Source organism: Rhodovulum visakhapatnamense (genome assembly GCF_004365965.1).
GTDB classification, from domain to species: Bacteria; Pseudomonadota; Alphaproteobacteria; order Rhodobacterales; family Rhodobacteraceae; genus Rhodovulum; species Rhodovulum visakhapatnamense.
Genome location: NZ_SOEB01000012.1, coordinates 1 through 56,324, shown reverse-complemented (window position 1 = coordinate 56,324; position 56,324 = coordinate 1). Strand labels below are relative to the sequence as shown.

Annotated in this window: 54 protein-coding genes and 1 tRNA gene (1 of these 55 running past the window's edge); 23 read left to right on the top strand and 32 right to left on the bottom strand. The window is 68.8% G+C overall.

Annotated features, from left to right (window positions below):
* The 9 genes from EV657_RS12065 to EV657_RS12025 form a co-directional block, all read left to right on the top strand.
* Positions 1–77, top strand: partial view of a toxic anion resistance protein gene (locus EV657_RS12065; protein ID WP_113669292.1) — the 3' end only. It extends 1,105 nt beyond the left edge of the window; the window shows 77 of its 1,182 coding nt (coding positions 1,106–1,182); its start codon lies off the left edge, out of view; the stop codon is at positions 75–77.
* A 97-nt stretch (positions 78–174) separates the two neighbouring features.
* Complete coding sequence (locus EV657_RS12060) at positions 175–1,050, top strand: DUF2927 domain-containing protein (protein WP_134078080.1); 876 nt, start codon at positions 175–177, stop codon at positions 1,048–1,050.
* Positions 1,051–1,131: 81 nt separating this feature from the next.
* Positions 1,132–2,262 (top strand): SPFH domain-containing protein, encoded by a 1,131-nt coding sequence (locus tag EV657_RS12055; RefSeq protein WP_113669294.1) that lies wholly within the window; start codon positions 1,132–1,134, stop codon positions 2,260–2,262.
* Between the two features lie 7 nt (positions 2,263–2,269).
* Positions 2,270–3,358 carry a TFIIB-type zinc finger domain-containing protein gene (locus EV657_RS12050; RefSeq protein WP_134078015.1) on the top strand — a complete coding sequence of 363 codons (1,089 nt, stop codon included), beginning with the start codon at positions 2,270–2,272 and terminating at the stop codon, positions 3,356–3,358.
* Positions 3,359–3,426: 68 nt separating this feature from the next.
* The gene (locus EV657_RS12045; RefSeq protein WP_134078013.1) at positions 3,427–4,353 is read left to right on the top strand and encodes a carbohydrate kinase family protein; all 927 of its coding nucleotides are present in this window, start codon (positions 3,427–3,429) and stop codon (positions 4,351–4,353) included.
* Positions 4,350–4,787: a D-aminoacyl-tRNA deacylase gene (gene dtd, locus EV657_RS12040; protein ID WP_113669297.1), complete on the top strand. Its 438-nt coding sequence runs from the start codon at positions 4,350–4,352 to the stop codon at positions 4,785–4,787. The genes EV657_RS12045 and dtd overlap by 4 nt, the downstream gene beginning before the upstream one ends.
* Positions 4,788–4,830: 43 nt before the next feature.
* Positions 4,831–7,233, top strand: coding sequence for a ligase-associated DNA damage response DEXH box helicase (locus tag EV657_RS12035; protein WP_134078012.1), 2,403 nt, complete (start codon positions 4,831–4,833; stop codon positions 7,231–7,233).
* A 51-nt stretch (positions 7,234–7,284) separates the two neighbouring features.
* A complete protein-coding gene (gene pdeM, locus EV657_RS12030; RefSeq protein ID WP_134078011.1) occupies positions 7,285–7,947 on the top strand; it encodes a ligase-associated DNA damage response endonuclease PdeM in 663 nt (220 codons plus the stop codon).
* 53 nt (positions 7,948–8,000) lie between these two features.
* Positions 8,001–8,447, top strand: coding sequence for a PaaI family thioesterase (locus EV657_RS12025; RefSeq protein ID WP_113669299.1), 447 nt, complete (start codon positions 8,001–8,003; stop codon positions 8,445–8,447).
* On the opposite strand, the gene folD is transcribed toward EV657_RS12025, so the two are convergent.
* The 17 genes from folD to ruvC form a co-directional block, all read right to left on the bottom strand.
* Positions 8,444–9,346: a bifunctional methylenetetrahydrofolate dehydrogenase/methenyltetrahydrofolate cyclohydrolase FolD gene (gene folD, locus EV657_RS12020; RefSeq protein ID WP_113669300.1), complete on the bottom strand. Its 903-nt coding sequence runs from the start codon at positions 9,344–9,346 to the stop codon at positions 8,444–8,446. The two genes, EV657_RS12025 and folD, sit on opposite strands and share 4 nt — an antisense overlap.
* Positions 9,343–9,651, bottom strand: a complete 309-nt coding sequence (locus EV657_RS12015; protein ID WP_075785438.1) for a chorismate mutase — start codon at positions 9,649–9,651, stop codon at positions 9,343–9,345. Before EV657_RS12015 ends, folD begins: the two co-directional genes overlap by 4 nt.
* A gap of 74 nt (positions 9,652–9,725) precedes the next feature.
* Positions 9,726–11,402: a formate--tetrahydrofolate ligase gene (locus EV657_RS12010; RefSeq protein ID WP_113669301.1), complete on the bottom strand. Its 1,677-nt coding sequence runs from the start codon at positions 11,400–11,402 to the stop codon at positions 9,726–9,728.
* A gap of 74 nt (positions 11,403–11,476) precedes the next feature.
* Positions 11,477–12,205: a methyltransferase domain-containing protein gene (locus EV657_RS12005; protein WP_425057255.1), complete on the bottom strand. Its 729-nt coding sequence runs from the start codon at positions 12,203–12,205 to the stop codon at positions 11,477–11,479.
* 53 nt (positions 12,206–12,258) lie between these two features.
* A complete protein-coding gene (gene ftsH / locus EV657_RS12000; protein ID WP_134078009.1) occupies positions 12,259–14,169 on the bottom strand; it encodes an ATP-dependent zinc metalloprotease FtsH in 1,911 nt (636 codons plus the stop codon).
* 78 nt (positions 14,170–14,247) lie between these two features.
* Positions 14,248–15,486 carry a tRNA lysidine(34) synthetase TilS gene (tilS, locus tag EV657_RS11995; protein WP_243837570.1) on the bottom strand — a complete coding sequence of 413 codons (1,239 nt, stop codon included), beginning with the start codon at positions 15,484–15,486 and terminating at the stop codon, positions 14,248–14,250.
* Positions 15,477–16,310, bottom strand: a complete 834-nt coding sequence (ybgF, locus tag EV657_RS11990; protein WP_134078078.1) for a tol-pal system protein YbgF — start codon at positions 16,308–16,310, stop codon at positions 15,477–15,479. The genes tilS and ybgF overlap by 10 nt, the downstream gene beginning before the upstream one ends.
* Positions 16,311–16,323: 13 nt before the next feature.
* Positions 16,324–16,833 (bottom strand): peptidoglycan-associated lipoprotein Pal, encoded by a 510-nt coding sequence (gene pal, locus EV657_RS11985; protein WP_075785434.1) that lies wholly within the window; start codon positions 16,831–16,833, stop codon positions 16,324–16,326.
* A 100-nt stretch (positions 16,834–16,933) separates the two neighbouring features.
* Positions 16,934–18,259, bottom strand: a complete 1,326-nt coding sequence (tolB, locus tag EV657_RS11980) for a Tol-Pal system beta propeller repeat protein TolB (protein ID WP_165828091.1) — start codon at positions 18,257–18,259, stop codon at positions 16,934–16,936.
* Positions 18,259–19,440 (bottom strand): energy transducer TonB, encoded by a 1,182-nt coding sequence (locus EV657_RS11975; protein ID WP_134078008.1) that lies wholly within the window; start codon positions 19,438–19,440, stop codon positions 18,259–18,261. The genes tolB and EV657_RS11975 overlap by 1 nt, the downstream gene beginning before the upstream one ends.
* Before the next feature lie 9 nt (positions 19,441–19,449).
* Positions 19,450–19,926 carry a protein TolR gene (gene tolR / locus EV657_RS11970; RefSeq protein WP_075785432.1) on the bottom strand — a complete coding sequence of 159 codons (477 nt, stop codon included), beginning with the start codon at positions 19,924–19,926 and terminating at the stop codon, positions 19,450–19,452.
* A 3-nt stretch (positions 19,927–19,929) separates the two neighbouring features.
* Complete coding sequence (gene tolQ / locus EV657_RS11965) at positions 19,930–20,625, bottom strand: protein TolQ (protein WP_075785431.1); 696 nt, start codon at positions 20,623–20,625, stop codon at positions 19,930–19,932.
* 107 nt (positions 20,626–20,732) lie between these two features.
* A complete protein-coding gene (gene ybgC / locus EV657_RS11960) occupies positions 20,733–21,128 on the bottom strand; it encodes a tol-pal system-associated acyl-CoA thioesterase (protein ID WP_113669305.1) in 396 nt (131 codons plus the stop codon).
* On the bottom strand, positions 21,125–21,787 hold the full coding sequence (locus EV657_RS11955) for a hypothetical protein (RefSeq protein ID WP_075785429.1): 663 nt from the start codon (positions 21,785–21,787) through the stop codon (positions 21,125–21,127). The genes ybgC and EV657_RS11955 overlap by 4 nt, the downstream gene beginning before the upstream one ends.
* Positions 21,788–21,859: 72 nt before the next feature.
* Entirely contained in the window at positions 21,860–22,903 is a 1,044-nt protein-coding gene (gene ruvB / locus EV657_RS11950) for a Holliday junction branch migration DNA helicase RuvB (protein WP_075785428.1), read from the bottom strand.
* Between the two features lie 11 nt (positions 22,904–22,914).
* Positions 22,915–23,592 carry a Holliday junction branch migration protein RuvA gene (gene ruvA / locus EV657_RS11945; RefSeq protein WP_134078007.1) on the bottom strand — a complete coding sequence of 226 codons (678 nt, stop codon included), beginning with the start codon at positions 23,590–23,592 and terminating at the stop codon, positions 22,915–22,917.
* On the bottom strand, positions 23,589–24,095 hold the full coding sequence (gene ruvC, locus EV657_RS11940) for a crossover junction endodeoxyribonuclease RuvC (RefSeq protein ID WP_075785426.1): 507 nt from the start codon (positions 24,093–24,095) through the stop codon (positions 23,589–23,591). Before ruvC ends, ruvA begins: the two co-directional genes overlap by 4 nt.
* Positions 24,096–24,417: 322 nt before the next feature.
* Here ruvC and EV657_RS11935 point away from each other — a divergent pair, with 322 nt between their 5' ends.
* Entirely contained in the window at positions 24,418–24,621 is a 204-nt protein-coding gene (locus tag EV657_RS11935) for a DUF1127 domain-containing protein (RefSeq protein WP_113669307.1), read from the top strand.
* Positions 24,622–24,666: 45 nt separating this feature from the next.
* Here the strand turns inward: EV657_RS11935 and EV657_RS11930 are convergent, their stop codons facing one another.
* The 5 genes from EV657_RS11930 to EV657_RS11910 all read right to left on the bottom strand — a co-directional run bounded on the left by EV657_RS11930 (position 24,667) and on the right by EV657_RS11910 (position 28,384).
* The gene (locus EV657_RS11930; RefSeq protein ID WP_134078006.1) at positions 24,667–25,020 is read right to left on the bottom strand and encodes a hypothetical protein; all 354 of its coding nucleotides are present in this window, start codon (positions 25,018–25,020) and stop codon (positions 24,667–24,669) included.
* Positions 25,021–25,082: 62 nt separating this feature from the next.
* On the bottom strand, positions 25,083–25,961 hold the full coding sequence (locus tag EV657_RS11925) for a 50S ribosomal protein L11 methyltransferase (RefSeq protein ID WP_075785423.1): 879 nt from the start codon (positions 25,959–25,961) through the stop codon (positions 25,083–25,085).
* Between the two features lie 56 nt (positions 25,962–26,017).
* Entirely contained in the window at positions 26,018–26,575 is a 558-nt protein-coding gene (locus EV657_RS11920) for a P-loop NTPase family protein (protein ID WP_134078005.1), read from the bottom strand.
* A 26-nt stretch (positions 26,576–26,601) separates the two neighbouring features.
* A complete protein-coding gene (gene msrA / locus EV657_RS11915; RefSeq protein ID WP_113669310.1) occupies positions 26,602–27,252 on the bottom strand; it encodes a peptide-methionine (S)-S-oxide reductase MsrA in 651 nt (216 codons plus the stop codon).
* 109 nt (positions 27,253–27,361) lie between these two features.
* On the bottom strand, positions 27,362–28,384 hold the full coding sequence (locus EV657_RS11910) for a YeiH family protein (protein ID WP_134078004.1): 1,023 nt from the start codon (positions 28,382–28,384) through the stop codon (positions 27,362–27,364).
* A gap of 123 nt (positions 28,385–28,507) precedes the next feature.
* On the opposite strand from EV657_RS11910, the gene EV657_RS11905 reads away from it, so the two are divergent.
* Entirely contained in the window at positions 28,508–29,398 is an 891-nt protein-coding gene (locus tag EV657_RS11905) for a LysR substrate-binding domain-containing protein (RefSeq protein ID WP_113669312.1), read from the top strand.
* Between the two features lie 2 nt (positions 29,399–29,400).
* On the opposite strand, the gene EV657_RS11900 is transcribed toward EV657_RS11905, so the two are convergent.
* Complete coding sequence (locus EV657_RS11900) at positions 29,401–30,558, bottom strand: MFS transporter (protein WP_243837581.1); 1,158 nt, start codon at positions 30,556–30,558, stop codon at positions 29,401–29,403.
* Between the two features lie 223 nt (positions 30,559–30,781).
* Here EV657_RS11900 and EV657_RS11895 point away from each other — a divergent pair, with 223 nt between their 5' ends.
* A complete protein-coding gene (locus EV657_RS11895) occupies positions 30,782–31,846 on the top strand; it encodes a YeeE/YedE family protein (protein ID WP_113669314.1) in 1,065 nt (354 codons plus the stop codon).
* A gap of 3 nt (positions 31,847–31,849) precedes the next feature.
* Here EV657_RS11895 and EV657_RS11890 read toward each other — a convergent pair whose 3' ends face one another.
* A complete protein-coding gene (locus EV657_RS11890) occupies positions 31,850–34,039 on the bottom strand; it encodes a primosomal protein N' (protein WP_134078002.1) in 2,190 nt (729 codons plus the stop codon).
* A 90-nt stretch (positions 34,040–34,129) separates the two neighbouring features.
* Between EV657_RS11890 and fsa the strand changes: the two genes are divergently transcribed.
* From fsa to EV657_RS11870, 5 genes are all read left to right on the top strand, one after another.
* On the top strand, positions 34,130–34,783 hold the full coding sequence (gene fsa, locus EV657_RS11885; protein WP_113669316.1) for a fructose-6-phosphate aldolase: 654 nt from the start codon (positions 34,130–34,132) through the stop codon (positions 34,781–34,783).
* A gap of 47 nt (positions 34,784–34,830) precedes the next feature.
* Positions 34,831–35,538 (top strand): DUF484 family protein, encoded by a 708-nt coding sequence (locus EV657_RS11880; protein WP_134078001.1) that lies wholly within the window; start codon positions 34,831–34,833, stop codon positions 35,536–35,538.
* The gene (locus EV657_RS11875) at positions 35,535–36,458 is read left to right on the top strand and encodes a tyrosine recombinase XerC (RefSeq protein ID WP_134078000.1); all 924 of its coding nucleotides are present in this window, start codon (positions 35,535–35,537) and stop codon (positions 36,456–36,458) included. The genes EV657_RS11880 and EV657_RS11875 overlap by 4 nt, the downstream gene beginning before the upstream one ends.
* Before the next feature lie 161 nt (positions 36,459–36,619).
* Positions 36,620–37,045 carry a hypothetical protein gene (locus EV657_RS21585; protein WP_166673699.1) on the top strand — a complete coding sequence of 142 codons (426 nt, stop codon included), beginning with the start codon at positions 36,620–36,622 and terminating at the stop codon, positions 37,043–37,045.
* Positions 37,046–37,316: 271 nt separating this feature from the next.
* Entirely contained in the window at positions 37,317–37,997 is a 681-nt protein-coding gene (locus EV657_RS11870) for a hypothetical protein (RefSeq protein WP_134077999.1), read from the top strand.
* A gap of 47 nt (positions 37,998–38,044) precedes the next feature.
* On the opposite strand, the gene ileS is transcribed toward EV657_RS11870, so the two are convergent.
* From ileS to EV657_RS11850, 4 genes are all read right to left on the bottom strand, one after another.
* Positions 38,045–41,050 carry an isoleucine--tRNA ligase gene (gene ileS / locus EV657_RS11865; RefSeq protein ID WP_134077998.1) on the bottom strand — a complete coding sequence of 1,002 codons (3,006 nt, stop codon included), beginning with the start codon at positions 41,048–41,050 and terminating at the stop codon, positions 38,045–38,047.
* 188 nt (positions 41,051–41,238) lie between these two features.
* Positions 41,239–41,991: a VPLPA-CTERM sorting domain-containing protein gene (locus tag EV657_RS11860; protein WP_134077997.1), complete on the bottom strand. Its 753-nt coding sequence runs from the start codon at positions 41,989–41,991 to the stop codon at positions 41,239–41,241.
* Positions 41,992–42,131: 140 nt separating this feature from the next.
* The gene (locus EV657_RS11855; RefSeq protein WP_113669321.1) at positions 42,132–43,208 is read right to left on the bottom strand and encodes a YcjF family protein; all 1,077 of its coding nucleotides are present in this window, start codon (positions 43,206–43,208) and stop codon (positions 42,132–42,134) included.
* A complete protein-coding gene (locus EV657_RS11850; RefSeq protein WP_113669322.1) occupies positions 43,205–44,635 on the bottom strand; it encodes a YcjX family GTP-binding protein in 1,431 nt (476 codons plus the stop codon). The genes EV657_RS11855 and EV657_RS11850 overlap by 4 nt, the downstream gene beginning before the upstream one ends.
* Positions 44,636–44,763: 128 nt before the next feature.
* Here EV657_RS11850 and truA point away from each other — a divergent pair, with 128 nt between their 5' ends.
* Positions 44,764–45,537, top strand: a complete 774-nt coding sequence (truA, locus tag EV657_RS11845) for a tRNA pseudouridine(38-40) synthase TruA (protein ID WP_113669323.1) — start codon at positions 44,764–44,766, stop codon at positions 45,535–45,537.
* A 169-nt stretch (positions 45,538–45,706) separates the two neighbouring features.
* On the opposite strand, the gene EV657_RS11840 is transcribed toward truA, so the two are convergent.
* Complete coding sequence (locus EV657_RS11840) at positions 45,707–47,338, bottom strand: alpha-D-glucose phosphate-specific phosphoglucomutase (RefSeq protein ID WP_134077996.1); 1,632 nt, start codon at positions 47,336–47,338, stop codon at positions 45,707–45,709.
* Between the two features lie 212 nt (positions 47,339–47,550).
* On the opposite strand from EV657_RS11840, the gene EV657_RS11835 reads away from it, so the two are divergent.
* Positions 47,551–49,191 (top strand): acyl-CoA dehydrogenase family protein, encoded by a 1,641-nt coding sequence (locus EV657_RS11835; RefSeq protein WP_134077995.1) that lies wholly within the window; start codon positions 47,551–47,553, stop codon positions 49,189–49,191.
* Positions 49,192–49,304: 113 nt separating this feature from the next.
* Here EV657_RS11835 and EV657_RS11830 read toward each other — a convergent pair whose 3' ends face one another.
* A complete protein-coding gene (locus tag EV657_RS11830; RefSeq protein ID WP_425057254.1) occupies positions 49,305–50,624 on the bottom strand; it encodes an ATP-binding protein in 1,320 nt (439 codons plus the stop codon).
* A gap of 43 nt (positions 50,625–50,667) precedes the next feature.
* Between EV657_RS11830 and EV657_RS11825 the strand changes: the two genes are divergently transcribed.
* The 3 genes from EV657_RS11825 (at position 50,668) to EV657_RS11815 (ending at position 53,268) form a co-directional block, all read left to right on the top strand.
* Positions 50,668–51,612: an MBL fold metallo-hydrolase gene (locus tag EV657_RS11825; RefSeq protein ID WP_134077994.1), complete on the top strand. Its 945-nt coding sequence runs from the start codon at positions 50,668–50,670 to the stop codon at positions 51,610–51,612.
* Positions 51,613–51,691: 79 nt separating this feature from the next.
* A tRNA-Asn gene (locus EV657_RS11820) sits at positions 51,692–51,766 on the top strand.
* 86 nt (positions 51,767–51,852) lie between these two features.
* Entirely contained in the window at positions 51,853–53,268 is a 1,416-nt protein-coding gene (locus tag EV657_RS11815) for a tyrosine-type recombinase/integrase (RefSeq protein WP_134077993.1), read from the top strand.
* Between the two features lie 21 nt (positions 53,269–53,289).
* Here the strand turns inward: EV657_RS11815 and EV657_RS11810 are convergent, their stop codons facing one another.
* Positions 53,290–53,853: a hypothetical protein gene (locus EV657_RS11810; RefSeq protein WP_134077992.1), complete on the bottom strand. Its 564-nt coding sequence runs from the start codon at positions 53,851–53,853 to the stop codon at positions 53,290–53,292.
* 203 nt (positions 53,854–54,056) lie between these two features.
* On the bottom strand, positions 54,057–54,650 hold the full coding sequence (locus tag EV657_RS11805) for a hypothetical protein (protein WP_134077991.1): 594 nt from the start codon (positions 54,648–54,650) through the stop codon (positions 54,057–54,059).
* Positions 54,651–55,081: 431 nt separating this feature from the next.
* On the opposite strand from EV657_RS11805, the gene EV657_RS11800 reads away from it, so the two are divergent.
* Complete coding sequence (locus EV657_RS11800; protein ID WP_208323259.1) at positions 55,082–56,248, top strand: DNA methyltransferase; 1,167 nt, start codon at positions 55,082–55,084, stop codon at positions 56,246–56,248.
* The last annotated feature ends 76 nt before the right edge of the window (positions 56,249–56,324 follow it).

Below are 56,324 nucleotides of genomic sequence, written 5' to 3'. Positions count from 1 at the left end.
TGGAGGCAGAGCTGCGCGACACCCTCGCCTCCGCCAAGTCGCGGGCGCAGGGCGCCGGCGCCCTGCCGGAGGCCTGACCGCATCGTGACGCCGAAATCGCGCCCTTCCTTTCGGCCGGGGCTCGGGCCGGGGGCGCTGGCCAGCGCCCTTGCCGTGGCGTTGGCCGGCTGTCAGATGGCGCCCGCGCCGCCTGAGACACGGCCCGCCGCCCGCCCCGCCGAAGCGGTGCAGCCGGAGCTTTCGCCCGACAGCCAGGCTTTGGCCCGGCATTACGCCCGGGTGCAGGCCGATCTTCTGTCGCGCGGCCTGCTGCGGACCGATGGCGGCGAGACCGATGTGCCTTTCACCCGCCGCGCGCTGGTCGAGAATTTCGTGCGGATCGCGCTGTTCGACGAATATGTCAGCCGCGGCGGGCATCTGGTGGCGCGCGAGACCGAAAGCCGGCTCCGGCGCTGGGAACAACCCGTCCGCTTTGGCATCACCTTCGGCGCAACGATCCCGGCCGCCCAGCGCACCCGGGACCGGGCCGAGATCGCGGCCTATGTCCGGCGGCTGGCGCGGGTGACCGGGATGCCGATGTGGGTGACCAGCCCCGAACAGGCCAATTTTCAGGTCTTCATCGTCAATGAGGACGAGCGCCGCCGCCTGGGTGGCGACCTCGAACGTCTGATCCCGGGCATCGACGTCGCCGCCCAAAGCACGATCGCCGTGATGCCGCGATCGACTTTCTGCCTGGTGCTGGCCTTCTCGAAGGGCGAGTCCAGCACCTACTCCAGCGCCGTCGCCGTGATCCGCGGCGAACATCCCGACCGCCTGCGCCAATCCTGCGTGCATGAGGAACTGTCCCAGGGGCTGGGGCTGGCCAATGACAACCCCTCGGTACGCCCGTCGATCTTCAACGACGACGAGGAATTCGCGCTGCTGACGCCCCATGACGAATTGCTGCTGAAGATGCTTTACGACCGGCGCCTGCGCCCGGGCATGACCCCGGCCGAGGCCCGCCCCATCGTCGAGCAGATGGCGGCCGAGCTGATGGGGGGCGACGCCTGAGGCATGCGCTCTGGCGCCCGGCATGGCCGCGTCCGGCACCGGCCCTATAGTTTGACCCGGACACCACGGAGGACCTGACCCATGGGCATTTTCGACTTTCTCTCCGGCGAGTTCATCGACGTCATCCACTGGGTCGACGACACCCGCGACACCATGGTCTGGCGGTTCGAACGCGAGGGCCATGCCATCAAGTACGGCGCCAAACTGACAGTGCGCGAGGGTCAGGCGGCGGTCTTCGTTCATGAGGGCCAGCTGGCCGACGTGTTCACGCCCGGCCTCTACATGCTGGAAACCAACAACATGCCGGTGCTGACCACGCTGCAGCACTGGGATCACGGCTTCCGGTCTCCCTTCAAGTCGGAAGTCTACTTCGTCAACACCACCCGCTTCACCGACCTCAAATGGGGCACCAAGAACCCGGTGATGCTGCGCGACCCCGAATTCGGCCCGACCCGGATCCGCGCCTTCGGCAGCTATACGGTCCGCGTCACCGACCCGGCCCGCTTCATGGTCGAGATCGTCGGCACCGATGGCGAATTCACCATGGACGAGATCGGCTTTCAGATCCGCAACATCATCGTGCAGGAGTTTTCCCGCGTGATCGCGGCCTCCGGTATCCCGGTGCTGGACATGGCCGCCAACACCGCCGATCTGGGCAAGCTGATTTCGGGCGAGGTGTCGAAAACGCTCGAGGCCTACGGCCTGACCATGCCCGAATTCTACATCGAGAATATCAGCCTGCCGCCCGAGGTCGAAAAGGCGCTGGACAAGCGCACCTCGATGGGGATCGCGGGCGATCTGGGCCGCTACACCCAGTATTCCGCGGCCGAAGCCATGACCGAGGCCGCCCAAAGCCCCGCGGGCGGCGGCATGGCGGCGGGGATCGGCGCGGGCCTGGGCATGGCGATGGCCCAGAGCGTCGCCCAGACCGGCCCCTGGGGCGCGGTGCCGCGCAGCCCGGCGGCCGAGGCCGCGATGCCGGTCCCCCCGCCCCCGCCGCCGGTCGAACATGTCTGGCACATCGCCGAGAACGGCCAGACCTCGGGGCCGTTCTCGATGGCCCGGCTGGGACGGATGGCGGGCGAGGGCAGCTTCCGCCGCGACAGCTTTGTCTGGACCCAGGGCCAGGACGGCTGGAAGCGCGCCGAAGAGGTGCCCGAGCTTGCCCGGCTTTTCACCGTCGCCCCGCCACCGCCCCCGCCCGGGGTCTGAGCCCGGGATGACCGCCCCCGACCACCGCTTTCCCTGCGACCAGTGCGGGGCAGACCTGCGATTCTCTCCCGAGGACGGTCGGCTGATCTGCGACCATTGCGGCCATGAGGAGCCCGTCGAGGGCACCGGCCCCTGGGACGCGCCGCTGGCCGAGCTGGACTACCGCGCGGCGCTCGACGCGGCGCTGCCGGGGGCCGAGATGCAGGACGTCCGGCAGATCAAATGCCCCAATTGCGGCGCCGAGTTCGAGATGGACGAGGCCACCCATGCCGCCGAATGCCCGTTCTGCGCGACCCCCGTCGTCACCGGAACCGGGGTTCAGCGGCGGATCAAGCCCAAGGGCGTGCTGCCCTTCGCGCTGTCCGAGGCCGAGGCGCACAAGGCAATGACCGACTGGCTGGGGCGGCTCTGGTTCGCGCCGAACGGGTTGCAGGCCTATGCCCGCAAGGGCCGCCGGATGGAGGGCATCTACGTCCCGTACTGGACCTTCGATGCCGACACGAGATCTCAGTACAGCGGCGCGCGGGGCACGATCTATCACGAAACCCGCCGGGTGATGCGCGAGGGCCGGTCGGAGACGGTGCAGGTGCAGAAGATCCGCTGGACCCCGGTTTCGGGCCGGGTCGCGCGGTTCTTCGACGACGTGCTGGTTCTGGCCTCGGCCAGCCTTCCGAAACGCTATACCGACGCGCTCGAACCCTGGGACCTGTCGCTGATGCTGCCCTACCGGCCGCAGTATCTGGCGGGCTTCCGGGCCGAAGGCTACACGGTCGATCTGGAAACCGGCTTTGCCGAGGCGCGCCGGACCATGGACCGGGTGATCCGCCGCGACGTGATGTTCGACATCGGCGGCGACAGCCAGCGGATCGACCGGCTCGAGACCCAGGTTTCGGCGGTCACCTTCAAGCATGTTCTGCTGCCGGTCTGGCTGGCCGCCTACCGCTATCGCGGCAAGACCTACCGCTTCGTCGTCAACGGACGCAGCGGCCGGGTTCGGGGCGAACGGCCCTGGTCGGCCTGGAAGATCGCCATTGCCGTGGTGCTGGGTCTCGCGCTGGCGGCCGGGATCGGCTATCTGGCCGCGCTGCAGCAGTAGGCGATGCCCGTTTGCACCCACCGGGTCCGCGCGCTAGCCTGACCCCGACAGAGCGAGGCGAGCCGACCATGATCCTTTGCGCGGGCGAGGCCCTGATCGACATGCTGCCCCGGACCAGCACCGAGGGCGAGCCCGCTTTCGCCCCGCATGCGGGCGGCGCGGTCTTCAACACCGCGATCGCGCTTGGCCGGCTGGGGGCGCCGACCGGCTTTCTCGCAGGCCTCTCGACCGATCTTTTCGGCACCCAGCTTGCCGAGGCTCTGGCCGCCTCGGGGGTCGAGACCGGGCTTTGCCTGCGCTCGGACCGGCCGACCACCCTGGCCTTCGTGACGCTGGTCGACGGTCACGCGCGCTATGCCTTCTATGACGAGGCGACGGCCGGGCGGATGCTGACACCCGCCGACCTGCCCGCCCTGCCCGCGTCGGTGCGCGCGCTGTTCTGCGGCGGCATCTCGCTGATGGCCGAGCCCTGCGGCAGCGCCTATGAGGCGCTGTTCCTGCGCGAGGCCGGGGCGCGGGTGACCATGCTGGACCCCAATATCCGGCCCGGCTTCATCGCCGACGTGCCCGCCTATCGCGCCCGGATCGCGCGGATGATCGCCGCGGCCGACATTCTCAAGATCTCGGACGAGGATCTGCACTGGCTCGAGGGTCCGGGGGACGCGCGCGATCTGGCGCGGGGGCTTCTGACCCGGGGACCGCGGCTGGTGCTGCTGACCCGGGGCGCCGGGGGCGCCGATGCGCTGAGCGCCGGGGCCGAATGCCACGTGCCGGCGCCGCCCGTGCAGGTCGTCGATACCGTGGGCGCGGGCGACACCTTCAATGCCGGGCTGCTGGCCGGGCTGGCCCGGGCGGGCAGGCTCGACCGCGACGCGCTTGCTGACGGGGTGCCGGGGGCGGAGCTGAAGGCCGCGCTGGATCTGGCGATCCGCGCCGCCGCCGTCACCGTCGCGCGCGCGGGCGCCAACCCGCCCTGGGCGGCGGACCTGGCATGAGGGCGCTGGTCCAGCGAGTCAGCGAGGCCGCGGTCCGGGTCGATTGCGCCTGTCTCGGCGAGATCGGGCCGGGGCTGATGATCCTCGTTTGCGCCATGGCGGGCGACACCGAAGCCGAGGCTGACAAGCTCGCCCGCCGCATCTCGCGGATGCGGATCTTTCGCGACGCGGCCGACAAGATGAACCTCTCGGTCCTCGATACCGGCGGCGCGGCGCTGGTCGTCAGCCAGTTCACCCTCGCCGCCGATACCTCCAGCGGCAACCGCCCGGGCTTTTCGCATGCGGCCCCTCCGGCCGAGGGCGAACGGCTGTATCTGCGTTTCGCCGAGGCCTTGGCCGCCGAAGGCGTGCCGGTCGCAACCGGGCGGTTCGGGGCCGACATGAAGGTCTCGCTGGTCAATGACGGTCCGGTGACGATCTGGATCGAGGCATGACCGCGCCCGACCCCGCCTGACCGGCCGCCCACCGGAGACGTCGATGGCCCTGCCCCCGCCCTTCGCCGACTGGTTCGCCGCCCGGGGCTGGACCGTGCATCCGCATCAGACCGCGATGCTGACCCGGGCCGACGCCCCGTCGCTGCTGCTGATCGCGCCCACGGGGGGCGGCAAGACGCTTGCAGGTTTTCTACCTTCTTTGGTCGAGATTTCAGAAAATTCCGCACATGGATTGCACACTCTCTACATTTCACCGCTGAAGGCGCTGACCGCCGACATCCGCCGCAACCTTGGCCGCCCGATCGAGGAGATGGGCCTGCCGATCCGCGTCGAGGATCGCACCGGCGACACCTCGCAGGCCCGTCGTCGCCGCCAGCGCGCCGACCCGCCGCATATCCTGCTGACCACGCCCGAAAGTCTGGCGCTGCTGCTCAGCTACGAGGACGCGCCGCGGATCTTCGCCGGGCTGCGCCGCGTCATCGTCGACGAACTCCATGCGCTGGCCGAGTCGAAGCGCGGCGATCTGCTGACGCTGGGCCTTGCGCGGCTGCAGAGCCTCTGCCCCGGGCTCCGCCGCGTCGGGCTGTCGGCCACGGTCGAGGACCCGCCCGCGCTGGCAAGCTTTCTGGCCCCGACGGGCGCGCCCTGCGAGATCCTGACCGCCGATCCGGGCCCGCCACCCGACATCGCCATGCTGGACACGAGCGCGCCGCCGCCCTGGGCCGGGGGTGGCGGGCGCCACGCCATCCCGGCGGTGCTGGATCAGATCGCACGCCACCGCACGACGCTGATCTTTCACAACACCCGCGCCCAGGCCGAACTGTTCTTCCGCGATCTGTGGCTGGCCAACGAGGATGCCCTGCCGATCGCGATCCACCATGGCAGCCTGTCGCGCGAGGCCCGCGAGAAGGTCGAGACGGCAATGACCGAGGGGCGGCTGCGGGCTGTCGTCTGCACCGGGTCGCTCGATCTCGGGATCGACTGGGGCGATGTCGATCTGGTGATCCAGGTCGGCGCGCCGAAGAACGTCAAGCGGCTGGTGCAGCGGATCGGCCGCGCCAATCACCGCTATAACGCCCCGTCGAAGGCCCTGCTTGTGCCCGCGAACCGCTTCGAGGTGGTCGAATGCATGGCGGCACTCGACGCTGTGCGCGCGGGCGATCTGGACGGCGAGCCGCGCGGCCCCGGCGCCCGCGACGTGCTGTGCCAGCACATTCTGGCCACCGCCGCCGCGGGTCCGTTCGACGCCGAGGCCCTGTTCGCCGAGGTGCGTTCGGCCGGGCCCTATGCCGACCTCACGCGGCCCCGATTCGACGCCTGCCTCGACTTCGCGGCCACCGGCGGCTACGCGCTGCGGGCCTATGACCGCTGGCAGCGGCTGAAACAGGCGCCCGATGGCCACTGGGGCTTGCGCGACCCGCGCGCAGCCCAACGCATCCGGATGAACCTTGGCACCATCGTCGAGGAAGAGACCCTGAAGGTGCGGCTGCGGCCCGCGCGCGGCGGCGCGCCGCTCGGCGAGGTCGAAGAGGCCTTCGCCGCGACTCTGACCCCGGGCGACACCTTCCTGATCGGCGGCCAGGTCGTGCGCTATGAAGCGCTCCGCGAGATGGTGGTCGAGGTCAGTCGCAGCCCCGGCCGCGACCCGAAGATCGCGGTTTTCGCCGGAACCAAGTTCGCCACCTCAACGCGTCTGGCCAAGCGCATCCTGGCGATGTTCCGGGCCGAAGACTGGCCCGGCCTGCCCGCCCATACCGCCGACTGGCTGGCGCTGCAGCGCAGGGTCTCGGCCCTGCCCGAGCGCGACCGCCTGCTGATCGAGACCTTCCCCTATGAGGGCCGCCAGCATCTATGCGTCTACGGCTTCGCGGGGCGGAACGCACAGCAGACCCTGGGCCTTTTGCTGACCCGGCGGATGGAAGCCGCCGGACTGGCGCCGATTAGCTTCGTCGCCTCGGACTATGCCACGCTGATCTGGGGGCTCGAGCCGGTTGACGCCCCCTCTGACTTGATGGATTCGAACGAGCTATATACAGCCTTTGCTGGCTGGCTCGCTGGAAATGCGGTCATGAAGCGCACATTTCGAACATCCGCCGTCATTGCCGGTCTGATCGAGCGAAACCTGCCCGGGCAGCGCAAGACAGGGCGGCAGGCCACCTTTTCGTCCGACATCCTGTACGACACGCTGATGCGCTACGACCCCGATCACGTTCTGCTCGAGATCACGCGCGAGGAGGCAATGAAGGGGCTCGTCGATTTCGGCCGGATCGAGGCGATGCTGGCCCGCGTGCGCGGCCGGATCGACCACCGGCGCCTTGACCGCGTCTCGCCGCTGGCCGCACCGCTGTTTCTGGAAGCCGGGCGGGTTCCGGTGAAGGGCGCGGCCGAACAGCGTCTGATCGACGAAGCCGCCGCCCGGCTGATGACGGCCGCCGGTCTGAGTTGAAGCGAGGACTTCGCCCTTGCCTCCAGGAGGCGGATGCGGTTGAAACAAAGCATGAACGAACATCCTTTCCCGCTGGCCGGAACCGTCCTGACCGCCCGCGCTTCCGGCGCGCTCTGGTGGGAGGCCGAACGGCTGCTGGCCGTGTCCGACCTGCATCTGGGCAAGGCCGACCGGCTGGCGCGGCGCGCGGGCGCCCTGTTGCCGCCCTATGACACCCACGAGACTTTGACCCGGCTGGCCGCCGAGATCGAGGCGCTGGCGCCCCGCACGGTCATCTGCCTCGGCGACAGCTTCGACGATGACGACGCGGCCCGCGATCTGCCCGAGCCCGCAACCGACCGGCTGACGGCGCTGATGGCCGGACGTCGCTGGATCTGGATCTCGGGCAATCACGACCCGGCCCCGCCCGATCTGGGCGGCACTGCCCTGGCAGAGCTGGCGCTGGGGCCGCTCAGGTTTCGCCATATCGCCGAGCGAGAGGCCGAGGGCGAGGTCTCGGGGCATTATCACCCGAAGATGCGGCGGCGGCTGGGCGGGCAGAGCGTGGCACGGCCTTGTTTCCTGGTCGACTGCAGGCGCGCGATCCTGCCCGCCTTCGGCGCCTATACGGGCGGGCTTGCGACGCACGCCCCGGTGCTGGACGCGCTGATGGGCGCCGATGCGCTGGCGATCCTGACCGGGCCGAAGGCGCTGGCCCTGCCCATGCGGGCGTGACAGCGAAGATCGCCCAAGCTAGCGTCGATCCCGTACCGGTGCAGGGAGAGTCCATGCAGCACGCGCCCAGAAATCCAGACTTCGAGGCCATCGTCCGCGAGAGTTTCGCCCGGCAGGCGATGATGTCGACCCTTGGGGCCGGGCTGGTATCGGTCGCACCGGGAACCGTGGCGATCTCGGCGCCGATCAGGCCCCAGTTCGGCCAGCAGATCGGGGCGGCCCATGCCGCCTTCACCTTCGCGCTGGCCGACAGCGCCGCGGGTTACACGGCGCTGAGCCTGATGCCGCCCGACCATGACGTGCTGACCAGCGAGGCCGGCATCCACCTGCTGGCCCCGGCGCTTGGCGACCGGCTGATCGCGACCGGATCGGTGGTCAAGACCGGCAGGCGGCTGTTCGTCGTCCGCTCCGAGGTCTTTGCCGAAACCGGCGACCGTCCCGGCCAGGGTCGGACCCATGTGGCCAGTTTCACCGGAACGATGGTGCCAATCCCGCTTTAGGCGGTCAGGCCCTCGGGTTCGGGCAGGCCGTTGGCGCGGCAGCAGGCGGTCACGGTATTGGCCAGCAGGCAGGCAATGGTCATCGGTCCGACCCCGCCCGGCACCGGCGTGATGGCGCCCGCCACCTCGGCCGCGCTGGCGAAATCGACATCGCCGACCAGCCGGGTCTTGCCCTCGCCCTTTTCAGGCGCGGGAACCCGGTTGATGCCGACATCGATCACCGTCGCGCCGGGCTTGACCCAGTCGCCCGGGATCATCTGCGGGCGCCCCACGGCGGCCACCAGGATATCGGCGCCACGGCAGACCTCGGGCAGGTCGCGGGTGCGCGAATGGGCGACGGTCACCGTGCAGCTGTCAGCCAGCAGCAGCTGGGCCATCGGCTTGCCGACAATGTTCGAGCGCCCGACGACGACGGCGTTCAGCCCCGAGAGCGAACCCAGAGTATCGCGCAGCATCAGAAGACAGCCCAGAGGGGTGCAGGGCACCATCGACTTCTGCCCCGTCGCCAGCAGCCCGACATTCGAAATGTGAAAGCCGTCCACATCCTTGGCCGGGTCGATCGCATTGATGACCTTGGCCTCACCGATATGCGCCGGCAACGGTAGTTGCACCAGAATCCCGTGCACGGAGGGGTCCGCGTTCAGCCGGTCGATCAGCGCCAGCAGGTCCGGCTCGGAGGTGTCGACCGACAGGCGATGTTCGAAAGAGGCCATTCCGGCCTCGCGGGTCTGTTCGCCCTTGTTGCGGACGTAGACCTGGCTGGCCGGGTCTTCGCCCACCAGAACCACGGCAAGGCCGGGGGTCAGCCCGTGATCGGCCTTCAGCCGGGCCACATGGGCCGCGACCTTCTCGCGGATCCCGGCGGCAAAGGCCTTGCCGTCAATGCGTGTCGCAGTCATCCCCGTACCTCCTTGGCCCCCAGGGCCCGCTCTTCGCGCCCGATCGACCATTCGATCAGCGTCCGCCACAGCGTCTCGACAAGATCGGGGTCGAGCCCTTCTGCCCCGGCCCGCGCCCGAACATTGGCCACCACCTCCTCGACCCGGTCGTCGATCCGCGCAGGCAGACCCGCGGCGGCCTTCAACTCGGCGGCGCGGTCGATATAGCGGGCGCGCTCGGCCAGAAGCCCGACCAGACGCGCGTCGAGCGCGTCGATCTGTGGGCGAAGCTCGTCCATGCTGCGGCAGGTCTGGGGGGGAATCATGGGGCCTCTCGACTTCCGGTACGTCTGGTTCGCGTGTTACCCCGCCTGCCCGCGCGCCGCAATGCGGCAGCGCCTCAGAACAGCCCCTCGATCTGGCCCTCGGCATTCAGACCGATGGAATGGGCCGCGGGTTCGGGCGGCAGGCCGGGCATGGTCATGATCCGCCCGCAGATCGCCACCACGAAGCCCGCCCCGGCGGCCAGCCGCACCTCGCGCACCGGCACGTCGAAGCCCTCGGGGGCGCCGGTCAGCGCCGGATCGGTCGAGAAGGAATACTGGGTCTTGGCCATGCAGACCGGCAGATGGCCATAGCCCGCCTCTTCCCAGGCGGTCAACTGGTCGCGGATCTTCTGGTCGGCCACCACGTGATCGGCGCGGTAGATCCGGCGGGCAATGGTCTCGATCTTGTGGAAGAGACCCATCTCGTCGGGATAAAGCGGCGCAAAGCTGTGATGGTCGGTCTCGGCCAGCGCCACGACCTTGCGCGCCAGCGGCTCGATGCCTGCGCCGCCCTCGGCCCAGTGGCGGCACAGGATCGCCTCGGTCCCCTGCCCGCGCACATAGTCCTGCACGGCTGCGATCTCGGCCTCGGTATCGCCCGCGAAATGGTTGATGGCGACCACTGTCGGCACCCCGAAGGACCGGACATTCTCGATATGGCGGCCGAGATTGGCACAGCCCGTCCGGACTGCCGCCACATTCTCGGCCTTCAGATCGTCCTTGGCGACGCCGCCATTCATCTTCAGCGCCTTGACCGTGGCCACCACAACCACCGCCGCGGGCGCAAGCCCCGCCTTGCGGCACTTGATGTTCATGAATTTCTCGGCGCCCAGATCGGCCCCGAACCCTGCCTCGGTCACCACGTAATCGGCCAGCCGCAGCGCCGTGCGCGTGGCGATGACCGAGTTGCAGCCATGGGCGATATTGGCGAAGGGGCCGCCATGGACGAAGGCGGGGGTATGTTCCAGCGTCTGAACCAGATTGGGCTGGATCGCGTCGCGCAGCAGCACCGTCATCGCCCCGTCGGCCTTCAGCTCGCGCGCATGCACGGGCGCCCGGTCGCGGGTATAGCCGATGATGATCTCGCCCAGCCGCCGCTGCAGATCGGCAAGGTCGGTGGCCAGGCACAGGATCGCCATGACCTCGGAGGCGACGGTGATGTCGAACCCGGTCTCGCGCGGATAGCCGTTCGACGGCCCGCCCAGCGAACAGACGATGTCGCGCAGCGCCCGGTCGTTCATGTCCATCACCCGGCGCCAGGTGACCCGGCGCTGGTCGATGCCCAGCGCATTGCCCCAGTAGATATGGTTGTCGATCATCGCGGCCAGCAGGTTATGCGCCGCCGTGATCGCGTGGAAATCGCCGGTGAAATGGAGGTTCATGTCCTCCATCGGCACGATCTGGGCATAGCCGCCGCCGGCCGCGCCGCCCTTCATGCCGAAACAGGGGCCCAGCGAGGCCTCGCGGATGCAGATCGCCGTCTTGTGGCCCAGCCGGGCCAGCCCGTCGCCAAGGCCGACCGTGGTCGTCGTCTTGCCCTCGCCCGCAGGCGTCGGGTTGATCGCGGTCACCAGGATCAGCCGTCCCTCGGGCCGGTCCTCGAGGCCCGCGATGAACTCGGCCGTGACCTTGGCCTTGTCGTGGCCGTAGGGCAGAAGCGCCTCGGGCGGAATGCCCAGCTTGGCGCCGATCTCCTGGATCGGGCGCTTTTCGGCGGTGCGTGCGATCTCGATATCCGTCTTCGGGGCCATGGCCGATCCTCCCGCGTTTTCCGTTTTGCCAACAGATAGCGGCTGCACCCGGCGAGGGCCAGAACCCTCGACGATCAGACGGTGAGGGTGAAGAATACGCGGGTGAATGGAAAGAGAACGCTGCCATCCGGCGCGGCGGGATAGGCCAGGTCCAGCGCGGTCTCGTACTCGGTCAGAAACGCGGCCAGTTCGTCGCCGTCGAGCTTGGCCGCAAAGGGGCGCAACGCCGTCGCCTCGGTAAAGCGGCGCACCGGATGGCCGTCGGCCGCGGGGTCGAGCCGCTGCACATAGGACGTCTCCCAGGCCGAAACGGTGCCCAGCGGCGCCAAAATCCGGGCATAGGCCGCGGCTTCGGCGACCGGCGGCACCCAGCCGGAAAAGTCGAACCGGTCGGGAAAGCAGCGCGCGGCGATCTCGCGCATCAGAGCATGCGAGGGGGCGGCGAACTGGCGGGGCATCTGCACCGCCAGCGTGCCCCCCGGCCCCAGCGCGCGCGCCAGGCGCGCGAAAAGCCCGGCATGATCGGGCAGCCAGTGGCAGAGCGCGTTGGAAAAGATCAGCGCGACCGGCGCCTCGGGGGTCCATGTTGCGGCATCGGCCTCGATCAGACGGTCGTAAAGCCCCGGGACGCGGGCCTCGTCCAGCATGGCGGGCGAGCTGTCGACCCCGGTCAGGGTCGCACGCGGAAACCGCATGCGCAGCGCGCCCGCGACCGCGCCATTGCCGCAGCCCAGATCGACGACGCCGCCCTCGGGCAGCTCGGGTACCTGCGCCAGCAGATCCAGCGCCGGGCGCAAACGCAAACCCCGGAACCTTGCGTAGGTTCCGGGGTTCCAGTCTTCAAAGCCGTGAGGGCTCACGCCTGCGGCTCGGGTTCAAAGCCCGACTTGGGCCGGGGCTTGGTCTTCGGGATCGCCGTGACCGAGGGCGTGTCGCCGCCTGTCGAGGACGGCGTGTCGTCATCGCCCCGGTTCAGCGGCTCGCCCGCGATCACCTTGGCGATCTCGCTGCCGGTGAGGGTCTCGTATTCCAGAAGCCCCTGGGCCAGCCGTTCGAGATCTTCGCGCTTTTCGGTCAGGATGTGCTTGGCGGTCTGATAGCCTTCGTCGACCAGCGCCTTGACCTTGTCGTCGATGATCTTCTGGGTCGCGGTCGAATGCTTCGGCCCGCTGTTATAGGACCCCAGATAGCTGTCCTGCTCGTTGGCATAATCGACATAGCCCAACTCGTCGTCAAAGCCGAACTGCGTGACCATCGCCCGGGCGATCCGGGTCGCCTGCTGAATGTCCGAGGACGCGCCCGAGGTCACGTTCTCCTTGCCGAAGATCAGCTCTTCGGCCACGCGCCCGCCCATCGCCATCGCGATCTTGGACTTGTACTTGGTGTAGCTGACCGACAGCTGGTCGCGTTCGGGCAGGCTCAGCACCAGACCCAGCGCACGACCGCGCGGGATGATCGTGGCCTTGTGGATCGGGTCGTGCTGCGGGACATTGAGGCCGACGATGGCATGACCGCCCTCGTGATAGGCGGTCAGCTTCTTCTCGTCCTCGGTCATGACCATGGACCGCCGCTCGGCGCCCATCATGACCTTGTCCTTGGCGTTCTCGAAATCTTCCATCGTCACGAAACGCCGACCGACGCGCGCGGCCATCAGAGCCGCTTCGTTGACGAGGTTCGCGAGATCCGCGCCCGAGAAGCCCGGCGTGCCGCGCGCGATGATGCGCAGATCCACATCGGGGCCCAGCGGCACCTTGCGGGCATGAACGCCCAGGATCTTCTCGCGGCCCTTGATGTCGGGGTTGGGCACCTGCACCTGACGGTCGAACCGGCCGGGACGCAACAGCGCGGGGTCCAGCACGTCGGGGCGGTTGGTGGCCGCGACGATGATGATGCCCTCGTTGGCCTCGAAGCCGTCCATCTCGACCAGAAGCTGGTTCAGCGTCTGTTCGCGTTCGTCATTGCCGCCGCCATAGCCCACGCCGCGCGACCGGCCCACGGCGTCGATTTCGTCTATGAAGACGATGCAGGGGGCGTTCTTCTTGGCCTGTTCGAACATGTCGCGCACACGGCTGGCGCCGACGCCCACGAACATTTCCACGAAGTCCGAGCCCGAGATGGTGAAGAAGGGCACGCCTGCCTCGCCCGCGATGGCGCGCGCGAGCAGCGTCTTGCCGGTGCCGGGCGGGCCGACCAGCAGCGCGCCTTTCGGGATCTTGCCGCCGAGACGGCTGAACTTCTGCGGGTTGCGCAGGAATTCGACGATCTCTTCCAGCTCTTCCTTGGCCTCGTCGATGCCCGCCACGTCGTCGAAGGTGACGCGGCCATGCTTTTCGGTCAGAAGCTTGGCCTTGGACTTGCCGAAGCCCATCGCGCCGCCGCGCCCGCCGCCCTGCATGCGGTTCATCAGGAAGATCCAGATGCCGATCAGGATGATGAAGGGCAGAAGCGTGCCGATATAGGCCAGAAGCCCGTTCTGTTCCTGCGGCTCGGCGCGGACATCGACGTTCTTGGCCAGCAATTGCTCGGTCACGTCGGTGCCGCGCGGCACGATTGCGGTGACGGTGGAGCCATCGGACTCGCGGATCACCGCGCGCTCGCCGTCCAGCGTGACGCTGGAAACCTCGCCCGCATCGACATTGCGCAGGAACTCGGAATAGCTGATGGTGTGCGAGGACATCGTCCCCTGCCCGCCGCTGAACAGATTGAACAGGGCCAGGATCAGCAGGAACAGGACGACCCAGAAGGCGATTTGTCGCGCGTTGCCCAAGGCGTACTCCTTGAATTTCGGTCCGCCGGGCGAAGGGCTCCCGGCCATTGGCCTAAGATAGCGATTGAGGCCGCATGTTCAATGCGAGAGTAGCCGGGTCCTGAAAGGACGGTTTACCGTCGCGCTCCAGTCCGTTCCGTGACCGGCCAGAGGCGCGGCCACCAGGGTCCCGCCGCGCCAGACCGCGGGCGAGGCCAAAAGCGAGCTTCGTGGCAGCCCGGTCGCGCGCCAGTCGGGGCACAGCGCAAGCCCCGCCTCGCCCAGCGCCCGGATCTCTTCGCCCCCCGTAGCCGGCCCCGCGAGGCGCCAGCGCCCGTCCCACAGCGTACCGATAGGCGCGGACAGCCCCGCCACCGCGGCTAGCTCGCGCCCGATCCGAAGCAGCCCGGCCTCGCGGATCAGAAGACAGCCCTGCAGCGTGGTGCGCGGCGCGATCTCGAGACGGGCAAGTGTGGCGGCCAGCGCCCCGGCCCGGGGCGGGTAGTCGGCGCCCGAAACCCAGGCCAGCGCGCCCAACAACAGCCGCCGCCCGATCTCGGCGGGAAGCGCCACGCGGGCGGCCTCGTCCAGCACCACATCGCCCGCCTCCTCCACAGCGATCCGCGCGGCGGCCTCGGCGGTGCAGGCGTCAAGGGCGGCACGGGCCGAACCCAGCCGGGCGGCCGTCGCCGCCAGCCCCTCGGCGTCGATCCCCAGCGGGGCCAGCAGCGCCAGCGCCTGCCGCACCCGGACCCGGTCGAAGCGCGGGTCGTCATTCGAGGGATCCTCGGCCCAGCTCTGCCCGCGCTCGGTCAGAAAGGCGCGCAGATCGGCGCGCGGGATATCGAGGAAGGGGCGCAGCCAGGTGACGCCCAGCGCCTGCCGTTCGGTCGCCATCGCCGCCAGCCCGTCGACCCCGGCACCGCGCGCGAGCCGCATCAGCACGGTTTCGGCCTGGTCGTCGCGAGTATGGGCAAGCGCGACGCGGTCGATGCCCCGCGCCAGGGCCCAGTCCGCGATCAGCCGCATCCGCGCGCGCCGCGCGGCATCCTGCAGGTTGCCGCGGCCGTCCCAGCCCTGCCAGACAAGTGTGCTGTGGGGGACCCCGAGGCGCGCGCAGATCGCGGCCACGCTCCGCGCCTCGTGGGCCGCCTCGGGGCGGAGCCCGTGATCGACAGTGACAGCCAGGACCGGCGGACCCGAGGGCCGCGCCGCCGCCGCCAGCAGAAGTGCCAGCGAATCCCCGCCGCCCGAGACCGCGACGGCCAGCGGCGCCGCGCCGGGACAGGCCCGGGCCAGCGCCGCCTGCAGCGCCGCGGCGCCCGGGCTCAGTTGCACCCGGCCGAGGCCATCACAGCCCCCGCCTGCTGCGCCTCGCCCGAGCCCGAAAAGCGCGTCCGCACCTCGCCAAGCGTCACGCAGGCTTCGCGGGTCTGGCCCAGGTCCTTGAGCGCAAGCCCAAGCTTCAGAAGGGCCGCAGAGGCGCGCGGCCCCGAAGGGCTGCCCGAGAAGCTTTCCAGATAGGCGCGCGCGGCCTGCGAGGTGTCGCCCGAGGCCGACAGCGCCTCGCCGCGCAGGAACTGCGCCTCGCCCGCCAGCGGGCTGCCCGGATAGGTGTCGCCGAACCGGGCGAAGATCTCGGCCGCCTGGGCGTTCTGACCGGCCTCGAGCGCGGCCTTGCCGGCGTCGAAATCGGCACGCTCGCCAATGGCCAGTTCCATCCCGTCGGCCGCGTCCGGCGCCGGCGTGATCATCGGGGCGGGCGCGGCCGAGACCGACCCGCCGCCCAGCGTCGAGGTCTGGCCAAGCTTCGAGACGTCGCCGCCCTCAAGCTCGACCAGCCGGAATTCCAGATCGCCGATCCGGCGGGTGCCGTCATCGACAACCGTCTGGATGCGGTGTTCCAGTTCCTCGGTCTTCGAGGTCAGACGCTGCAGCTGTTCCTCGATGGCATCGAGCCGCTGCAGGGCCGAGCCGCCCCCGGCCGAGCCCATGGCCCCGCCGGTGGTCGACAGCTCGCGCTTGAGCCCCTGCACCGAGACATTCAGCACCGTCAGTTCCTGGCGGATATCCGCCAGGGTTTCGTCGCGCGACTGGGCGGAGGCGGGCCCGCCCGCCGCCAGCCCCAGAGCCACCGTCAGGGCAAGCGCCGCAATCCGCATCATCGCGTCCTCCTCAGAACCCCGCGCCCGCGGCCAGCACGGTCACCGCGCGCCGGTTCTTGGCGTAGCAGGATTCCTCCGAACAGATCGCGATCGGGCGTTCCTTGCCGTAGGTCACGGTCTGCAGCCGGTTCGGCGAGACGCCGCGCGAGACCAGGTATTCCTTGACCGCATTGGCGCGGCGGGCGCCCAGCGCCAGGTTGTATTCGCGGGTGCCCTGTTCGTCGGCATGGCCCTCGATGGTGGCCGAATAGGCGGTGTTCTGGTTCATCCAGTTGGCCTGGCCGTCCAGCGTGACGGTTGCGTCGGGCGAAAGGGTGCTCTGGTCGACCAGGAACAGCACGCGGTCGCCGATGGTCTGGTTGAAATAGGCCACCGAGGTCGGGTCGCTGGGCGAGCCATTGGCGCCATAGGCCCCTCCGGCGCCCCCGGCGCCACTGGCCGACCCGAAGCGGTCGGCATTCGAACAGGCAGACACGGCAAGCGCCGTCATCAGCAGGATCGACGTGGTAATGCGGGTCATTCAGGAAATCCTTTTTTCGGATCGTCGCCGGCAAGGCCATCCTACCAGCGGCATTGGATGAGGGAAACGCGCCCGGGGCTCCGGGCGCGTCTTTCGGGTCTCAGGGTTGAAGCGGAGACCAGGACGGGTCGGAGCCCTGTCCCTGATAAGGGACCTTGCGCAGGTTCCGCCCGGTGATGTCGACGGTGTAAAGCCCCGGCGCCCCGGCCGCGCCCGCGGTTTCGCGGGTGAACATGATCACCCGGCCGTTCGGCGCCCAGGTCGGGCCCTCGTCGAGGAAGGACGCGGTCAGCAGGCGTTCCTCGGACCCGTCGGTCCGCATCACGCCGATATGGAACCGGCCCTGATTCTGCTTGGTGAAGGCGATGTAATCGCCACGCGGCGACCAGACCGGAGTGCCATAGCGCCCCTGCCCGAACGAGATCCGGCGCGGCTCGCCGCCATTCGCTGGCATCACGTAAAGCTGCTGCGTGCCCGAGCGGTCGGACTCGAACACGATCTGGCTGCCATCGGGCGAAAAGCTGGGCGCGGTCTCGATCGAGGGCGCGTCGGTCAGCCTGCTGCGGCGACCCGATTGCAGGTCAAGCTCGTAAAGGTCGGTATTGCCCCCTTGGGACAGCGAGAACTGCACCCGCCGGCCGTCGGGGGCAAAGCGCGGCGCGAAGGTCATGGTGCCGGGCTGATCGTCCAGCACCCGGCGCTGGCCGGTGGCCACGTCCAGCAGATAGATCCGGGGAAAGCCGCTTTCATAGCTGGTATAAAGCACGCGGTCGCCCGTGGGCGAGAAACGCGGCGCGATCACGATGGAATTGGCGTCGGTCAGCGCCTGCATGTTGGCGCCGTCGTAATCCATGATCGCCAGTTGCTTGGCGCGTTCGTTCTTGGGGCCGCGCTCGGCCACGAAGACGACGCGGCTGTCGAAATAGCCGCCCTCGCCGGTGATCCGCGCATAGACCTGGTCGGCCACCTTGTGGGCCACCCGGCGCCAGCTGCCGGTCGCGCCGCCGAATTGCAGCCCGTCGCCCAGCGGCGCCTGCGCATAGACGTCGTACAGGCGGAACTTGACGCTGAGCCGCCCCGAGCCGTCGACGCTGACCGCGCCGGTGATCAGCGCCTGGGCGTTGATCGCCTTCCAGTCGGCATATTGCACCGGGCTGGCAAAGCTCGTGACCGTCGACAGGAAGGCCTCGCGCGGGATCTCGCGGAACAGGCCGGTGCCTTCCAGATCGGCGGCGATCACGCGGGTGATGTTCTGCGCATATTCGGCGGCGGCCGCGTTTTCGGCCACGAATTCGGGCACGGCGAAGGGCAAGGGCTCGATCACCCCTTCGTCGATCACGATCCTCAGCGGACCGTTCTGAGCCTGCGCCGGCAGCGCGGCATGTCCAAGGACCAGCGCCAGGATTGCGGTCAGAAGGCGCAGCATCATCGAATCCTCATCTTTCCGGGGTCGAAGGTCATCTCGATCTGACGCCACTGGTCGTATTTCTCGACCGGCAGCGGGAAACCCGACGACCCGCACATCACTATGGCGCGGCGCGCCGATTCGTAGGTCTGGCGTGCGGCGGATTCCGATCCGCCGGTCCAGGAAATCATCCGGATCGACCCGATATTGGGCTTTCCGGTCTCTTCCATGTCCACGCCGAGAACGACCGAGGTCTGCATCGCCTCGGTCGAGAGCGAACCGACGTTCCAGCAGCGCGAGACCGACACGCGCAGCGCATCGCGTTCGCCCGCGGTCAGGGGCGGGCCGCTGGCCGCGCGCCCGGCCCCGCCGGTGCCCTCGGGGGCGGCGGCGGGCTCCGACAGCGCATCGGCAACGGCGCCCGCGACGGCATCGGCCAGGCTGTCCTCTTCCGAGGCGGTCTCGGCGGGGGCATCGGGCTCTGCCGGGGCCTGAGGTGCGGCGGCGGTCTCTGCGGGCGGCGGGGTCTCGCGCGGGGGCGCTGCGGGCCGGTTCGGGCGGTTCCGGGGCCGGGGCGACGAGGCCATGGCCAGCCCGGTCTCGGGCCGTTCCTCGGCCTCGGTCACGGTCTGGGTGGCGGCCTCTTCGGGCGCGGCCTCGTCGGCCTCGGGCGTGGGCCGCTCGGCGGCCGGATCGGGGCGGGTGGCCTCGGACGGCTGCTCGGCCACGACCGCGTCCTCGGGCGGCGGCGCCGAAGGTTCGGGCGCGATCCGGGTCGAGGGGCGCGGCGGCGCGGTATCGGTCACCGGCGCCTCGGGGGCTTCGGGGATCTCGGGCGCCTCGGGCGCGGTCACGGTCTCTGCCACATCGGCCTCGGCGGGCGGCTCCAGCGCCTCGGGCGCGGTGTCGGGCTCGGCCGCGGCCTGCGGCGGGGGCGGTTCGGGACGCTGGGGGCGCGCCTCGGGCGCGGGTGCGGGACGCGGCGAGCGCGGCAGCGACGGGGCCTCCGGCGCGTCGACCTCCTGCGACGGCGTCGGCGCCGCGGCCGGAGCCGTCAGCGCCGCGAACTCGTCGCCGGACAGGATCGTCACGTCGGTCACCTCCATCGGCTTCGGCGGCGGGGCGTCGAACAGCCCGGACAGCATCACCCAGGCGATCAGACCCAGATGCGCGCCCCCCGAGATATAGGTCCCGGTGTTCATGTTGCGGCCCTACTCGCTCCGCCCGTCGAGGGTCGGCCCGCCGGTATCGGTCACCAGACCGATATTGCGGAAGCCCGCGGAATTGAGCGCGCCCATCACCTGCACCACACGTTCATAGGGGATGGCGCCGTCGGCGCGCAGATAGACCTTGTCGTCCTCGCGCTCGGCGGCCACCGCCTTCAGTTTCGGGATCAACGCGTCCGAGGCCACCTCGGTTTCCTGCAAAACGATCTTGCCGTCCGCGGTCAGCGTGACGGTCAGGGGGGCCTCCTGTTCGGAGGGCAGCGCGCTGGCGGCGGTCTTGGGCAATTCGACCGGTACGCCCGCGGTCAGCATGGGCGCCGCGACCATGAAGATGATCAGCAGCACCAGCATCACGTCGACCATGGGCGTGACGTTGATTTCGGACATCGCCGCGGGATGGCGGCGGTGGCCGCGCACCCGCCGTCCACCCGAGCTTTTGCGAGGGGTCAGGCTGCCACCCATGGCTCAGGCGTCCAGCTGGCGCGACAGGATGGTCGAGAATTCGTCGGCAAAGGATTCATAGCCCCCGCCCAGCCGGTCGCTGTCTGCCGACAGCTTGTTGTAGAAGATCACGGCCGGGATGGCGGCCAGCAGCCCCAGCGCGGTCGCCACCAGCGCCTCGGCGATGCCGGGCGCCACGACGGCGAGGTTGGTGTTCTGCTGCAGCGCGATCTGTTCGAAGGCGTGCTTGATGCCCCAGACCGTGCCGAAGAGCCCGACGAAGGGCGCGGTCGAGCCCACCGTCGCAAGGAACGACAGCCCGGCATTCAGGCTGTCGGTCTCCTTGGCGATGGCCACGTCCATCGACCGATCGATCCGGGCGGCGGCGCCCGCGATCAGCTTGCCGTCCTGACGGTGGCTGCGGCGCCATTCCATCATGCCCGCGGCAAAGATCCGTTCCGGCGCGGCCTGCGGTTCGGGGCCGATCTTGTCGAACAGCTCGTCCAGCGGCTCGCCCGACCAGAATTCCTCGTCGAAGCGCGCGGCCTCGGCCCGGGCCTTCCGGTAGGTGATGATCTTCTGGATGATGATCGACCACGACCAGAACGAGGCCACGATCAGCAACAGCATCACCAGCTTGACCGTGATGGTCGCGCGCAAGAAAAGGGCGAGCAAGGAGAAGTCAATCTCCTGCGCCATCGCAAGGGTATCGGTATCCATTCTGCCTGCTCGTTGGAAAGGGCCGGTTCGTCCGGCCCGCGTTACACCGGACGCTAGCGCGTTTTAAGGGGGATTGCCAACACAACCGCGTCAGCGCGGGGCCTCGCCTACCCGGTTTCGAGGCTTCGGCGAAACTCTGCCGGAAGCCGCGCCGGTCGCCCCTCGGGACCCAGCGCAGCCAGCGTCACCCGGGCCTCGAACAACCGCGTGTCGCCACGCAGAACCGCCTGATCCAGCACCAGCCGCGCGGCCGTCGCCCGCACCAGATCGGTCTCGACCGTCAGCAGGTCGTCGAACTTCGCCGGGCTCAGATAATCGGCCTCGACCCGGCGCACCGCGAAGACGATGCCGGTTTCGGCCTTCAGCCGCACCTGATCAAGCCCGATCCCGCGCACCCATTCCGACCGGCCGCGTTCTATGAACTTGAGGTAATTGGCATAATAGACGATGCCGGCAAGGTCGGTGTCCTCGTAATAGACGCGGACGGCAAAGCGGTGGGTCATGTATCCTGCGCGAGTGTCTGCCCGAGTGTCTGCCCGAGTGTCCGGCCGATCCGGGCGGCGAGGCGCAGCGCGTGGCTGGCATCCCGGGCGACCGTCGGCATCGCCGGGTCATAGCCTGCCCGGATGACCGCCGCAATCTCCGGTCGCAACACCAGCGTACCGCCCGGCATGCGGGCCAGCGGGCTGCGCTCGGCGAAGGCGGTGTCGGACCACAGCAGGATCGTCTGGACCATCTGGTTGAGCGCGATCGATTCCGCCGGAACCCGGGCCAGATCCGCATCCATCCGCACGAAGACGAAGGCGGCGCGGATCGCGCCATCCTCGTCGAAGCGGAAAAACCGGTACTGGTTTGCGCCCGCCGCCTGCAACCGGCCGACCCGGCGCACCAGATCGGGCACCAGCCGGTCGAGATGGGGCACCCGGACCAGCTCCAGCCAGTTCTCGAAGAAGAAGACGATGAGGTTGGACCCGAGGTCCGGGTCGGTTTCGGTCAGTTGGTGCCCGGCCAGCGAAACCACAGCCTCGCAGGCGCCCTTGAAGGTCGCCAGCGTCGCGTCGTCGACCCCGAAAACCACCGGCGCGATGGGCCGTCCCCAGCGCGCGAACAGATAGTCGCCCTCGGAGCGGGTAAAGAGCGCGGTCACCTCCTCGGGGGTCATCTCGGTCTCCTTTCGGCATCTGTCGCGGCCGCCGTCGTCAGGAACGCAAGACGGGGCGGCAGCCGGGGCCCGTCAGGCGCCTTCGTCGAACAGGTCGGTCTGGGCGGTTTGCCCGGCCGGGCGCGGCGCCGCAAGACCCAGATGCGTCCAGGCCTTCTGCGCCAGCATCCGGCCGCGCGGCGTCCGCTGGATCAGCCCCTGTTGCAGGAGATAGGGCTCGATCACTTCTTCCAAAGCGTCGCGCGATTCCGATAACGCGGCCGAGAGCGTTTCGATGCCGACCGGGCCGCCGCCATAGTTCTCGGCAATGAGCCTGAGATAGCGCCGGTCGGCGCCGTCGAGCCCGACCGCATCGACCTCCATCCGGGTCAGCGCATGGTCGGCCACCTTGCGGGTGATGCGCCCGTCGCCCTCGACCAGCGCGAAATCGACGACCCGGCGCAACAGCCGCCCGGCGATCCGGGGGGTGCCCCGGGCGCGGCGCGCGATCTCGCGGATGCCCTCGGGATCGGCGGGAATGCCCAGCAGGCGCGAGCCGCGCGCCACGATCTCTTCCAGTTCGGGCACGGTATAGAATTGCAGCCGGACCGGAATGCCGAACCGGTCGCGCAGGGGCGTCGTCAGCAGGCCCAGCCGAGTGGTCGCGCCGACCAGCGTGAAAGGCTGCAGCTCGATCCGGACGGTGCGCGCGGCCGGACCCTCGCCGATCACCAGATCGAGCTCGAAATCCTCCATCGCCGGGTAGAGGATCTCCTCGACGACGGGAGACAGCCGGTGGATCTCGTCGATGAACAGCACATCGCGCTTTTCCAGATTGGTCAGGATCGCCGCAAGGTCCCCGGCCTTGGCCAGCACCGGCCCCGAGGTCATGCGGAAATTCACCCCAAGCTCGCGCGCGACGATCTGCGCCAGCGTGGTCTTGCCCAGCCCCGGCGGCCCGTGGAACAGCGCATGGTCCATCGCCTCGCCGCGCTGGCGCGCGCTTTGCAGGAAGACCCGCAGATTGGCCCGCGCCTCGGCCTGGCCGATGAAGGCGTCAAGCGTCTCGGGGCGCAGCGCGCGGTCGGAATCCTCGGGGCGCGCCTCGGGGCGCAGCATGGGGTCGGGTTCGGTCATTCAGTCAGCCTTCAGTCCGCCTTGGGGGCCAGCAGCTTCAGCGCCGCGCGGATCAGCGTCTTGGTGTCGGCCCCGGGGGTCTCGCCCGCGGCCCGCGCCACCGCCTGGGCGGCTTCGGACGGAGCATAGCCGAGATTGCCCAGCGCCGACAGGGCATCGGCCTGGGCCGAAACCGACGTCGAAACCGGGGCCTGCGGGCGCGCCGCGGGCGCAGGTGCTGCGGGGCCGGGTTCGATCACCGCCCCGGCCGCGGGCTCGGGCGCGAGGCGGCCGCCCAGCGCCATCACCGCGGGGGCCTTGTCCTTCAACTCGTTGACCACGCGCTGGGCGATCTTGGGGCCGACGCCGGGCGCGGCCTTGATCGCGCCCCAGTCGCCCAGCGCGATGGCCCGGCCGACGCCCTCGGCCCCAAGCGTGCCGAGGATCGCCATCGAGGCCTTCGCCCCGATCCCCTGCACCCCCATCAAAAGCCGGTGCCATTCGCGGTCATGCAGCGTCGGAAAGCCGTAAAGCTGCAACAGATCCTCGCGGACCAGCAGGTCGGTATAAAGCGCGACCGCCTCGCCCGGCCCCGGCAGCCCCATCAGGGTGCGGTCCGAGACATGCACGACATAGCCCACGCCGCCGACATCGATCATCACCTGATCGGCGCCCTTGTGGATCAGCCGTCCGGCCAGCCGCCCGATCATGCGCCCGCCCGGGCCAGCGCCGCCGCCAGCCGCGCGCCCCCCGCCAGATGGTGGGCGTGACACAGCGCGATGGCCAGCGCATCGGCGGCATCGGCCCCGGCGATCTCGATGCCGGGAAATTGCAGCCGCACCATATGGTCGATCTGGCGCTTGTCGGCATGGCCGACCCCGACGATGGCTTTCTTGACCGCGTTGGGCGCGTATTCGCCGACTTCGAGCCCGGCCTGCGCCGGCACCAGCAGCGCGATGCCCCGCGCCTGCCCCAGCTTCAGCGTGCCGGCCGCGTCTCGGTTGACGAAGGTCTGTTCGACCGCCGCCGCCTCGGGGGCGTAGCGGGCAACGATCTCGGTCAGCTGGATGTGCAGCGACAAAAGCCGCTCGGCCAGGGTCTCGCCCGAGGAGTGGCAGATGCCGTTCGCGATGTGACCGAGTCGGCTGCCCCGCTGGTCGATCACCCCCCAACCGGTGTTCCGAAGGCCCGGGTCGATGCCCAAGACACGCATGGCTGCCCCATTTCTTGTGGCTTTTCGGACGCAGTAGCACGAAAAGCGAACATCGGCCAGACGGAATGCGGCCGGGCGGTTTCATGCCCCATCGCGGCACCGGCCGCGCCCGCAGTCCGGAAACGGCCTCTGGAGGTCGGAAAGCGACCAGACGGGGAAGCGGTTTTTCCCATTTATGACGGGGAATTGGCCGCCCGTTTCCGACATGCGCCCAGCGCATGCGACGCATGCATAATTGCCCGCTTGCGCACCACATTCCGGACGAATAGCTGCGCTTTTATGCGGTCGACGAACGACCAGCAGCGACGGAAGGACCTTCACGATGGCCATGTTCGAACTCTCGCATCCGCAACCGGCCGGCCTGCTGGCGACGGCCCCGCGTTTGGGTTTTGTCACCACCCTTGTCGCCCGGGTTCAGGCCTGGGACGAATTGCGCCGCACGCGCAAGGCGCTGTCGCGGCTGAGCGATCGGGAACTCGACGATATCGGCCTCTGCCGCGGCGACATCGACACCCTTCTGCGGTGAGATCGGCGCGCCCTGCGCCAAGGGAACGGATCAGGTCGGCGGCGGTCAGCGCCCCCGGCCGAGCAAAGCCGAGACCCCGCGCGCGACCCAGCCCGTTGCCGGGTCGATCTGCATGACGGCAGCCGCCGCACGCTCGACCGGTGTGCGGCTTTCGGCCAGGGCCAGACGCTCGGCATAGGCCGGGGCGCCGATCTGGACGAGGATACCTACCTTCACCAGCGTGACCGTCGCGGCCATGACGCCAAGCGACCGCCACAGCGGAAGATTCAAGGCATGGCGCGGCCGTCGCAGCGCGGCCATTCGGGATGTGTCAGCGGTCTCGAAAGCGCGGCCCGAGCGGTGCATCTCGGCCACCCGCTGCAACCGGTTTTGGAAGTCGCGATATTGGGGATCCTGCATCGCCCTCTCCCGCATCGGCCAAGTTCGGCCATGATGCCGGGAGAAAGCGGCAATATTGCGGCTCAGGCCCTGCGCTTCAGGACACAAAGCGTGGTCCAGTCGCCGATCTGTTCCGCCCCCTCCAGTTCGAGACCCGAGGCCGCGTAGGCTGCGGCCACCTCCTCGGCCTGCTCGTTCAGCAGCCCCGACAGGATCGCGATCCCGCCCGGCGCCAGTTGCGCCGCGATGTCGGGCGCCAACGCGATCAGCGGCGCCTTGAGGATATTGGCGAAGATCAGCCCGTAGGGCGCCGCGGCTGCCAGCTCGGGATGCTCGAACCCCGCCGCCTCGATGCAGCGGATGCGCCCCGCCAGCCCGTTCGCCGCCACATTGGCCTCGGCGACCTCGACCGCCACCGGGTCGATGTCGGAGGCGAGGATCGGCACCTGCCACAGATGCGCCGCCGCCATCGCCAGAACGGCCGTGCCGCAGCCGATATCGGCCACGGCACCGGGGGCCAGCCCGGCCTCGGCCAACCGGTCGACCGCGCGCAGGCACCCCAGCGTGGTGCCGTGATGCCCGGTGCCGAAGGCCATCGAGGCCTCGATCAGCAGCGGCACCGGCCCCTCGGGCACGCGGTCGGCATCGTGACTGCCATAAAGGAAGAACCGCCCGGCCTGAACCGGCGCCAGATCGCGCCGGACCTTGGCGACCCAGTCGGTCTCGGGCACCTCGGACACGGTGAAGGGCCGCGCCCCGTGCACCATCGCCAAAAGCGCCAGCCCGGCCTCGTCGGGGGCCTCGGTGAAGAAGGCGCCCAGTTCCCACAGGCCCGAGCCGTCCTCGATCTCGAAGACGCCGACGCCGATGGGTTCGGGGTCCATCCGCGACTCGATGGCCTCGGCCAGAGCGTCGGCGGCCGCTTTCGCGGTCAGCGTGGTCAGCGCGGAATAGGTGGGCATCGGGGCGGCCTTTCGGATGGGCTGGGATCAGGTGGGCTGGGATCAGGGCCCAGCGCCTAGGCCGCGCCGACGGTCTGGTCAAGCGCCTCGATCACCCGGTCGGCCAGCAGGTCGGGCGCGACCGAGGAGTCGAGCCGGATCACCGGACAGGGCAATTCCTCGAGCCAGAGCTCGTGCTTGACCCGGCTGCGGCCGGTGAAATCGGGACTGTCATAGCCCATCGCGTAGTCGATGAAGGCCCGATAGGCATGGGCCATGGCGCCTCCGGGCTGGATCGCGGCACCATGGCGCTGGCGCTCGCGCCGCCGCAGGCGCGCCAGCCGCAAGGCAGGCGACACGGTCAGGAACACCACATGGGTGAAGCGCGGGATCAGCGCATCGCCCCAGCCGCCCAGCGAGCCTGTCAGGATCCAGTCGGAACGCGGCACGAACAGCGCCTGCATCAGCGCGACGCGCTCGGCCGGAGACCGCTTGGCCGCGAAGGGGGGATCGGAGGGCCGCCAGTAGAAATCGTCGCTGTCGAAGACCTGAGAGGCCAGCCGCGTGGCCAGCACACGCCCAAGCGTCGAACAGCCCGCGCCGCTGGCTCCGGTGATGTGAATGCGCGTGCCCACTTTCCTCTCGGATCAGGCCTCTCGGATCAGGCGCCTGTTCCCCCCGGACAGCTTACGCCCGTGCCCCCGAGCCCGCAATAGCCGCCCGGGTTCTTGGACAGGTACTGCTGATGATAGCCTTCGGCGTAGAAGAAGGGCGGCGCCTCGCGGATCTCGGTGGTGATGGCGCGGTGGCCCGCCGCCTTCAGCCGCGCCTGATAGGCCGCGAGGCTGGCCTCGGCCGCCGCCTTCTGGTCGGGCGTGTGGACATAGATCGCAGACCGGTACTGGGTGCCGCGATCATTGCCCTGACGCATGCCCTGGGTCGGGTCGTGCCCTTCCCAGAAGGTGCGGAGCAGACGGTCGAGCGAAATCTCGGCCGGGTCGTAGACCACGCGCACCACCTCGGCATGGCCGGTGCGGCCGGTGCAGATCTCTTCATAGGTGGGGTTCGGCGTAAAGCCGCCCGCATAGCCCGCCGCCGTGATCCAGACGCCCGGCAGCTTCCAGAAGAGCCGCTCGACGCCCCAGAAACAGCCCATGCCGAAGACGATCTCCTGCATCCCCTCGGGAACCGGCGCCTGCAGCGGCCGCCCGAAGACGTGATGGGTCTCGGCGGTGGCGATCGGCTCGGGACGGCCTTTCAAAGCCTCGTCCTCGCGCACCATATCGGTCTTTCGGCCCAGAAGGGAAAACATGCTCGCACCTCCGTTCTTTTGCACCACAGACGATATAGGCGGCCCGCGACGGCCGCCTATGGGGCAGATCTGGAATTGAAGGAATTTTGAACGGATCGCAGGTTTGACGCTAAAGCAGAACCACCAGCGCGAGCGCAAGGCCCGCCACGAAGACCGAGGCCGCCGCCCCCAGCAGCAGCGGGCGCAGGCCCTTTTGCCGGAGCTTGCGGATATCGGTTTCCAGCCCCATCGCCGCCAGTGCCACGGTCAGCAGGAACGAAGCCGTCAGCGCCAGCCCGTGCTGCGCCGCCTCGGGCAGATCGAGCACCGAGTTGACCCCGACCATGGCCAGGAACCCGACCACGAACCAGGGCATCGGCGCGGCGCCGTCGGCGGGGGCATGGCCGCGCCACCGGCCGACCCGGGCCAGCGCCAGGATCAGCGGGGCCAGCAGGATCACCCGGCTCAGCTTGGCCACCGTCCCCGCCTGCCCCGCCGCATCGCCCAGCGCGAAGGAGGCGCCAACGACCTGCGCCACCTCGTGGATCGAGGCCCCCGCCCAAAGCCCGTAGGCCTGAGGCGTCAGATGCAAGGCGGTCCCGATCAGCGGAAAGCTCAGCATCGCCGCCGATCCGAAGACGGTGACGCAGGCGATGGCATAGGCCACATCCTCGTCCGACCCGCGCGTGACCGTGTTGCAGGCCAGCACCGCCGAGGCGCCGCAGACCGAGGTGCCCGCCGCGATCAGCTCGCCCAGCCGCCGCTCGACCCCCAGAAGCCGCGCCATCGCCTTGGTGAAGAGGAAGGTCGAACAAAGCGTCACCGCCACGATCCCAAGCCCCACCGGCCCGACCGCCGCCAGCTGGCCCAGCGTCAGCTGGACCCCCAACAGCACGATGGCCAGCCGCAGCAGCCGTTTCAGCGAGAAGGCGATGCCCGGGGCGGCCAGCGGCACCGGGCCGATCCCGTTGCGGATCGCCATGCCCATGACCATCGCCAGCACCAGCGGGCTGAGCGCGGGGATGCCCAGCGCGCGGTGCAGCCCCAGTGCCACCAGCGCCAGCCCCCCGGTCAGCGCGAGCCCGGGCAAAAGCCCGGCGCGGTCGATCCGGGCCAGCCCGCGCGGGGCGCTGTCGAGGGGGGTGTCGGTCATGGGTCTGCCTTTCCGTTGCCGTGGGCGGCAGGCTGGACCGGCACAACCGTTTTATCCAACGGATTGTTTGGATGCTTTCGTTCGATTTTGCTAATCTATCAGCGTGCCTGTAAGACCGATGCCATGACCCTCGAGCAGATCCGCATCTTCCTGGCCGTCGCTGAACGCCAGCATGTGACCCGCGCCGCCGAGGCGCTGAACCTGACCCAGTCGGCGGTGTCGTCGGCGGTGGCGGCGCTGGAGGCGCGGCACCGGGTCCGGCTTTTCGACCGGGTGGGGCGTCGGATCGCGCTGACCGAGGCCGGGCGGCGCTTCATGGACACCGCCCGCGCCCTGCTGGCCGAAAGCGAGGCGGCCGAGCTGATGCTGGCCGATCTGGGCCAGACCATGCAGGGTCGGCTGCGGATCTGGGCCAGCCAGACCGTCGGGTCCTACTGGCTGCCGCCCCGGCTGGCGGCGCTGCATGAAACCCATCCCGGCGTCGCGATCTCGTTGAAGATCGGCAACAGCGCCCAGGTCGCCCGGGCGGTGGCCGAGGGGACCGCCGATCTGGGCTTTGTCGAGGGCGAGGTCGATGCCCCCGACCTGCTGACCCGGGTGGTCGACCGCGACGCGCTGGCGCTGGTGACCCGTAGGGGCCACCGGCTCGCGACCGGTCCCGCCCCCGACCGCGCCGCCTATCTGGCGCAGGACTGGGTCGTGCGCGAACCGGGCTCGGGCACCCGCGCGGCCTTCGAGGATCATCTGGCGGCGATGGGGCTGAGGCTGGCCGATCTGAGCCTCGCGATGGAACTGCCGTCGAACGAGGCGATCCTCGCGGTGGTCGCCGAAAGCGATTATGCCAGTTTCCTCTCGGCGGGCGCGCTCGCCGCCCATGTCCCGGCCGGGATCTCGTTTCGCGAGGTGGACTGGACGGCACGGCCTGAACGGGCCTTTTCGGTCCTGATCCACCCCCGGCGTTATCGCAGCCGCGCGGTCGAGGCGCTGTTGACCCGGATCGGCGACGCCCGATGACGCTATTCGGCGGCCGCCGGGGCGAGGCGGGCAAAGACCGTCTCGTTGCCCGGGGAGGGATGGCGCGGGATCATCAAAGCCAGCACCAGCGAGGTTGCCGCCATGCCCGCCGCCAGCAGGAACACGCCCCCCGGCGAGGTCACCCAGAGATAGCCAAGCGCCGCGGGCAGGAAGACCGCCGCGATATGGTTGATGGTGAAGGCCACGGCCGCGGTCGGGGCGATGTCGCCCGGATCGGCGATCTTCTGGAAATAGGTCTTCAGCGCGAAGGCCAGCGCGAAGAACATGTGGTCGATCACGTAAAGCGTGGCGGCCAGCACCACGCCCCAGCCCAGATAGTAGATCCCGCCATAGGCCAGGAAGACGCAGATCAGCCCGGCATATTCGAAAACCAGCGCCGGCCGCTCGCCCCAGCGCGCGACCGCCTTGCCCATCAGCGGCGCGAAAGCCATGTTGGCCAGGAAGTTGATCAGGAACAGCGCGGTGACCTCGTTCACCTCGAAGCCGAAGCGTTCGACCATCATGAAGGCGGCAAAGACCGTGAAGATCTGTCGCCGCGCCCCCGACATGAATTGCAGCAGGTAGTAAAGCCAGTAGCGCCGCCGCAGGATCAGCCGCTTGACCTGCGGGTTCGGCGCCTCGAATTGCGGATAGGCCAGGAGACAGAACAGCGCCACGACGGCCGTGAACCCGCCCGAGGCGAGATAGACGAAATTGTAGGACAGATCGAAGGTCTTCCAGGTGACGACCAGCAGCCCATAGGCCAGAAGCGCCGCCGCCGACCCCGCCGCCATCAGCCAACCCAGCGTCTGCGGCGCCTTGTCCTTGGCGATCCATTGCAGCTGCAGCGACTGGTTCACCGTCTCGTAGTAGTGGAACCCGATCGAGCTGAGCATGGTGATCGTGAGGATGCCGCCCAGCGAGGGGAACCAGGCAGTGACCGCCGTCGCCGCCCCCAGAAGAAGCAGCGACACGACCCCCAGCACCTGTTCGCGCATGAACAGGATCAGCGCGATCACCCCGATCGCCAGAAAGCCCGGCACCTCGCGCACGGTGTGCAGCCAGCCGATCTCGACCCCGGTGAAGCCCGCGGCCTCGATGACGAAATTGTTCAGAAGCGCCGACCAGGTGGCGAAGGCCACGGGCATCGCGAAGGCCATCACGAACAGAAGCGACACCGGCCGCCGCCAGAGCGGCAGCGTGCCGGCGGCATCGAGGCGGAGGGGGGAAAAACGCAAGGTCATCGTTTCCCCATATCCCTGAAATCCCGGTCTGGCGAGACGATTCCGGTCCCGTCCCGCGGGCCGTAAAGGGCTGACCCAGATCAAGGCAGGCCGGGCCGGGCCGGGGCAGAACCCTTGCCCAGGGAGAGAGGAGATCTGCATGGATATCGTCCAGCTGGTGGAGCGCATCGGCGAGGGACCGACAGCTGCACTGTTCGGCCTGATCGCCGGGGGGATTTTCGGGGTCGCGGCGCAGCGCTCGGCCTTTTGCCTGCGCGCGGCGGCGGTCGAGGTCGCGCGTGGCCAGCTTGGCGCCCGGCTGGCGGTCTGGCTTCTGTGCTTCTCGACCGCGCTGGTCTGGGTCCAGGCGGCCGAGCTGTCGGGCCTGATGCGGTCGGGGGATGCGCGGATCATGGCGGTACCGGGCTCGTGGTCGGGGGCGATCGCGGGGGGGCTTCTTTTCGGCATCGGCATGGTGCTGGCGCGAGGCTGCGCCGGACGGATGCTGGTGCTGGCCGCGACCGGCAACCTGCGCTCGGTCGTCTCGGGGCTGATCTTCGCCGTGGTCGGGCAGATGAGCCTGCATGGCTGGCTCGCGCCCTTGCGCGACCGGATCGCTGGGCTTTGGGTCACGGCGGGCGGGCGCAACAGCGATCTGCTGGGCGGGTTCGGCCTGCCGCGCGAAAGCGGGCTGGGGCTTGGCCTGATGATCGCGGTGCTGGCGCTGTATCTGGCGCGGCGCAACCGGATCTCGTTCCGCAAGCTTGTCTTCGGGGCCGGGGTGGGCTTTGCCGTGGCGGTCGGCTGGGTGCTGACCTTCGGGCTCTCGCAGGTCGCCTTCGATCCGGTGCAGGTCCAGAGCCTGACCTTCACCGGCCCCTCGGCCAACACGCTGATGTTCTTCCTCGAACGCCCGGCGGTCCTGCAATTCGACATCGGGCTGGTGCCGGGCGTGTTCCTGGGCGCCTTCGCCGCCGCCTGGGTCGGCGGCGATCTGCGGCTGCAGGGCTTCGAATCCGAGGTCAACATGCGCAAGGCGATGATCGGCGCGGCGCTGATGGGCTTCGGGGGGATGCTGGCGGGCGGGTGTTCCATCGGGGCGGGCGTGACCGGGGCCTCGATCTTCGCGGGGACCGCCTGGCTCGCGCTGTTCAGCATGTGGCTCGGCGCGATGGCGACCGATTACCTGATCGACCAGCCGCACGGCGCCGCGCGCCCGGTCTGAGCCTCACATGAAGCTTTGCGGGTCGATATCGACCGCAAGCCGCAGGTTCGGCGGCAGCTTGACCGGCGCGATCCAGTCGGCGATTGCGGCCTGCAGCGGCACGCCCTTCGGTGCCTTGACCAGCAGCCGGACCCGGTGGCGGCCGCGAATGCGCGCGACCGGCGCGGGCGCCGGGCCGAAGACCTGCGCCCCCACCCGCCTGAGCGCGCCGTCATTGCGCGCAAGCCACGTGCCCAGATCGAAGGCGGGTTTCGCCTCGGGCGCCGAGAGGATGATCCCCGCCATCCGTCCATAGGGCGGCACACCCGCCGCCCGGCGTTCCTCGGCCTCGGCGCGCCAGAAGCCCTCTTCGTCGCCGGTCAGGATCGCCCGGATCACCGGATGCTCGGGCTGATAGGTCTGCAACAGCGCCAGCCCCCGCTCGGCCCCGCGCCCGGCCCGCCCCGCGACCTGGCGCATCAGCTGGAAGGTGCGCTCGGCCGCGCGCAGGTCGGACCCCTGCAGGCCCAGATCGGCATCGATCACGCCGACCAGCGTCAGCAGCGGAAAGTTGTGGCCCTTGGCGACCAGCTGGGTGCCGATGATGATATCGGCCTCGCCGCCCGCGATGGCCTCGATCTGGGCCTTGAGCGCGCGGGCGGACCCGAACAGGTCGGACGACAGCACCGCGACCCGCGCCTCGGGGAACAGCGCCACCGCCTCTTCGGCCAGCCGCTCGACCCCCGGCCCGACCGGCGCCAGCTTGCCCGCGACCCCGCAGGAGGGGCAGGTTTCGGGAATGGGCTTCGTCTCGCCGCATTGGTGGCAGACCAGCCGCTGCTGGAAGCGATGCTCGACCATCCGCGCGTCGCAATGATCGCAGCCGATCATGTGGCCGCAGGCGCGGCAGACCGTCAGCGGCGCATAGCCCCGCCGGTTCAGGAACAGAAGCGACTGCCGCGAGGCCCCGAGCCGCGCCCGAACCTCGGCTTCGAGCGCGGGCGAGATCCAGCGCCCGGGTGCCGTGTCTTCGGCGCGCATGTCGATGGCGGCCATCTCGGGCAGGGTCGCGGTGCCGAACCGCGCCGCCAGATCGAGCCGCGCGTATTTTCCCGCATCGGCATTGGCCCAGCTTTCCAGCGAGGGCGTGGCCGAGGCCAGCACCACCTGCGCCGAACAAAGCGAGGCCCGCAGCACCGCCATGTCGCGCGCATTGTACAGAACCCCCTCCTCCTGCTTGTAGGAACTGTCATGCTCCTCATCGACAACGATGAGGCCAAGATCCTGAAACGGCAGGAACAGCGCCGAGCGCGCGCCCACCACAAGCTGCGCGGCGCCCTCGCCCGCCATCCGCCACAGCCTGCGCCGCTCGACCGAGGTCACGCCCGAATGCCATTCGGCGGGGCGCGCGCCGAAACGGGCCTCGACCCGGGTCAGGAACTCGGCGGTCAGGGCGATCTCGGGCAGAAGCACAAGCGCCTGGCGGCCCTGCCGCAGGCAGGCGGCAACGGCCTCGAGATAGACCTCGGTCTTGCCCGAACCGGTCACGCCCTTCAGAAGCGTCGTGCCATAGCCCCCCGAGGCAATCCCCGCGCACAGCGCCTGCGCGGCCGCTGCCTGATCCTCGGCCAGCGCCTTGCCGGGCCGCGCAGGATCGAGCCGGGGATAGGGCCGGTCGCGCGGCAGATCCTCTTCCAGCACCGCGCCCGAGGGCACCAGCCCCTTGACCACCCCGGCCGAAACCCCGGCCTCGGCCGCCAGTTCCGACAAGGTGAAGGACAGCCCGCCGAAGGCCTCCAGCACCTCCAGCACGCGGGCGCGCGGCGGGGTCATCCGGTCGGGCTGGCCCTCGCCCCGGCGGTAAACCCTAAGCGCGCCCGGCGCCTCGCCCAAGCCCGGCGTCCGGGTGGCAAGCCGCAGCATCAACGACAAGGGCGTCAGCGTGTAGTCGGCCGCCCGGGTCAGAAAGGCCCGCATCTCGTCCCGCATCGGGACGGCATCCAGAACGCGGCCGACCCGGCGCAGTTTCGCGGCATCGAAGCCGCCCTCGCCCGGCCCCCAGACCACCCCCATCACCCGGCGCGGGCCCAGCGGCACCTCGACATAATCGCCAAGCCCGCAGCCCCCCTCGGGCGCGAGATAGTCGAGCACCCGGCCCAGCGGCTGCGCCGTCAGCACGCCCACCCGCGCCCCTTCGGGAAAAACCTCCCTCATGGCGTCGTCCCGCCCGGCCGGGGTTTCGGCCCGGCCCCGCATCGGCTATCACCGGCGCGACCGATTGCAGCAAGGCCCGGGGAGGCTTTCATGAAATTCTTCGTCGATACCGCCGATATCGAGGCAATCCGCGAACTCCACGATCTGGGGATCGTGGATGGCGTGACCACCAACCCCTCGCTGATCCTGAAATCGGGCCGCGACATCCTCGAGGTCACGAAAGAGATCTGCGATCTGGTCGACGGCCCGGTCTCGGCCGAGGTGGTGGCGACCGGCGCCGATGCCATGATCGAGGAAGGCCGCAAGCTGGCGCAGATCGCGTCCAACATCGCGGTCAAGGTGCCGCTGACCTGGGACGGGCTGAAGGCCTGCAAGACGCTTTCCGGCGAAGGGCACATGGTCAATGTCACGCTGTGTTTTTCCGCCGCGCAGGCGATCCTTGCCGCCAAGGCCGGTGCCACCTTCGTCTCGCCCTTCATCGGGCGGCTTGACGACATCAACCTCGACGGTCTGGACCTGATCGCCGATATCCGCACGATCTACAACAACTACGACTACAAGACCGAGATCCTCGCGGCCTCGATCCGCTCGGTCAACCATATCAGCGAGGCCGCCAAGATCGGTGCCGATGTCGTGACCGCGCCGCCCGCGGTGCTGCAATCCATGGCCGCGCATCCGCTGACCGACAAGGGGCTCGCCGCATTCATGGCCGACTGGCAAAAAACGGGGCAGAAAATCCTCTGAGCCTGGTGTATCCTGCCTCAAAACACGACACATACGAGGCAGAAAACATGAGCAGCACCGCAGCGATAGCGGACGATCTTCGCGCGAGGATCATCAACGAGCCCAAGGTGATCCTCGACGACCCTGACGTGATGCGCGCCCTGGTCGCGGCCAATGACAAGATGATGGGCGCCAACATCGTCGATCTGCGCGGCATCGCGATGGAACGGCTCGAGGCGCGGCTCGACCGGCTGGAAGAGACCCACCGGTCGGTGATCGCCGCCGCCTACGAAAACCTCGCGGGCACCAACCAGATCCACCGCGCCGTGCTGCGCCTGCTGGAGGCGCCCGATTTCGAGACGCTGCTGGGGCTTCTCGACGACGATCTGGCCGCGATCCTGCGCGTCGATTGCGTGCGGCTGGTTCTGGAAACCGATGGCGACCGGGCCGAGACGGCGCTGGCCGCGCCCGGCGGCGCGGTGCGGGTGATGACTGCGGGATTTGCCCGGAGCTATGCCGGAAACGGCACCAGCCGGCCGCCGCGCCGGATCGTGCTGCGCCGCACCGGGCCGCATTGCGAGTCGATCTATGGCAGCCGCGCCGCCGAGCTGAGGTCCGAAGCGCTTTTGACGCTGGATCTGGGCGAGGCCCGGCTGCCCGCGCTGCTGGCACTGGGGTCGGCCGATCTGCAGCAGTTCACCCCCAATCAGGGCACCGACCTGATGGAGTTCTTCGCCGATGCCGTCGAAAGGGTGCTGCGGCGCTGGCTGGCATGAGCCTCGCGCTCAGCCCGGCGCTGCGCGACGCGCTCGAGGCCTGGCTGGCCGAGGAGCGCGCCATCGACGCCGCCTCCGAGGCCACGATCCGGGCCTATGCGACCGATCTGCGGGGCTTTCTGGCCTTTCTGGCCGAGTATGACGGCGAGCCCGCAGGCCCCGCGCGGCTGGCCGGGATCGAGCTGCGCGACCTGCGCGCCTGGATGGCGCATGAACGCGGCCGCGGGCTGGGGCCGCGGTCGCTGGCGCGGGCGCTGTCGGCGGTCAAGGGCTTCTTTCGCTGGTTCGGCGGACGCGAAGGCTTCGAGCCGACCGCCGTGCTGTCGGTGCGCGCGCCGAAATTCACCCGCAAGCTGCCGCGCCCGCTGCCCGAGGACGCGGCCCGGGCGGTGATCGCCGATCTGGGCGACACCCCCGAGGTGCCCTGGATCGCCGCGCGCGACGCGGCGGTGGCGACGCTTCTATACGGCTCGGGGCTCCGGATCTCCGAGGCGCTGGGGCTCAGGGGCCGCGATGCCCCCCTGCCCGACGTGCTGCGGATTCGCGGCAAGGGCGGCAAGGAGCGGCTGGTTCCGGTCCTGCCGGTCGCGCGCGAGGCGGTCGCCGTCTATCTGGACCTCTGCCCGTTCGATCTTGTGCCCGACGGGCCTCTGTTTCGGGGCGCGCGCGGCGGGGCGCTGAACCCGCGGATGGTGGCCCGGGCGATGGAAGGCGCGCGCGCCCGGCTGGGCCTGCCCGCCTCGGCCACGCCGCATGCGCTTCGCCACAGTTTCGCCACACATCTGCTGGCGGCGGGGGGCGATCTCAGGACCATTCAGGAACTGCTGGGCCATGCCTCGCTGTCGACCACGCAGGCCTATACGGCTGTCGATACGGCACGGCTTCTGGACGTCTACGACGCGGCCCATCCGAAAGCCTGAGCGCCCGGATCGGGTCGCCCCCGGATCGAGGAAATTGTCGGCATATGCCAGCTTTCCGCCTCATTTGGTCCACCATTCGAGTGTTCAATGGCGGCAGCCGGAGCGTGTCCCCCCTCCCCCGACGCGGTCCCGCTCGATTGTGACTGCTGGAAAGGACAGCCATGAATATCTCGATGACCAGCTCGGCCCTGACCGGGCTTGGTGCGGCGCGGCAGGCCCCGCCGCCACCGCCACAGGAGTCCTCCACCGCGTCCGCCAAGACCGAGGAGGAAACGCTTCTCAAGCTGCTCGAAGCCCAGGAAAGTGACGAAAGCGACGAGTCCGAGTCCTCTCTGGTCCTGACGACGACCGACGATACGTCGGAATCCGACAGCGGCACAGCGACCTCGGCCGCGCTGACTCTGCTGCAGGACGCCGCCGATCTGGCCGCGGACACGCCCCCGCCGCCGCCCAGCCAGACCGAATCGATCGTTCAGGGCGTTCTGTCCAGCCTGAGCGATACCGGTTCGTCGGCCGACCAGGCCTCGACCCAGGCCGAGGCGCTTTATACCGCGATGCAGCGGATGCTGACGGAAAAAGTTGCCTGACCGAGGCCGCGCCGTCATCTTTGTCCCACCGCCTGCCCCCTGGCTTGATGGCCGGGGGAATGTACCCGTCATGAGTCTCGGGATCACCCGAGGACCGTTTGCCCGACGGCCCATCGCGCGCCCGGGACCCTTCGGCCAGACGCTTTCAAATCCGGACAAATCCTGCGGAAAAACCAGCCCCGCCCGGGGCTTCCGCAGGGGGTCCGTTCAGGTTTGACCAACCTCTTCTTCCGAGCATGGGGCTCCACCTGTCTGCTCAGAAGGAGAGACCATGACCGCACCAATCGCAGGCGACTTCTCCGCCTGGGGCGTCGCTGCAGCACGCAAGGCGCTACATATCGATTCCCGCCAACAGGGGCCTGCCGCCTCCGGCCAGGCCCAGTCCGCAACGGACATCCTGAGCCAGATCGACAAGGACAAGGATGGCGGCCTGTCCTATGGCGAGGTCGCCAGCACCGGCCTCGCGAACCTGATCGACGCCAACGCCAAGTCGGATGTCGATACCAATGGCGATGGCCTTCTGTCGCTGTCCCAACCGGAAAAGCGCAGGGAAGACCTCGGAACTCCAGGCGCCACCGAGAACCTCGTGAAAAGCATGATGGAGCTCGAGACCGAGGCCGCAAAGTCTCCGGAAGAGGCCGCTGGCCCCTACGATCTGACGGGGAACAGCCAGCCTTCGACCCGGGACAGCGCCCTGAGCCGGATCGCGGACTTCCTCGATCCGGACAACCGGGCGGTGTCGGTCGGCGATGAGGACAAGGCGGCCGCCCGGTCGGACATTGCGGCCAACCGCCAGACGCCGCCGCCGGATTCGACCACCGGGCTGCTGCAGAGCGAGTTCCAGACCGACAGCTCGTTCGACCGGTCGGTCTTCAAGGACCAGTTGGCGCTGCAGACCGGCGTTGCCACCTTCCAGAACACCAAGGCGCTGTTCTCGGGGGCCGCAGCCTGATCCCGCGACAAGGATGGGGGCCGGGTCGATCCGGCCCCCGCATCGTCTCAGCCCAGGGCCGCGCTGCAGCGCGCGCAGGTCTGCGGATGTGCGTGCTGGCCCACATCGGGCAGGATCTTCCAGCAGCGGCCGCATTTCTCGCCCTCGGCCTTTTCGAAGACCACGCCGACGCCATCGACATCGGGCAGGCGGAACGCCTCTTGCGGGCGCGGGTCGCCGCTGAGCTGCACCGCCGAGGTGATGCAGATATCGGCGAAATCGACCGATTTCAGGGCCTTCAGCACTTCGGCATCACGCACATGCACCACCGGCGCGGCCTCGAGGCTGGCGCCGATCACCTTGTCCTGGCGCTGGATCTCGAGCGCGGCGGTCACCACGCGGCGCACCTGACGGATGCCCGCCCATTTCGCCGCCAGCGCCTCGTCGCGCCAGTCGGCCGGCGTTTCGGGGATATCCTGCAGATGGACCGAGCCCTCGTCGCCGGGGAAGCGCGAGAGCCACACATCCTCCATGGTGAAGACGAGAATCGGCGCGAGCCAGGTCGTCAGCCGCTGGAACAGCAGATCCAGTACGGTCCGCGCCGCCCGCCGGGTCGCCGAGTCGGCCGCGTCGCAATAAAGCGCGTCCTTGCGGATGTCGAAATAGAAGGCCGAAAGGTCCACGGTGCAGAAGTTGAACAGCGCCTGGAACACGCCCTGGAAGTCGTAGGCGTCATAGCCCGCGCGCACCCGTTCATCCAGTTCGGCCAGCCGGTGCAGCACCCAGCGTTCCAGTTCGGGCATGTCGGCAGGCGCGACCCTCTCGGCCTCGGAGAAGCCAGCCAGGTTGCCCAGCATGAAGCGCATGGTATTGCGCAGCCGCCGATAGCTGTCGGCCACGCCCTTGAGGATCTCGGGGCCGATCCGCTGGTCGTTGGTATAGTCGGTCTGCGCCACCCAGAGCCGGAGGATATCGGCACCATATTGCTTGACGACCTCCTCGGGCACGATGGTGTTGCCGAGCGATTTGGACATCTTGTTGCCCTTCTCGTCCAGCGTGAAGCCATGGGTCAGCACACCGCGATAGGGCGCGCGGCCCAGCGTGCCGCAGGCCTGCAGCATCGAGGAATGGAACCAGCCCCGGTGCTGGTCGGTGCCTTCGAGATAAAGGTCGGCGATGCCGTCCGCCGTGCCGTCGGCGCGGTCGCGCAGCACGAAGGCATGGGTCGAGCCGCTGTCGAACCACACGTCCAGCACGTCGAAGACCTGGGTATAGTCATCGGCGTTGTAATCGTTGCCGAGGAAGCGCTCCTTGGCGCCGGGGGCGTACCAGGCATCGGCCCCTTCGGCCTCGAAGGCGGCGGTGATGCGCGCGTTGACGGCGGGGTCCTTCAACAGGAAATCGGGATCGGTGGGCTTGGCGCCGGTCTTGACGAAGCAGGTCAGCGGCACGCCCCAGGCGCGCTGGCGCGACAGCACCCAGTCGGGGCGCGACTCGATCATCGAATGGATGCGGTTGCGGCCCGATTGCGGCGTCCATTTCACCAGCTGGTCGATCGAGGCCAGCGCGCGCTGACGGATCGTGTCGCCATAGGTGCCCATGCCGTCGTCCAGCGTGTGGTCGATGGCCGCGAACCATTGCGGCGTGTTGCGGTAGATCAGCGGCGCCTTGGACCGCCAGCTATGCGGATAGCTGTGCTTGAGCCGCCCGCGGGCGATCAGCGCACCGACCTCGACCAGGGTGTCGATGACCCGGCGGTTGGCGTCGCCCTCCTTGCCGTCGGGCCGGATGATGACCGCGCCGGCGAACAGCGGCAGGTCGGGCCGGAAGCTGCCGTCTTCCAGCACGTTGTAGGTCATCGGCAGATTGAACTTCAGCCCGATCTGGTAGTCGTCATCGCCATGGCTGGGCGCGGTATGGACAAAGCCCGTGCCCGCGTCATCGGTGACGTGATCGCCCGGCAGCATCGGCACGTCATAGTCCCATTCGCCGTTGCCTCCGTCGATGCCGCGGAAGGGATGCGCGAGCGTCAGCGCGCCCAGCTCGTCGGCGGACACATCGGCCACGCGCGTCCACATGTCCGAGGTCAGACGGGCCGCGCCGAGCACGCTTTCGGCCAGCGCATCGGCGAGGATGTAGCGGTCGCCGACCTTGGCCCAGCACTCCGCGGGGGTCTCGGTGATCTCGTAAAGGCCATAGGCGATGGAGGGGCCGAAACAGACGGCGCGGTTCTGCGGGATGGTCCAGGGAGTGGTGGTCCAGATGACGACGAACGCTCCCTCGAGCTGTCGCATCTTCTCAACCCGGGCCTTTTCCAGCCCGATGTCTAGCTCTTCCTCATGCGCCCGAAGCCACGTTTGACGAGCTTCGAAAGACTTTTGAAAATCATCAAATGTCGGCAGATTGACCACTGGGAACTTCACCCAGATCGTGTGGCTCTGATGGTCGTGATATTCGACCTCGGCCTCGGCCAGCGCGGTCTTTTCCACCGGCGACCACATCACGGGTTTCGAGCCCTGATAGAGGCAGCCGTTCATCAGGAACTTCATGAACTCCTCGGCGATCACCGCCTCGGCATGGAAGTCCATGGTCAGATAGGGATCGGCCCAGTTGCCGGTCACGCCCAGCCGCTTGAACTCCTCGCGCTGGACATCGACCCAGCCCTCGGCGAAGCGGCGGCATTCCTGGCGGAAATCGACGACATCGACCTTGTCCTTGTCGAGCCCCTTGGCGCGGTACTGTTCCTCGATTTTCCACTCGATGGGCAGGCCATGGCAGTCCCAGCCCGGCACATAACGCGCGTCGCGGCCCATCATCTGCTGGCTGCGGACGATGAAGTCCTTGAGGATCTTGTTCAGCGCGTGGCCGATATGCAGGTGCCCGTTGGCATAGGGCGGACCGTCATGCAGCGTGAAGGGCGCCCGGCCCTCCTTCTCGCGCAGCCGGTCATAGATGCCGATCCGCGCCCACCGCTCCAGCCAGGCGGGTTCGCGGGCGGGCAGGCCGGCGCGCATCGGGAACTCGGTTTCGGGCAGGAACAGGGTGTCTTTGTAGTCGGGTGTATCGGCACACATGGCAGGAATCCTCGGAATGCGATCCGGATTACGGTCTTGATGATGTCTGGAAAGTTCGGCGCGACGGGTCAAGCGCCTTTGCCCGGTCGCTCTGGATCAGAGCGCCGGGCCCGTAATTCGACGGATCGGCCGGACAGAACAAGGCATGCCGCCTCTATAGACAGCGGCCGGACCAAGGTAAAGCGCCGCTACCCCCTGCTGCGGCGACGCAGCGCGGCCAGACCGCCCAGCGCGGTCGCCAGCATCAGCCCGGCCGCCGGCAGCGGGATCGGCGCCGGAACCGTCGAGATCGCGCCCAACCCGTAGATGTCGACGCCCGCCCAGGGACCGTCATAGGGCAGATGGCGGATATCCAAGCCGCAGGCCTCGCCCACGCTCCATTCCATCACCCCGGTCGCGGTGTTGCAGTAGCGCGGCAGGTCGACGATCATCACCCGCGAGAACGACATACCGGGCATGACCCCAGCTGCGGCATCGATGTCGATGCCGGTCGAGCCCCCGAGGAAGATCGAGCCTTCGGCGCCGGTCAGCGCGAACCAGTCGTCCAGCTTGCCCGCCAGCCCGATCAGGACCAGGAAATGCTCGTCATGGTCGCCGCCAGCGAAGACTTGCAGATCGGGCGCGGCATCGCCCGAAGGCACCAGCAGGTTGTCGTCAAAACCCAGCACCAAGCTGCCGCCCTCGCCCAGCGACACATAGCCGTTGCATTCGCCAAGATAGCTGTCGGGGCCGGCCGAGGCCACGCCCAGCGCGTTCGAGGCATCGGTGCAGGGCGCCACGCCGCCGCCAAAGCCGAAACCCGGCGTGAAACTCACGACGCGGTCCGCGAAAGAGATATCGCCCGCGGGGAAATCGATCCCGTAGACGGTGCTCGCGGTCGCGGACTGGCCAGCAAGAAGGCATGCGGCCCCGAGAAGGGCCGCCGGAAAGGCGTGTGTCATGGCGCTCGATCTCCGGTTCGCCCGGCCGGTCGCCGGGCCCGCCCCCAGTCTACCCCGGTCCGACCGTCAAGCTCAAGCAAACAAGGGTTAATCGGCCGGGGCGCGGAGACAGGTCGCAGGCCTGGGCGGTCACGTGCCGGTCAGGAATCGGGGCGCGAGAAGACGCCGGTCAGCGCCCGCTTGACCAGCGCGCTGACCGAGGGCCTGCGCGCCTCGCGGAAGGGCAGCGGTCGGCAGACCTCCATCGCGGCAACGCCGACCCGGGCGGTCAGGGCGCCATTGACCACGCCCTCGCCGAAGCGGCGCGAGACCTTGGCCAGCATGCCGCCTCCGGCAATCGAGCCGATCATGTCATCGCCCACCGCGACCGCGCCGGTCGCCACCAGATGGGTCATCACCGCGCGCGCCAGCCGGATCGAGCCCAGCACGCCGCCCCGCCCGCCATAGATCTCGGCGACACGGCGGATCATCCTGAGATTCGCGGTCAGCGCGGTCAGCAGATCGGCCAGCGCCAGCGGCACGATGGCAGTGATCGTCGCCACCTGCCGCGCGGCAGCCTCGATCTCGCGGGTGGCCGCCGCATCAAGCGGCAAAAGCAGCTCGCGCTCGGCAAGGCCCATCAGGCCGTCGGCATCGAAGATCTCGTCGCGCCGCTCGGCCAGCCGGGCGCGGCCCCAGCGGGTGTCCTCGCGCGCGGCATAGAACCCCGTCAGCCGGTCGACCAGCGCCCGGGCCGCCTTGACGTCATTGGCCCCGATGGCCGCCTCGGCCTCGTGATGCAGCGTGTCGAGCCGCCTGAGCCGCGCGAAGGCCGCCATCTCGCGAAGAGCGATCAGCAGCACGGCCAGCGCGACCAGCCCGACCAGCGTCAGGGCGATGGTGCCGAGGATCTGGTTGCGCTCGAACAGCCCGAAGACGAAGTTCCAGGCCGCGACCGAGATCACGAAGCCCAGAAGCGCGACGAAGGACGACCAGAAGAACCGCGCCAGCCGCGAGGGGCGCCGCGCGGCCAGCGCCGCAACGGTCTGCATGGCACGCCCCTCGGGGGCCGGATCCTCGTCCTCGTCGGGCACCGGCGGCGCCGTGGCCGGGCTGACCGGCGGGTCCTGGGGCGGCGGGCCGGAGAACGCCTCGGGCTGGAGATCGGGCCTGCGCGCGGGCCGCGCGGGCGCCGCCTCTTCGTCCTCCAGATCGAACACGACGGGGCGGCGGGTCATCTCAGGCGGTCTCCCAGCAGGAATTCGGCGGCCTTGTCCAGCCGGATATGCGGCGGCCCCTCGCCCGGTTTCAGCGTCAGCCGGGCCGGGGCGAAATGCATGACCTGGTAATCGCCGTCGAGCCAGTCCTCGGCCCCGTCCCGCGCCGGTTCCAGCAACAGCGCCGGGTCCTCGGGCAGCTCGCCCGGGTAAAGCGCGGTCTGCCGCCCCGTCGACATCAGCGTGCCGCGCACGCAGTCATAGCTTTCGCCGCGCTGCTCGCGGGTTTCCTCGACCGTGGCCCTCAGCGCGGCAATGGCCATTGCCGCAGTCTCGGCCCCCGCGAAATCGGCGCGGCGGCGGGCTTCCTTCATCAGCGCCTGCATGATCGAGGTCAGCCGGGCATGCTGGGAATGATGCAGATGGTCGGCCTTGGTCGCGGCAAAGAGGATCTTCTCGACCCGCTTGCCCATCAGGAAGCGCGTGAGCCAGGCATTCCGCCCGGGCCGGAAGGCGCCGAGGATCTCGGTCATCGCGCGGCGCAGATCCTCGACCGCGCGCGGCCCCGCATGGATCGCCCCCAGCGCATCGACCAGCACCACCTGCCGGTCGATCCGCGAGAAATGATCGCGGAAGAAGGGTTTGACCACCTCGCGCTTGTAGGCCTCGTAGCGGCGTTCCATCTCGCGCCAGAGACTGCCGCGGGGCGTGCTGCCGCCCGGCACCGGCAAGGGCGCGAAGGTCAGGACGGGCGAACCCGCCATCTCGCCCGGCAACAGGAAACGTCCCGGTGTGCAGTCGGAAAAGCCCGCCTCGCGCGCGATGTTCAGCGCCTCGGTGAAGCGCGCGGCCAGCATCTGTGCCGTCGCCTCGTCGAAGGGCGCGCCCGGATCGGCCCCGCCCAGCGCCGCGACGAAGCCCTCGGACCCCGGCCGCTGGTCGAGCCGGCCCAGCGTGTCGGCCGCCCATTCGGCATAATCCTTGTCCATCAGCGCCAGATCCAGAAGCCATTCGCCGGGATAGTCGACGATATCGACATGGATCGTGCGCGGGCCCGTCACCGCGCCGAAGATGCTGCCAAGCCCGCCGGGCCGCACCTTCAGGGACAGCCGCAACTCCGAAACGGCGCGGGTCGAGTCGGGCCAGTGCGGCTCGGACCCGGTCATCGCCGCCAGATGCGCCTCGTAATCGAAACGCGGCACGGTGTTGTCGGGCTGAGGCCGCAGATAGGCCGACACGATGGCCCCCGAAGCGGCCGCGCGCAGCTGTGGCATCCGGCCCCGGTCCAGAAGATTCGACACCAGCGAGGTGATGAACACGGTCTTGCCCGCGCGCGACAGGCCGGTCACGCCCAGCCGCACCACGGGCTCCATGAAGGTCTCGGAAACCGAGGCGGCGATGCCTTCGACGCCGCGTGTCATTCCATCCGCCAGATCGCCGATACGCAAAGTCGCTCCTTTCGAGGTCCGGGCGCTCCTTTCGAAGTCCGGGTGACAGTTAATCATGCCCGGCCCGTGCTGCCAGCCCCCAAGCGGCCCGATTGCCAAGGAAGGATTGTCGCGGTAACCGGGGCGCCATGCCCCGCTATGCGCTGAAGATCGAATATGACGGAACGCCGTTTTCCGGCTGGCAACGCCAGGCCGACCGCGCTTCGGTGCAGGGCGCGGTCGAGGCGGCGCTGGCGCGGCTGGAACAGGACGTGCCCTCGATCGCAGCGGCGGGGCGGACCGATGCGGGCGTCCATGCGCTGGGTCAGGTCGCACATTGCGACCTGGCGAAGGACTGGGACCCGTTCCGCCTGTCGGAGGCGCTGAACCATCACCTGAAACCGGCCCCCGTGGCGGTGGTGGCCTGCGCCCGTGTGCCGGAAGAGTTCCACGCCCGGTTCTCGGCGGTCGAGCGGCGCTATCTCTTCCGCCTCGTCTCGCGCCGCGCCCCGCTGGTGCATGACAGGGGCCATGTCTGGAGGGTCGGCCACGATCTGGACCTGGCGCCGATGCAGGCGGCCGCGCGCCACCTGCTGGGCCGACACGACTTCACCACCTTCCGCGCCTCGCTGTGTCAGGCCGCCTCGCCGGTCAAGACGCTCGACGCGCTCGACATCGAGGACATGCCCTATCCCGGCGGCCGCGAATTCCGCTTTCACGTCCGCGCCCGCAGCTTCCTGCACAACCAGGTGCGCAGCTTCGTGGGAACGCTGGAACGGGTCGGCGCGGGCGCCTGGACCCCCGAAGGCGTCAAGGCCGCCCTAGAGGCACGCGACCGCGCGGCCTGCGGACCGGTCTGCCCGCCGGACGGGCTGTACCTCGCCGGGGTCGGCTATCCGACAGACCCCTTCGCGCGGGATTGACCGTTCGAAACCGGGTATTTTTACCAAGAAGAAGACCGAACCGGGGGGGCGCCCGTCCTCTTCTTGGCCCCAATACCCCCGCCGGAGGCGCGCGCGCGACAGCGCGCGCCAGGCCCAACGCGGCCCAAGCGGGGGCGCAGCCCCCGTGCCGGCGCCGGGGCGGGAGAGCTCAGGTCCGCACGTCGGGCGCGCTTCGGCCGGTCCGGGCGCGGATGCCCGCGATCTCGTCGGCAGCGGCGATCACATCGGCCAGAACCTCCTCGACCGGCAACTCGAGCCGGGCCGGGTCGTTGACATAGTCTTCGAGATAGACCCGAAGCGTCGCCCCCACCGTCCCGGTGCCCGACAGCCGGTAGACGATCCGGGCGCCGCCCTCGAAATGGATGCGAATCCCCTGCCCGGTGCTGCGCGCTCCATCGACCGGATCGTCATAGGCGAATTCATCCGCCATCTCGATCCGCCGCCCGGAAAAGCTCTGCCCCGGCAGAGTCGCCAGCCGTCCGCGCAACGCGTCCAGCATCGCCTCGGCCTTGTCCTGATCCACAGCCTCGTAATCGTGCCGGGTGTAGTAGTTCCGCCCGTAAGCCCGCCAATGCGCCCGCATGGTGTCCGCGACCGACAGCCCGGTTCCGGCCAGCACGTTCAGCCACAGCAGCACCGCCCAAAGCCCGTCCTTCTCGCGCACATGGTCGGACCCGGTTCCCGCGCTTTCCTCGCCGCAAAGCGTCGCGCGTCCGGCATCGAGCAGATTGCCGAAGAATTTCCAGCCCGTAGGCGTTTCGTAACAGTCGATCCCCAGCGCCTCGGCGACCCGGTCGACCGCGCGCGAGGTCGGCATCGACCGCGCCACGCCCGACAGCCCGCCCGCATAACCGGGCGCCAGCGCCGCGTTCGCCGCCAGCACGGCCAGGCTGTCCGAGGGGGTGACCACGATGCCGCGCCCGAGAATCATGTTGCGGTCGCCATCGCCGTCCGAGGCGGCGGCGAAATCGGGCGCATCGGGCCCCATCACCAGATCGACCAGCGGCTTCGCCCAGATCGGGTTCGGGTCGGGGTGACCGCCGCCGAAATCGGGGCTCGGCACCGCGTTGATCACGCTGCCCTCGGGCGCGCCCAGCGCGCCTTCGAGAATCGCCTTGGCATAGGGTCCCGTCACCGCATGCATCGCGTCGAACCGAAGCGTGAAACCGCCCGCGATCAACCGTCGGATCGCGTCGAAATCGAACAGGCTCTGCATCAGTTCGGCATAGTCGGCGACCGGATCGACCACCTCGACCACCGTCTTGCCGAGCGTGAGCTCGCCCGGCGCCGACAGGTCCAGATCCTGCGCCTCGAGGATGTCATAGGAGGCGATCGTGCGGGTCGCCTCGAAGATGCGGTTCGTCACCTCCTCGGGCGCGGGGCCGCCATTCGGGGTGTTGAACTTCACCCCGAAATCCTCGTCCGGCCCGCCCGGATTGTGGCTGGCCGACAGGATGATCCCGCCATCGGTGCCGCGCTTGCGGATCAGGTTCGAGGCGGCGGGCGTCGACAACAGGGCGCCTTGCCCCACCACGATCCGGTCCGCGCCGCCGGCCGCCGCCATGCGCAGGATCACCTGTGCCGCGCGGTCGTTGAAATACCGCCCGTCGCCGCCCAGAACCAGCGTCTTGCCCGACACGCCGCCAATGGCGGTGAAGATCGACTGGACGAAATTCTCCAGGTAATGCGGGCCCATGAAGACAGGGGTCTTCTTCCTCAGCCCCGATGTGCCGGGTTTCTGGCCTTCGATGGGGGTGGTCTCGACGGTGATCTTCTGCATGAGGGTCCGCTCTCCCGTGGCATTGGCTCCGCGCGGCGGAGCATAGCGGCCCTGCGCCCGGCCACAAGCCGATCCGCCGCGACGCAGCAAGGTGACCGGCCGACCGCAAGCGCAAGACTCGTAACAATTCGGCGGATTCCGGCGCGCCCTCGGCGGCGGCAAGGCTTGGCAGGATCCAGCCGACATGCCTATCCTTCTGCGTGGAGGAACCCATGCCGATCCTGCCGCCCCCAGCCTCTTCGGCGCCCGTCGAGGTCCGCAACCAGCCGCCCGACCGCGGCGACGTCGACCTCTGGGCCAGCGATCCCGCGCTGCGCGAGGCCGCGGCCCGCGCGGGCGCCCCCGACGCACCGCTGGCCGCCTACGGGCGGGACATGGGCCGCGCCGAGATGCGCGCGGCCGGGCGCGCGGCCAACCGCACCGTGCCGCACCTCGTGCCGGTCGACAGCGCCGGGCAACGGCTCGACGAAGTTCGGTTCGACCCCGGCTGGCATTGCCTGATGCGCACCAGCATCGCCGCGGGCTATGCCGCGCTGCCCTGGGAGGGCGGACCGGGCGGGCATGCCGCCCATGCCGCGATGGTCTACATGGCCGCACAGGTCGAGCCCGGGCATTGCTGCCCGCTGACCATGACCTATGCCGCCCATCCGGCGCTGGCCGCCTCGGACGCGCTGGCCGCCGCCTGGCAGCCCCTCCTTGTTTCGCGCCGCTATGACCCGGCGCCGCGGCCCCTCGCCGAAAAGCAGGGCGCAACGCTGGGGATGGCGCTGACCGAAACGCAGGGCGGGTCGGACCTGCGCGCGACCGCCACGCGGGCCGAGCCGGATGGCGAGGCCTGGCGGCTGACCGGGCACAAGTGGTTCTGTTCGGCCCCGATGTCGGACGGCTTCCTGACGCTTGCGCAAGCTCCGGGCGGGCTGACCTGCTTTCTGGTTCCGCGCTGGCTGCCCGGCGGAAGCAACCCGATCCGCCTGCTGCGCTTGAAGGACAAGCTCGGCAACCGGTCCAATGCCTCGGCCGAGATCGAATACGACCGGGCCCTGGCCTGGCAGCTGGGCGAGATCGGCGATGGCATCCGCACGATCCTGACCATGGTGCACCACACCCGGCTCGACACGGCTCTGGCGCCTGCGGGCCTGATGCGCGCGGCGCTGTCCGAGGCGCATCACTGGGTCGCCCATCGCACCGCCTTTCAGAAGCGGCTGATCGACCAGCCGCTGATGCGCGCGGTGCTGGCCGATCTGGCGCTCGATGTCGAAGGCGCGGTCGCGCTGGGGCTTCGGGTCGCCGCGGCCGTCGACCGGGCGGAGGACGGGGAGGCAGAGGCCGCGCTGGCCCGGATCGGTGTGGCTTTGGCCAAGTTCCAGACCAACAAGCAGGCCGCCCCGATGATCGCCGAGGCGATGGAGGTGCTTGGCGGCAACGGCTATATCGAGGACAGCCCGCTGCCGATGCTTTACCGCGAAGCCCCGCTGAACGGCATCTGGGAAGGCTCGGCCAACGTGATCTGCCTCGACATCCTGCGCACACTCGCCCGCGAGCCGCTGGCCGCCGAAGCCCTGGCCGCGGAACTGCACGCCGCCGCCGGGGCCGACCGGCTTTACGATGCCGAATTGCGCGCCCATGCCGCGCGCTGGCCGGGCCTGCCGAACGAGGCCGAGGCGCGCTGGTATGCCGAACAAACCGCACTTTTGCTGACGGCGTCGGTCCTGTTGCGCGGCGCCCCCGATGCGGTGGCCGAGGCCTTTGTCGCCACCCGGCTCGGCGCCCGGCGCGGCCGCGCGGCCGGCGCCTTCGGACGCCGGGAAAGCGGCGCCCTGCTCGACCGGCTGGAGCCTTCCACCGAAGCCTGACGGCTTCGCATCCTGTTGCCGTCTGCAAGGCGGTTCCGGGCTGCGACTTCCGACCTGTATCCCGGCCCGAAACCGGCCGGCCCCATCGGAGGGGCGCCGTCTGGGCCGCGGCTCTAGCGCGCCAGAACCAGATCGGCTCGCAGCCCGCCCAGCCGCGCACTGGTGCCCAGATGCAGGGCACCGCCATGGCCGCGCGCGATGTCGGCGGCAATCGCGAGGCCCAGACCGGCGCCCGACCCCCGGTTCTGGTTGCGCGATTCGTCCAGCCGCTGAAAGGGCTGCATCGCCAGCTCGCGCTGATCCTCCGGGATACCCGGTCCGTCATCCTCGACCGTGAAGACCAGCGCCCCGGGACGCAGGTAAAGCGACACCGCCACCCGGCTGCCGTGCCGCAGTCCGTTGTCGATGAGGTTCTGCAAGGCCCGCTCGACCGCCATCGGCCGCAGCGAGGCCCTTTGGCCGCGCGGCAGGGCGCCCAGCTCGACCGTCCCCTCCGCCGCCCCGGCGCGCTGCGCGACACGGTCCAGCAGAGCGGCCGGATCGACCTCCTCGGGATCGTCCAGCGCATCGGCGCGCGAGAAGTCGAGGAAGGTGTCGATCATCCGGCCCATGTCGTTGATGTCGCGCAGCATCGCCCGGGTTTCCGGCGTGTCCTCGGCCATCGACAGTTCCAGCTTGAGCCGCGTCAGCGGCGTGCGCAGATCGTGGCTGACCCCCGACAGCATCAGCGTGCGCTGTTCGATCTGGCGTTCGATCCGGGCGCGCATGTCGAGAAAGGCACGCCCCGCGGCCCGCACCTCGGTCGCGCCCGAGGGTCGGTAGGGAATCGGGCGCCCCTTGCCGAAAGCGTCGGCGGCACGGGCCAGGCGCCGGATCGGGCGCAATTGGTTGCGCAGGAACAGGAAGGCGATCAGCGTCATCAGCGCACTGGTGAAGACCATCAGCACCAGCAGTTGATGCGGGTTCGAGGCCGAGACCCGGCCGCGGTCGAACGACACCTCCATCGGCCCCTTGCCGGTCTCGATGCCGACCCAGACCCGCGAGGTGTCGGTGGCCAGGTCGATCCCGGTAAAGCCCGGCAGTCCCCGGCGCAGGGTCTCGGTCACGGTCTCGCCCGAGAGGTCGTAGAATCGACGGCTTTCATCCTGCGGCGCCTCGGCGGGCAGCGTCAGACCCAGCCCCAGCGGCCGGGCCACGGCGCCGGCCTCGGTCCGCGCCTCGGCCAGGTCAGGCGCCGCATCCACGATCCGGGTCAGATAGGCAAGCTCCAGCACCAGAGCCCGGGTCATCTGCTGGGTGACATCGGCAAAGTGACGCTGGATGAAGACCACCGACACCACCAGCTGGATGGTCACGATCGGCACGATCAGAATCAGCGCGGCCCGGCCGTAGAGCCCCCGCGGCAGCACCCGTTTGATCCAGCGGTCCACCATGCTAGAGCCATATCGGCAGCGCCTTCGCGACGAAAGAGGAATGATGGACGACCCCTCAGCCCCCAAGCCCTTCGCCCCCGAGCCCTTTGCCCCCGAACCCGGCCGGGCCGACCGGCTTGCGCCCGGGCTGCGCCGCGTGCTGGCCCCGAACCCCTCGCCGATGACCTTCCGCGGCACCAACAGCTACATTCTCGGCGAAGGCGAGGTCACGGTGATCGACCCCGGCCCGGCCTCGCGGCCGCATCTCGCCGCACTTCTGGCCGCGCTCGCGCCAGGCGAGCGGGTGAGCCGGATCATCGTCACCCATTCCCATCTCGATCATTCCGCGCTGTCCCGCCCGCTGGCCGAGGCGACGGGCGCCCCGGTGCTGGCCTTCGGCGACAGCCGCGCGGGCCGCCGCGCCGATCTGGCGGCGCTTGACGGGCTCGGCGGCGGCGAGGGCGTCGATGCCGGATTTGCCCCGGACGAGACGCTTGCCGACGGCGCCAGGATCGAGGGTGAGGGCTGGACGCTGACCGCCCTGCATACGCCGGGCCATATGGGCAATCACCTTTGCTTCGCCTGGAGCGGGCTCGGGCCCGACGCGGGCGCGCTTTTCACCGGCGATCACGTGATGGGCTGGGCCAGCTCCATGGTCTCGCCGCCCGACGGCGATCTCGGCGCCTTCATGGCCTCGCTGGACCGCCTCGCCGCGCGGCCCGAGCAGCGTCTCTTTCCGGCCCATGGCGCCCCGGTGCCCGACGGTCCCGGCCGGATCGCGGCACTTGCCGCCCACCGCCGCGCCCGCGCCGCCCGTCTGCTTGACGTGTTGTCGAGGGGCCCGGCCACGCCCGCGGCCCTCGCCCGCGCGATCTACACCGACACTCCCCCGGCTCTCCTGCCCGCCGCAACCCGCAACGTTCTGGCTCATCTCATTGATCTGGCGGATCATTCCCTCGCGGCCCCGGACGGCCCCCTGGCCGCCGAAGCCCTTTGGCGACGCGTCTGAGGCGTCCGCGATCTGCGTGCGTTTTTTCTGCAAGACCCTCTGGACGCCACTGAATCGACTTGCTATATCGCCCCCCAGTTCCGGCGTAGCTCAGCGGTAGAGCAGTTGACTGTTAATCAATTGGTCGTAGGTTCGATCCCTACCGCCGGAGCCAATTTCCCTGTGAAAATGGCGAAATATCAACAAACTAAGTGACATGGCGCTCCGCCCGGTGCACATCTGGGCACACACGGGGCACACATGGGGCTTGTTTTGAAGCACGTCGAACGGACCAAATCGGGGCGCTGGCAGTATCGCCGCAGGGTGCCCAAAGCGGTCGCAGAGATCATCACCAAGCGCGAGTTCAAGAAGAAGCTGGGCGACTCTGAGAAGGAGGCCCTTGCCGCATATCCGAGGTTCCACGCCGAGGTGGAGCGGGAGATTGCCAAGGCGCTGCAACAGGTCGAGCACGGCGAGGCTGCCGACCGAGGCGAGGCAACAGAGCGGGAGGCGTATCAGGTCGCCCTTGCCCGTGCCGCCGAGTTGGCCCCGGAGGGAACCGCTTGGATCACCCGTGAGGCGATCATTGAACGCATCGCCAGCCGCTACCGCCAAGACCCTGAGACGCTTGACCCCATCGGCGCGACGGACGTTGACCGGCTCACCATCAACCTTGTTCGTAATGGCGAGAGGGCGACGGCGCGGCCAGAGCCCACGCTTGAGGACGCCAAGAAGCTCTATCTGGCAGAGCGCCGGGGCAAGGAGACGCCGGAGACCTTCCACCGCTTTGAGGGGCAGGTGAATCAGGTGGTCGGCCTGACCTGCAAGGCGCTGGGCCGTGATCCGGTGCTCACCGAGTTGACCCGCGACGATGCCCGCAGGGTGCGCGATTTCATGCTGGATCAGGTGAAGTCGAACGGCGAGAGGATCAGCCCCTCATCCGTTGCACGCTACCTGAACGGGCTCAGGGCGATCATCAATCACGCGGCCACCGAAATGGACCTGCCCGCCACCTTCAAGAGCCCGTTCAACAACCTTTCGGTGCCACAGGCTCAGGGCCGTGGAAGCGTCGGAGAGGGCGAGAAACGCGACCCCCTCCCCCCGGCGGTCTTGAAGGCCGTGCGGGAGCGCATCTGTGACAGCGCGAAGCCCGATCTGGCGTTGATCTGGCGGCTCTTGGAGGGCACCGGGTGCCGCCTTGCCGAGGTCACAGGGCTGCGCGTCGAGGACGTGGAGACCACCGGCGAGTTCCCGCATATCAAGGTCGCATGGCATGAGAACCGGCGCCTGAAAACTCAGGCGTCCATCCGACACGTTCCGCTCGTCGGGGACGCTCTGGAAGCCGCCAAGGAAGCCCTCAAGCTGCCCCGAGGGGGCAACATGCTGTTCCCCGGCTATGGCCGCGCTAAGGGCTCTGACGCGGCCTCTGCGGCATTGATGAAGCATGTGCGGGCGATCACGACCGACAAGCGCCACACCGTCCACTCGCTGCGCCACAACATGAAGGATCGGCTGAGGCTGGCCGAGGTCGCCTCGCTGGATCAGAACATCATCTTGGGCCACGCCCTCGGTGAGGTCGGGGATCGGGTCTATGGTGGCACCCCGGCCAAGCTGAGGGTGACGACACGGGCGATGGAGCGGGCGTTGGGGTTGAAGGAGTCTGAGGGAGCGTCATAGCGCCGCCGCCAAGATGCCTGATTAGGTGGGTCTTGTTTCACTGTAGGAGGGCGGATTTCCCGCCCGCCTGGCCTTCCATATTCGGGGGCGTTCCAGCCATTCCCGAAGATACCGCTCCGCGATCTCCCGAGGCAGGTTGGTCGGCATGGGTGTCTCCGCATACACTGCGCGGCGAATGGCCTTGAGGTTGTCGAGGAACGCCTTGGCGTCTCGCCGTAGGTAGACCTTGTCCGCGCCCGGATAGGTGGCCCCTGTTTCACTGTAGGAGGGCGGATTGGTCCCGCCCCCTTCGGCTGTCACCACTTCTCCAATCTCGACCGGTTCCGGTGCCTTGCCGCCGATCCACTCCCAGACGCGGCAGCCGAGGAACACCATGCAGAAACGGTCGGCAAGATATGGCACTGGCGGATAGGCCCAGCTCCGGCGGAAGCACACCCGGCGTCGGTCATCCCGGCTAGGTGCGTAGAATGCGGGGTTGCCCAGAACTTGGCGCAGGTGGACATCGCCGCCCCGCGCCGCGTCCAGCCACCCCTTGAGAAGCCCAAGCCGTTCCCCCGGTGGCGTCCCGTAGTAGGTCTCGTTCATCCAGTCGAGCCGAGCACGGGTGCGCCGGGCTTGATAGCGAAGGTCTACCGCCCTGGCCCGAGGCCCGCGAGAGGCATTGCGGGAATAGGCCCGCTGGCAGTCTCGACCGCAGAAGCGTTGGTTTGACCGCCCCGGCGTGAAGGGCGACAGGCACCGGGGGCAGATGGTCTCCGCCCCCTTGATCTCCCGAGCGCCGATCACGCTCAAGCCCGGCCACCTTGACGGCGCAGTGCCGCCAGTTCGCGCGCCATGTCAGCTCCGGCCATTGCGGAGGCGCGGGCATCATAGCGGGCGCTCTTGGCACGGTCGGTTTCCCGTCTGCCCTGAACCGCCAGATTGGACCGTCGCAGGTCACGGGAATCGCCGTTCAGGAACTTCACCCGCTCACCGCGCCCGAGGCCAAGGATCAGCCGGGCGACCGTCAGGCTCTTTGCCGCCGTGTGTCGGCGCATCCTAGGCTTGGTCTTCACACGCAGGTCGCCGCGCCCGTTGTCGTCGAGATACCAGAGCCCCGTTGCGCCGAGGTTCTGGACGGTAAGCCAGTCCTCAAGCTCGACCGTGGCCCACTCGGTGCGCTGGCGATTCAGCGGCACGTTCAGGCAGATCGCGCCGGTTTCTTCGTCCACGAATGGGACGGGATGGCGCTGGGCGCGCTTTCTCGCAATGGTCCGGCGGCGTCCGGGTGGCAGATGGTCCAGGGCTTCCGCATCGCTCCGGGCCAAGGCTTCGGCCATAATGTCGAGGATGAAGGCCCACGTGGCAGTGGCGTCCGTGCGGACGATGGTCATGTCTTTCATGTGATGGATGATCTCCGTGTGATGGGTTGGCCCCAATGCACCGCCCCGCAGGGACGGCCCCGGACAGCCGCCCGTGGTGCGCCGATGCGCCACCGAGAGGACGCCCATCACAACGGCCTGACGGTGACGCGCCAGAGCCGCCCGTGGGGAGCGGTGAGAGGGGGTTTCAGGTGGACCGAGTGGCCACTTGGCCCGGTAGTGCAGCCCAGCCCGTCAGGGGCCGGTGTCGTCCGGGCAGCTTCGGCACAAATGGTCCGAGGGGGTCGGAAAACGCCTTGTTCCCAATGATAGGCCCAAATGCGTCTTTGTCCCAATGATAGGCCCTACCCCCGCCCCATGCCCCGGATCGGTGCCAGTCTGCCCCCTTGGCAACGCCCCGCCGCTTCGGCCAGAAAGGGCCAAAGAACGAAACCGAACCGAGGCCGAGCGAAATGCAGAATCTCCTGTCCGAATTGACCGAACTCTTGCAGCAGGAGCAGTCCTTCATCTCGGATAGCGCGATCCTGAAAAACGCTGTGATCGAGGCGGCGCTGAACATGGACCCGCGCCTTCTGGGTCTGCTGATGCAGTCCGACACGATCCGGGCGCATTTCTTCACCGAGGTCGCGGGATGCCACGTCTTCGACAAGGTGAAGTTTCAGGATTTCGTGTCGAACAAGGCGTTCCTGCCGGACAGCTACACGGCCTTCAAGAACCGCATCGGCCTGATGGAAGGGCGTAATTTCCTCAGCCAGTCGCGCGACGTGGTGCTGGCGTGGCCCTACAAGGATTGCGTGCTGGAAGGCGGCATGACGAAAGAGGACCGGGGCCGGAACGAGGTCTTCTGGAACACGACGCTCGCGCCGGACGACATCACGCGGCTGTTCGAACCCAAGGTTCTGACCGGCTGGGAACGCTGGGACGCCGAGGCGGTGGCGGCGGACAAGGCCAAGCCCGTCGAGGCGCTGGGCGAGGATGACAACCTGCTCATCAAGGGGAACAACCTCTTGGCGCTGCATTCGCTCAAGGCGCGCTATGCGGGCAAGGTGAAGCTCATTTATATCGACCCGCCATATAACACCGGAAATGACGGATTCCGCTATAATGATCGCTTCAATCACTCGGCTTGGCTGAGCTTCATGAAAAACCGACTAGAGGTCGCTCGGGAACTGTTGAGGCGCGATGGGGCGATTTTTGTGAGTATTGACGATAATGAGGGGCACTACTTGAAAGTTCTTTGCGATCAGATATTTGGGCGCGACAACTTCAAGTGCACCTTTATTTGGCAAAAGGTAGATAGCCCAAATGACAATAAGGTATCCATAACGCCCGACCATGAGTTCATTTTGTGCTATGAACGCCAAAAGGACAATGCGAGATTTCGACAAAAAATATCTCATGATCTTTTGAAGGCATACAAGACTACGGAAAGTGAGCCGCGATTGCATCGCGACCGCCTTCTTAAAAAGAACGGTAAGGCATCATTGCGATCTGACAGGGAAAGCATGTTCTTTGAAATGCGAGCACCTGACGGAACTATTGTTTTTCCAATTCATGATGACGGACGTGAGGCACGTTGGTCCTATGGCAAAGAAGGAGTTAGGCTCAGGACCCATTGATCTGCTTGAAACCGCTACGGCTGAATGATTCAAGCTCTCGGACTGACGGTGGGTGATGATGAGCAACCTTTTCTGG

Coding starts and splice junctions, on each gene's coding strand:
- EV657_RS12060 (WP_134078080.1), top strand. CDS start 175: ATGGCGCCCGCGCCGCCTGAGACACGGCCCGCCGCCCGCCCCGCCGAA.
- EV657_RS12055 (WP_113669294.1), top strand. CDS start 1,132: ATGGGCATTTTCGACTTTCTCTCCGGCGAGTTCATCGACGTCATCCAC.
- EV657_RS12050 (WP_134078015.1), top strand. CDS start 2,270: ATGACCGCCCCCGACCACCGCTTTCCCTGCGACCAGTGCGGGGCAGAC.
- EV657_RS12045 (WP_134078013.1), top strand. CDS start 3,427: ATGATCCTTTGCGCGGGCGAGGCCCTGATCGACATGCTGCCCCGGACC.
- dtd (WP_113669297.1), top strand. CDS start 4,350: ATGAGGGCGCTGGTCCAGCGAGTCAGCGAGGCCGCGGTCCGGGTCGAT.
- EV657_RS12035 (WP_134078012.1), top strand. CDS start 4,831: ATGGCCCTGCCCCCGCCCTTCGCCGACTGGTTCGCCGCCCGGGGCTGG.
- pdeM (WP_134078011.1), top strand. CDS start 7,285: ATGAACGAACATCCTTTCCCGCTGGCCGGAACCGTCCTGACCGCCCGC.
- EV657_RS12025 (WP_113669299.1), top strand. CDS start 8,001: ATGCAGCACGCGCCCAGAAATCCAGACTTCGAGGCCATCGTCCGCGAG.
- folD (WP_113669300.1), bottom strand. CDS start 9,346: ATGACTGCGACACGCATTGACGGCAAGGCCTTTGCCGCCGGGATCCGC.
- EV657_RS12015 (WP_075785438.1), bottom strand. CDS start 9,651: ATGATTCCCCCCCAGACCTGCCGCAGCATGGACGAGCTTCGCCCACAG.
- EV657_RS12010 (WP_113669301.1), bottom strand. CDS start 11,402: ATGGCCCCGAAGACGGATATCGAGATCGCACGCACCGCCGAAAAGCGC.
- ybgF (WP_134078078.1), bottom strand. CDS start 16,310: ATGCGGATTGCGGCGCTTGCCCTGACGGTGGCTCTGGGGCTGGCGGCG.
- pal (WP_075785434.1), bottom strand. CDS start 16,833: ATGACCCGCATTACCACGTCGATCCTGCTGATGACGGCGCTTGCCGTG.
- tolB (WP_165828091.1), bottom strand. CDS start 18,259: ATGCTGCGCCTTCTGACCGCAATCCTGGCGCTGGTCCTTGGACATGCC.
- EV657_RS11975 (WP_134078008.1), bottom strand. CDS start 19,440: ATGAACACCGGGACCTATATCTCGGGGGGCGCGCATCTGGGTCTGATC.
- tolR (WP_075785432.1), bottom strand. CDS start 19,926: ATGGGTGGCAGCCTGACCCCTCGCAAAAGCTCGGGTGGACGGCGGGTG.
- tolQ (WP_075785431.1), bottom strand. CDS start 20,625: ATGGATACCGATACCCTTGCGATGGCGCAGGAGATTGACTTCTCCTTG.
- ybgC (WP_113669305.1), bottom strand. CDS start 21,128: ATGACCCACCGCTTTGCCGTCCGCGTCTATTACGAGGACACCGACCTT.
- EV657_RS11955 (WP_075785429.1), bottom strand. CDS start 21,787: ATGACCCCCGAGGAGGTGACCGCGCTCTTTACCCGCTCCGAGGGCGAC.
- ruvB (WP_075785428.1), bottom strand. CDS start 22,903: ATGACCGAACCCGACCCCATGCTGCGCCCCGAGGCGCGCCCCGAGGAT.
- ruvA (WP_134078007.1), bottom strand. CDS start 23,592: ATGATCGGGCGGCTGGCCGGACGGCTGATCCACAAGGGCGCCGATCAG.
- ruvC (WP_075785426.1), bottom strand. CDS start 24,095: ATGCGTGTCTTGGGCATCGACCCGGGCCTTCGGAACACCGGTTGGGGG.
- EV657_RS11935 (WP_113669307.1), top strand. CDS start 24,418: ATGGCCATGTTCGAACTCTCGCATCCGCAACCGGCCGGCCTGCTGGCG.
- EV657_RS11930 (WP_134078006.1), bottom strand. CDS start 25,020: ATGCAGGATCCCCAATATCGCGACTTCCAAAACCGGTTGCAGCGGGTG.
- EV657_RS11925 (WP_075785423.1), bottom strand. CDS start 25,961: ATGCCCACCTATTCCGCGCTGACCACGCTGACCGCGAAAGCGGCCGCC.
- msrA (WP_113669310.1), bottom strand. CDS start 27,252: ATGTTTTCCCTTCTGGGCCGAAAGACCGATATGGTGCGCGAGGACGAG.
- EV657_RS11910 (WP_134078004.1), bottom strand. CDS start 28,384: ATGACCGACACCCCCCTCGACAGCGCCCCGCGCGGGCTGGCCCGGATC.
- EV657_RS11905 (WP_113669312.1), top strand. CDS start 28,508: ATGACCCTCGAGCAGATCCGCATCTTCCTGGCCGTCGCTGAACGCCAG.
- EV657_RS11900 (WP_243837581.1), bottom strand. CDS start 30,558: ATGGCCTTCGCGATGCCCGTGGCCTTCGCCACCTGGTCGGCGCTTCTG.
- EV657_RS11895 (WP_113669314.1), top strand. CDS start 30,782: ATGGATATCGTCCAGCTGGTGGAGCGCATCGGCGAGGGACCGACAGCT.
- EV657_RS11890 (WP_134078002.1), bottom strand. CDS start 34,039: ATGAGGGAGGTTTTTCCCGAAGGGGCGCGGGTGGGCGTGCTGACGGCG.
- fsa (WP_113669316.1), top strand. CDS start 34,130: ATGAAATTCTTCGTCGATACCGCCGATATCGAGGCAATCCGCGAACTC.
- EV657_RS11880 (WP_134078001.1), top strand. CDS start 34,831: ATGAGCAGCACCGCAGCGATAGCGGACGATCTTCGCGCGAGGATCATC.
- EV657_RS11875 (WP_134078000.1), top strand. CDS start 35,535: ATGAGCCTCGCGCTCAGCCCGGCGCTGCGCGACGCGCTCGAGGCCTGG.
- EV657_RS21585 (WP_166673699.1), top strand. CDS start 36,620: ATGAATATCTCGATGACCAGCTCGGCCCTGACCGGGCTTGGTGCGGCG.
- EV657_RS11870 (WP_134077999.1), top strand. CDS start 37,317: ATGACCGCACCAATCGCAGGCGACTTCTCCGCCTGGGGCGTCGCTGCA.
- ileS (WP_134077998.1), bottom strand. CDS start 41,050: ATGTGTGCCGATACACCCGACTACAAAGACACCCTGTTCCTGCCCGAA.
- EV657_RS11860 (WP_134077997.1), bottom strand. CDS start 41,991: ATGACACACGCCTTTCCGGCGGCCCTTCTCGGGGCCGCATGCCTTCTT.
- EV657_RS11855 (WP_113669321.1), bottom strand. CDS start 43,208: ATGACCCGCCGCCCCGTCGTGTTCGATCTGGAGGACGAAGAGGCGGCG.
- truA (WP_113669323.1), top strand. CDS start 44,764: ATGCCCCGCTATGCGCTGAAGATCGAATATGACGGAACGCCGTTTTCC.
- EV657_RS11840 (WP_134077996.1), bottom strand. CDS start 47,338: ATGCAGAAGATCACCGTCGAGACCACCCCCATCGAAGGCCAGAAACCC.
- EV657_RS11835 (WP_134077995.1), top strand. CDS start 47,551: ATGCCGATCCTGCCGCCCCCAGCCTCTTCGGCGCCCGTCGAGGTCCGC.
- EV657_RS11830 (WP_425057254.1), bottom strand. CDS start 50,624: ATGGTGGACCGCTGGATCAAACGGGTGCTGCCGCGGGGGCTCTACGGC.
- EV657_RS11825 (WP_134077994.1), top strand. CDS start 50,668: ATGGACGACCCCTCAGCCCCCAAGCCCTTCGCCCCCGAGCCCTTTGCC.
- EV657_RS11815 (WP_134077993.1), top strand. CDS start 51,853: ATGGGGCTTGTTTTGAAGCACGTCGAACGGACCAAATCGGGGCGCTGG.
- EV657_RS11810 (WP_134077992.1), bottom strand. CDS start 53,853: ATGAACGAGACCTACTACGGGACGCCACCGGGGGAACGGCTTGGGCTT.
- EV657_RS11805 (WP_134077991.1), bottom strand. CDS start 54,650: ATGAAAGACATGACCATCGTCCGCACGGACGCCACTGCCACGTGGGCC.
- EV657_RS11800 (WP_208323259.1), top strand. CDS start 55,082: ATGCAGAATCTCCTGTCCGAATTGACCGAACTCTTGCAGCAGGAGCAG.